At 59.0% G+C, this 41,288-nt stretch carries 30 protein-coding genes and 19 pseudogenes; 27 read left to right on the top strand and 22 right to left on the bottom strand.

Translation table 11 applies throughout. The features are described from left to right. A pseudogene (locus AC1D1L_RS31515) lies at window positions 1-233 on the bottom strand (hypothetical protein); the annotation flags it as partial. 90 nt (window positions 234-323) lie between these two features. On the opposite strand from AC1D1L_RS31515, the gene AC1D1L_RS31510 reads away from it, so the two are divergent. After that, window positions 324-566 carry a transposase domain-containing protein gene (locus AC1D1L_RS31510; protein WP_477345304.1) on the top strand — a complete coding sequence of 81 codons (243 nt, stop codon included), beginning with the start codon at window positions 324-326 and terminating at the stop codon, window positions 564-566. Window positions 567-998: 432 nt separating this feature from the next. Here AC1D1L_RS31510 and AC1D1L_RS31505 read toward each other — a convergent pair whose 3' ends face one another. Continuing rightward, window positions 999-1,211: a hypothetical protein gene (locus AC1D1L_RS31505; protein WP_477345302.1), complete on the bottom strand. Its 213-nt coding sequence runs from the start codon at window positions 1,209-1,211 to the stop codon at window positions 999-1,001. Window positions 1,212-1,726: 515 nt separating this feature from the next. Between AC1D1L_RS31505 and AC1D1L_RS31500 the strand changes: the two genes are divergently transcribed. The 5 genes and pseudogenes from AC1D1L_RS31500 (at window position 1,727) to AC1D1L_RS31480 (ending at window position 7,339) form a co-directional block, all read left to right on the top strand. Then, window positions 1,727-2,947 carry an ATP-grasp domain-containing protein gene (locus tag AC1D1L_RS31500; RefSeq protein ID WP_477345301.1) on the top strand — a complete coding sequence of 407 codons (1,221 nt, stop codon included), beginning with the start codon at window positions 1,727-1,729 and terminating at the stop codon, window positions 2,945-2,947. A 745-nt stretch (window positions 2,948-3,692) separates the two neighbouring features. Then, window positions 3,693-4,622 (top strand): 2-oxoglutarate and iron-dependent oxygenase domain-containing protein, encoded by a 930-nt coding sequence (locus tag AC1D1L_RS31495; protein WP_477345300.1) that lies wholly within the window; start codon window positions 3,693-3,695, stop codon window positions 4,620-4,622. Between the two features lie 387 nt (window positions 4,623-5,009). Beyond that, window positions 5,010-6,197, top strand: a pseudogene (locus tag AC1D1L_RS31490) (IS256 family transposase). A 302-nt stretch (window positions 6,198-6,499) separates the two neighbouring features. After that, a complete protein-coding gene (locus AC1D1L_RS31485) occupies window positions 6,500-6,940 on the top strand; it encodes a DUF2267 domain-containing protein (protein ID WP_477345299.1) in 441 nt (146 codons plus the stop codon). A gap of 273 nt (window positions 6,941-7,213) precedes the next feature. After that, window positions 7,214-7,339: a hypothetical protein gene (locus AC1D1L_RS31480; RefSeq protein WP_477345306.1), complete on the top strand. Its 126-nt coding sequence runs from the start codon at window positions 7,214-7,216 to the stop codon at window positions 7,337-7,339. 102 nt (window positions 7,340-7,441) lie between these two features. Here the strand turns inward: AC1D1L_RS31480 and AC1D1L_RS31475 are convergent. The 4 genes and pseudogenes from AC1D1L_RS31475 to AC1D1L_RS31460 form a co-directional block, all read right to left on the bottom strand. Further along, a pseudogene (locus AC1D1L_RS31475) lies at window positions 7,442-7,575 on the bottom strand (IS256 family transposase); the annotation flags it as partial. A 122-nt stretch (window positions 7,576-7,697) separates the two neighbouring features. After that, complete coding sequence (locus AC1D1L_RS31470; RefSeq protein ID WP_477345298.1) at window positions 7,698-9,254, bottom strand: ISL3 family transposase; 1,557 nt, start codon at window positions 9,252-9,254, stop codon at window positions 7,698-7,700. Window positions 9,255-9,491: 237 nt separating this feature from the next. Continuing rightward, window positions 9,492-9,746: an ATP-binding protein gene (locus tag AC1D1L_RS31465; protein WP_477345296.1), complete on the bottom strand. Its 255-nt coding sequence runs from the start codon at window positions 9,744-9,746 to the stop codon at window positions 9,492-9,494. A 24-nt stretch (window positions 9,747-9,770) separates the two neighbouring features. Then, a pseudogene (locus AC1D1L_RS31460) lies at window positions 9,771-10,037 on the bottom strand (hypothetical protein); the annotation flags it as partial. A gap of 115 nt (window positions 10,038-10,152) precedes the next feature. On the opposite strand from AC1D1L_RS31460, the gene AC1D1L_RS31455 reads away from it, so the two are divergent. The 6 genes and pseudogenes from AC1D1L_RS31455 to AC1D1L_RS31430 all read left to right on the top strand — a co-directional run bounded on the left by AC1D1L_RS31455 (window position 10,153) and on the right by AC1D1L_RS31430 (window position 16,054). Further along, window positions 10,153-10,440 carry a DUF5372 family protein gene (locus tag AC1D1L_RS31455; protein WP_477345295.1) on the top strand — a complete coding sequence of 96 codons (288 nt, stop codon included), beginning with the start codon at window positions 10,153-10,155 and terminating at the stop codon, window positions 10,438-10,440. Window positions 10,441-10,607: 167 nt separating this feature from the next. Beyond that, a complete protein-coding gene (locus AC1D1L_RS31450) occupies window positions 10,608-11,087 on the top strand; it encodes a helix-turn-helix domain-containing protein (protein WP_477345294.1) in 480 nt (159 codons plus the stop codon). A gap of 258 nt (window positions 11,088-11,345) precedes the next feature. Beyond that, window positions 11,346-12,440, top strand: a complete 1,095-nt coding sequence (locus AC1D1L_RS31445) for a recombinase family protein (RefSeq protein WP_477345293.1) — start codon at window positions 11,346-11,348, stop codon at window positions 12,438-12,440. An 88-nt stretch (window positions 12,441-12,528) separates the two neighbouring features. Beyond that, window positions 12,529-14,083: pseudogene (gene istA, locus AC1D1L_RS31440) on the top strand (IS21 family transposase). Between the two features lie 17 nt (window positions 14,084-14,100). Then, window positions 14,101-14,877, top strand: a complete 777-nt coding sequence (gene istB, locus AC1D1L_RS31435; RefSeq protein WP_477345292.1) for an IS21-like element helper ATPase IstB — start codon at window positions 14,101-14,103, stop codon at window positions 14,875-14,877. Window positions 14,878-15,001: 124 nt separating this feature from the next. Continuing rightward, window positions 15,002-16,054, top strand: coding sequence for a hypothetical protein (locus AC1D1L_RS31430; protein ID WP_477345291.1), 1,053 nt, complete (start codon window positions 15,002-15,004; stop codon window positions 16,052-16,054). On the opposite strand, the pseudogene AC1D1L_RS31425 reads toward AC1D1L_RS31430, so the two are convergent. Further along, window positions 16,055-16,363, bottom strand: a pseudogene (locus AC1D1L_RS31425) (IS21 family transposase); the annotation flags it as partial. Window positions 16,364-16,889: 526 nt separating this feature from the next. Between AC1D1L_RS31425 and AC1D1L_RS31420 the strand changes: the two are divergent. After that, window positions 16,890-17,131: pseudogene (locus tag AC1D1L_RS31420) on the top strand (IS21 family transposase); the annotation flags it as partial. A gap of 22 nt (window positions 17,132-17,153) precedes the next feature. Here the strand turns inward: AC1D1L_RS31420 and AC1D1L_RS31415 are convergent. Continuing rightward, window positions 17,154-18,188 (bottom strand): annotated as a pseudogene (locus AC1D1L_RS31415) (IS110 family RNA-guided transposase); the annotation flags it as partial. Between the two features lie 261 nt (window positions 18,189-18,449). Here AC1D1L_RS31415 and AC1D1L_RS31410 point away from each other — a divergent pair. Next, a pseudogene (locus AC1D1L_RS31410) lies at window positions 18,450-18,663 on the top strand (transposase); the annotation flags it as partial. Window positions 18,664-19,071: 408 nt separating this feature from the next. Here the strand turns inward: AC1D1L_RS31410 and AC1D1L_RS31405 are convergent. After that, the gene (locus tag AC1D1L_RS31405; RefSeq protein ID WP_477345289.1) at window positions 19,072-20,217 is read right to left on the bottom strand and encodes a M24 family metallopeptidase; all 1,146 of its coding nucleotides are present in this window, start codon (window positions 20,215-20,217) and stop codon (window positions 19,072-19,074) included. Then, a complete protein-coding gene (locus tag AC1D1L_RS31400) occupies window positions 20,169-21,509 on the bottom strand; it encodes an ISNCY family transposase (protein ID WP_477345288.1) in 1,341 nt (446 codons plus the stop codon). Before AC1D1L_RS31400 ends, AC1D1L_RS31405 begins: the two co-directional genes overlap by 49 nt. 653 nt (window positions 21,510-22,162) lie before the next feature. Between AC1D1L_RS31400 and AC1D1L_RS31395 the strand changes: the two are divergent. Continuing rightward, window positions 22,163-22,366 (top strand): annotated as a pseudogene (locus tag AC1D1L_RS31395) (integrase core domain-containing protein); the annotation flags it as partial. A 196-nt stretch (window positions 22,367-22,562) separates the two neighbouring features. On the opposite strand, the gene AC1D1L_RS31390 reads toward AC1D1L_RS31395, so the two are convergent. Further along, window positions 22,563-23,393: an autoinducer binding domain-containing protein gene (locus AC1D1L_RS31390; RefSeq protein WP_477345287.1), complete on the bottom strand. Its 831-nt coding sequence runs from the start codon at window positions 23,391-23,393 to the stop codon at window positions 22,563-22,565. A 695-nt stretch (window positions 23,394-24,088) separates the two neighbouring features. Here AC1D1L_RS31390 and AC1D1L_RS31385 point away from each other — a divergent pair. Next, window positions 24,089-24,940 carry a class I SAM-dependent methyltransferase gene (locus tag AC1D1L_RS31385; protein ID WP_477345286.1) on the top strand — a complete coding sequence of 284 codons (852 nt, stop codon included), beginning with the start codon at window positions 24,089-24,091 and terminating at the stop codon, window positions 24,938-24,940. Window positions 24,941-25,171: 231 nt separating this feature from the next. Further along, window positions 25,172-25,584 (top strand): annotated as a pseudogene (locus AC1D1L_RS31380) (transposase); the annotation flags it as partial. 1 nt (window position 25,585) lies between these two features. Here the strand turns inward: AC1D1L_RS31380 and AC1D1L_RS31375 are convergent. Next, window positions 25,586-25,821, bottom strand: a pseudogene (locus tag AC1D1L_RS31375) (integrase core domain-containing protein); the annotation flags it as partial. Between the two features lie 281 nt (window positions 25,822-26,102). Between AC1D1L_RS31375 and AC1D1L_RS31370 the strand changes: the two are divergent. Continuing rightward, window positions 26,103-27,252, top strand: a pseudogene (locus AC1D1L_RS31370) (IS110 family RNA-guided transposase). 113 nt (window positions 27,253-27,365) lie between these two features. Here the strand turns inward: AC1D1L_RS31370 and AC1D1L_RS31365 are convergent. Next, window positions 27,366-28,115 (bottom strand): annotated as a pseudogene (locus AC1D1L_RS31365) (DDE-type integrase/transposase/recombinase); the annotation flags it as partial. A 71-nt stretch (window positions 28,116-28,186) separates the two neighbouring features. On the opposite strand from AC1D1L_RS31365, the pseudogene AC1D1L_RS31360 reads away from it, so the two are divergent. Beyond that, a pseudogene (locus AC1D1L_RS31360) lies at window positions 28,187-28,330 on the top strand (transposase); the annotation flags it as partial. A 1-nt stretch (window position 28,331) separates the two neighbouring features. On the opposite strand, the pseudogene AC1D1L_RS31355 reads toward AC1D1L_RS31360, so the two are convergent. The 8 genes and pseudogenes from AC1D1L_RS31355 to ectB form a co-directional block, all read right to left on the bottom strand. Beyond that, a pseudogene (locus AC1D1L_RS31355) lies at window positions 28,332-28,509 on the bottom strand (transposase); the annotation flags it as partial. Between the two features lie 298 nt (window positions 28,510-28,807). Next, on the bottom strand, window positions 28,808-29,632 hold the full coding sequence (ehuA, locus tag AC1D1L_RS31350; RefSeq protein ID WP_477345285.1) for an ectoine/hydroxyectoine ABC transporter ATP-binding protein EhuA: 825 nt from the start codon (window positions 29,630-29,632) through the stop codon (window positions 28,808-28,810). Next, complete coding sequence (ehuD, locus tag AC1D1L_RS31345) at window positions 29,632-30,300, bottom strand: ectoine/hydroxyectoine ABC transporter permease subunit EhuD (RefSeq protein WP_477345284.1); 669 nt, start codon at window positions 30,298-30,300, stop codon at window positions 29,632-29,634. The genes ehuA and ehuD overlap by 1 nt, the downstream gene beginning before the upstream one ends. Before the next feature lie 12 nt (window positions 30,301-30,312). Beyond that, on the bottom strand, window positions 30,313-30,966 hold the full coding sequence (gene ehuC / locus AC1D1L_RS31340) for an ectoine/hydroxyectoine ABC transporter permease subunit EhuC (protein WP_477345283.1): 654 nt from the start codon (window positions 30,964-30,966) through the stop codon (window positions 30,313-30,315). Window positions 30,967-31,366: 400 nt separating this feature from the next. After that, complete coding sequence (locus tag AC1D1L_RS31335; protein WP_477345282.1) at window positions 31,367-32,209, bottom strand: transporter substrate-binding domain-containing protein; 843 nt, start codon at window positions 32,207-32,209, stop codon at window positions 31,367-31,369. Between the two features lie 11 nt (window positions 32,210-32,220). Continuing rightward, window positions 32,221-32,799 carry a GNAT family N-acetyltransferase gene (locus AC1D1L_RS31330; RefSeq protein WP_477345281.1) on the bottom strand — a complete coding sequence of 193 codons (579 nt, stop codon included), beginning with the start codon at window positions 32,797-32,799 and terminating at the stop codon, window positions 32,221-32,223. Between the two features lie 173 nt (window positions 32,800-32,972). After that, complete coding sequence (locus AC1D1L_RS31325; protein ID WP_477345280.1) at window positions 32,973-33,815, bottom strand: 2OG-Fe(II)-dependent halogenase WelO5 family protein; 843 nt, start codon at window positions 33,813-33,815, stop codon at window positions 32,973-32,975. Then, window positions 33,805-35,064 (bottom strand): diaminobutyrate--2-oxoglutarate transaminase, encoded by a 1,260-nt coding sequence (gene ectB / locus AC1D1L_RS31320; RefSeq protein ID WP_477345279.1) that lies wholly within the window; start codon window positions 35,062-35,064, stop codon window positions 33,805-33,807. Before ectB ends, AC1D1L_RS31325 begins: the two co-directional genes overlap by 11 nt. 965 nt (window positions 35,065-36,029) lie before the next feature. Between ectB and AC1D1L_RS31315 the strand changes: the two genes are divergently transcribed. The 6 genes and pseudogenes from AC1D1L_RS31315 to AC1D1L_RS31290 all read left to right on the top strand — a co-directional run bounded on the left by AC1D1L_RS31315 (window position 36,030) and on the right by AC1D1L_RS31290 (window position 39,062). Next, a complete protein-coding gene (locus AC1D1L_RS31315; protein WP_477345278.1) occupies window positions 36,030-36,350 on the top strand; it encodes a HesB/IscA family protein in 321 nt (106 codons plus the stop codon). A gap of 26 nt (window positions 36,351-36,376) precedes the next feature. Further along, window positions 36,377-36,838 carry an iron-sulfur cluster assembly scaffold protein gene (locus AC1D1L_RS31310; protein ID WP_477345277.1) on the top strand — a complete coding sequence of 154 codons (462 nt, stop codon included), beginning with the start codon at window positions 36,377-36,379 and terminating at the stop codon, window positions 36,836-36,838. 235 nt (window positions 36,839-37,073) lie between these two features. Next, entirely contained in the window at window positions 37,074-37,709 is a 636-nt protein-coding gene (gene queE / locus AC1D1L_RS31305) for a 7-carboxy-7-deazaguanine synthase (RefSeq protein ID WP_477345276.1), read from the top strand. After that, a complete protein-coding gene (queD, locus tag AC1D1L_RS31300; RefSeq protein WP_477345275.1) occupies window positions 37,706-38,059 on the top strand; it encodes a 6-carboxytetrahydropterin synthase QueD in 354 nt (117 codons plus the stop codon). Before queE ends, queD begins: the two co-directional genes overlap by 4 nt. Window positions 38,060-38,063: 4 nt before the next feature. After that, window positions 38,064-38,799, top strand: a pseudogene (gene queC / locus AC1D1L_RS31295) (7-cyano-7-deazaguanine synthase QueC). Continuing rightward, complete coding sequence (locus AC1D1L_RS31290) at window positions 38,796-39,062, top strand: hypothetical protein (RefSeq protein ID WP_477345273.1); 267 nt, start codon at window positions 38,796-38,798, stop codon at window positions 39,060-39,062. The pseudogene queC and the gene AC1D1L_RS31290 overlap by 4 nt, the downstream one beginning before the upstream one ends. 282 nt (window positions 39,063-39,344) lie before the next feature. On the opposite strand, the gene AC1D1L_RS31285 is transcribed toward AC1D1L_RS31290, so the two are convergent. Further along, a complete protein-coding gene (locus AC1D1L_RS31285; protein ID WP_477345305.1) occupies window positions 39,345-39,704 on the bottom strand; it encodes a hypothetical protein in 360 nt (119 codons plus the stop codon). On the opposite strand from AC1D1L_RS31285, the pseudogene AC1D1L_RS31280 reads away from it, so the two are divergent. Both AC1D1L_RS31280 and AC1D1L_RS31275 read left to right on the top strand, forming a co-directional pair. Next, window positions 39,703-40,707: pseudogene (locus tag AC1D1L_RS31280) on the top strand (LacI family DNA-binding transcriptional regulator); the annotation flags it as partial. The gene AC1D1L_RS31285 and the pseudogene AC1D1L_RS31280 sit on opposite strands and share 2 nt — an antisense overlap. 104 nt (window positions 40,708-40,811) lie before the next feature. Then, window positions 40,812-41,228: pseudogene (locus AC1D1L_RS31275) on the top strand (IS5/IS1182 family transposase); the annotation flags it as partial. Window positions 41,229-41,288: the final 60 nt, after the last annotated feature.

The raw sequence follows: 41,288 nt of genomic DNA, 5'->3' as shown, positions 1-41,288 counted from the left end.
GGATTTGCGCCCATCAAAGCAGGACCAAAGTATTCGTCGACCGCTGATTTGGTCTCGGCCAACGTTTCGGTCACCACGGGCCAGGGACCACACTCCCCAATACCTACAATACCATCATCGGTATATATCCGAACAAAAATGTTCGCAATTCGGTCTATCGCACCGATCCCGGTCCGGACCACCTTTTTAACTGGAATCTCGATGATTCTACTTTCAATTCGCACAATCAGCATTAATCTGCTTCCTCTAAGTTCGCATCCTGATGAATGTGACATTGCCGGACGCCGGTGACAAAGGTATGCATTACCGTAAGGATTCGCTCGTTGCGGGTCATGACGACGGCGGAGCCGGGTTGGGCCCGCATCGCTTCGCTTGCACTCAACAACCTCGATCCTTATGCCTATCTGAAGGCTACCCGGACGCGATCGCCGCTGACCATCCGCAAATCGGGCATCGACAAACTCCTGCCTTGGGCCGGTCTGCGGCCTGATCGCAGCGCCATGGCCGGTGACCACAGCGTACCGCTACACGCGCGCCAAAGCTTGCAACAAACTTTGCAACCTTAACGCTGACCCCGGCCGCGCTTCCAGGCGTGACCGGTCAGGCCACCGCTTACCTTTCCCGCATAATGGGCCAACAAGATTATTAGTTAACGAGCATAAATCCTCTATTTGGGCTTACATTTGACCGTTGCATTGAAAGTACCACAACCGGCGCCTCGCAAACGCAAAGGTTTTGCAAATTTGTCTACTCTCGTAATATCAGCACAGCGACGCCCGACTCCGTCGGCGATTTGTAGACTGCGACACAGTCCCCAGTCGAATCGAGCCCGGGCCAGTGCTCGCCTGGGAACGGGAACACAGCCTAATTTCTACGTGTCTTCTTCAAATATCCGTCAGACGCTCCGCGACCAAGGCCTGCACGATGGCGCCCCGGCTCCGCACCGTGACTTCGCCGCGAACCACAAGTCTGCGCATATCTCTCGACGCCAGCGTTCGCTATGCTGCCTCCTTGACGGCGCTCAGGAATTGCTGGGTGCGCTTGCACTGCGGGTTGCCGAACAACTGCTCCGGCGTGCCCTGCTCCTCGCTCCTGCCGCCGAAGAAGAAGCAGACACTGTCGGCGATGTCGCTGGCGAAGCCTATCTGGTGAGCGACCATCAGCATGGTCAACCTGTGGTCCGACACCAGCCGACGGATGACCTTCGTCACCTCGCCGATGACCTCCGGACTGCAGCTCCAATGTCACCTCGTAGAAGAGCATGACCCTTGGGCCGGTCGTGGTCGAGTAGCTCAGCCATTCGGCTTTCGCTCTCACAGATCCGGGCTGGCGGATTTTCCGCACCCGGCTCTCCCGAGAGTAGCCCCCGTCATATCCGTGCGCGTGCGCCCAAGTTCGGGGGATGCGCGAAGTTGCCAGGGGAGCATGCCGTCAGGGCCTCGAACTCCGACCAGCCCATCTCGTCGGCTTTTCTACCTGCACCTCTCAAACCCAGTCAATCCGACGCACTTCCCGGTAGAATCCGCTGCGCGCTATGTTTGTGCGGCCTGCCGTAGCTTCCTTGGGCGAAGCCCAACCGTTGCAGACCCTTCGCATAAATATACACAATCTTTGCAACTGCAAATCGTCAAAGATGCTACTTCACTTCTGATGTCAGGCACAGCTGAACAGGCGGGTGCCGATTTTGCTCCTATAGGTAGCAAGCAACACGAGGAGGAGACGGAGAATGGCAAGAAACGCGCTCATCCTGATCGAAGGTCACAGGGGTAATGGTCCGCTCTACGTCCAAGCGGCTCAGCGTCTTGGTCTTCATCCAATCACACTGTCGGCTGATCCGACTCAGTACGAGTATCTTGCAGCGGAAAAGGTCGAGACAATCCTTATAGATACAGACAATCTCGATGCGCTAATCCAAGAATGTTCCCGGCTGCGGGATACGTATGGCATTGCCGGCATTACCGGCTTTGCCGGCCATGACGAGTCGGTCTCTGCGACAGTTGGTAAGCTCTGTCGGTATTTTGATAGACCGGGACCCAATCCAGCGTCGATTGAACAATGCCGCGACAAATTCGTTCAACGTCAGCTCCTCGCCGAGGCCGGCGTGGAAATACCTGCTTATCGCGTGGCAGCGAATGCGGCGGACGTGGAAAGCTCCGCTGCGGAGATCGGCCTGCCTGTGATTGTTAAGCCAGCCGTGGGCAGTGGCAGCATGGGTGTGCGATTGTGCCGCAGCACCGACGAGTTGGTCGAACATACGGCCTATTTGTTGGACGGGAAGCACGTATGGCGCTCTCCGCCGAAGGTATTGGTGGAAGAATTTGCACAAGGCCCTGCATATTACGCTGCAGTAATGGGACATGAAGTCGTTGCGGTTGGCGCTGCTGACTACGATCCGCCTCCGCATTTCGTCTATCGGGAGTGCACTATTCCGGCGCGGCTGATTGATGAGGAGCATAAGCGTATCGTCGATGTTTCGCTGAGCTGTTTGCCAGCTCTCGGCCTCGACTGGGGGCCAAAAAGTATTGAAGTCCGGTGGACCAAACGCGGGCCAGTCGTCATTGAAGTCAATCCGCGTCTTAGTGGTGCGCCCACTCCTCAACTGATTAAGTTGGCTTACGGTGTCGATCTCATTACCGAGCACATAAAGCTCGTTATCGGCGACAAACCGAACCTGCGCAAAGGAGAATCGCAGGTTGCGGCTGTGCGATTTCTTGTCGCTGATAGCGATGGCACTCTTGATTGGATTGATAACGCGAGCCAGGCAGCTGCTGTAATAGGTGTCGCCGACGTCAGATTGTATGTGGAGCCTAAGGCGCCAATCGTCAGGAAAGGCGATTATCGAGACTGCATCGGACATGTCGTCGCCGCTTCACCCAGCCATGCTCAGACGGAAGCCAYCCTGCAGCGTGCCGTCGCCTCAATCGGTTGGTCGATAACACCACCGTGATGGCTTTCCTGGCGTCGGTCGACTGCACCGTCTGAATTACTGCGGACTACTTTATAACGTCACAATTCAAGTATTAATCTGCAATTTTCGATAGGAATAAAAAACTTTGAATTTAGGTTTGCTTAGGAAGCGCCTGCATCGCCCATGACAAGGCCACGGCCGCGGCGGCACTCGCCTTCAGGCTCGTCTCACTCCCGTCCGCGACGCAACGGCATATCCGCGGCACGGTGAAAACGCTGAAACGGACCAACCCGAAAGGTCATTCTGCCCACCGCCGAAACCGTCTGGCCCTGCTGCCGAAATGGCTCGACGACTACCACAAAATCCAACCGCATCCGGCTTCCGCTTCGTCTCACCACGCGAGTTCAGGGCGAAGGCCGCAGGTGCTTCATGCAACCCGCTGCCTGTCTCAAACGAGGGGACCCCTCAGCTAATCCTTCATTGGAAGATTCCTCCAATACTAATTCCTTGAGATTGGCCGACTCCGAACCTTACCTGCTGTAATATTAAGCCACACGCTACAAAACTTCAATGATCTCATCACATTATATTAACAGATTGTGTATTGTCGTATGAAACCAATAGATCTATATAGGAACTACATCTTTTGAGAGGCGTCTTCTGCAGGGGAATCCCTGCGCCGATACACTGTCAAGGCGACAGCAAATCCATAGGAAGAAGGATGCGGGCCTGAGGTTTTTCCAAGCAGCCCTATAAGGCAAAGGCACCAATGAAGGAGCGAATAATGACCACACTACCGGAAATCTCGCTGGCAAAACTGACGTCCGATGCAACGCGGAGTGATGAGCGACGGAGCCTGCAAACGGCCTGCCAAGAGTACGGGTTCTTTTACCTTGTTGAGCACGGCATCCCGAAGGAACAGATTGCACAAGCCATCGAGGCTTCCCGGCGGTTCTTCGCCTTGCCTCAGTCGATCAAGGAACGCTACAGTCACGCCTCTCAAGCCGTGTACCCCGCTGTCGCCCGTGGATACAGTCCGTTGCACGGCGAAATACTACATCCCGACGCCCACACTGATCCAAAGGAATTGTTTGGCCTCGGAATCGAGAACGAAGGGGACCGGCGTCCTTTTGCCGGAATCACGCGTTTTCCTGACGACACATTGGCTCCAGGTTTCGCGCGAAGCCTGCTCGTTTTGCAGGCTACCGTGCTCAACCAGGTTGTTCCGCAAATCGGGACCGCGCTCGCCGACCTGATCGAAATGGAACAGGGTTGGTTCGAACGCCATTTCAGCCCGCCGACGCTCATGCAACGCGTGATCCGATATCCAGCTCGTGGCGGCACGTGCGGCAAGCACACCGACGGTGGCTTCTTCACGCTTCTGCTGCAGGAGGAGCTCCCCACGCGATCGTTGCAGGTCTGGTTCCACGGGCGCTGGGTGCCAGCGCCGAGCCTGCCCAATAGCCTCGTAGTCAATTTGGGAGACATGTTTCAGGTCTTGAGTGACGACCGCTTTAAGAGTACGCCGCATCAGGTCGCGCACAGTGGTCTGAGTGACCGAATTTCGCTTCCCTTCTTTATTTATCCCGATATCGACGCTCGCCTGACCTCGCGGCAAGAGCGGCACGCCTTCAGTGTCGCGGAAATGATGCTGCGCAACATGGAGTCAGTCGAAAACGGCAATGGCGCCGGACGCGCGAGAGAGTTGCAGTGATCTTCTGAAGGCAGGCAATTCATGCCGACGACGCGGTGCACCTCAGCGCGTGTGGGAAAACTCTCCCACAGATAAATTCGTAGGCCGTCGCGCTAAAGCGCGGCGGCCTGCAACGCGCCTAGGTATCGCCTAAATTGTGGCGGCACGAGACTCCGCTGCAGCACGCCCTCACACGAGGACCCTTCGGCTATAGTTCGCGGAACCCCGCGAAGAAACGGGTCGGGCTTGGCCTTAGCGTTTTAATCCACGACCAAGAGGTCGTAAGGGGTAATGCCCTGAAGGTTCTGCAAAAAGCTCTGGACAGAGAACGGCGGTTGCTCCGAGGCGAGAGCGGCCATGGCACGCTGGTGACGTTGCAATCACCGATTCTCATGGAAGGGGAGTGTCATGACCAATCGAGAAGTTAGACTGAGCAGAGGCGAGTTGAAAGCGTTGCTGTTGTCGGATGAGGACGGGTTTGGCAAGGCATTGCAGAGTGTGGTGCAGGAGGCTCTGGAGGCCGAGATGACGGAGGCGCTCGGGGCCGAGAAAGACGAGCGGACGGCGGAGCGGGTTGGTTACCGCTCGGGCTATTACGAACGCAAGCTTGTGACGCGGGTTGGGGTCCTGGAACTTCGCGTTCCGCAGAATCGGGCCGGCCGGTTCTCGACGGACTTGTTTGAGCGTTATCAGCGCGCGGAGAAGGCATAGGTGTCGGCGCTGCTCGAGATGTACGTGCAAGGCGTGTCGACCCGCAAGGTCAAGGCGATCACCGAGGAGCTATGCGGCCATTCCTTCTCGGCCTCGACGGTGAGCGAGGTGACGGCGCGGCTGGATCAAGCGCTGAAGGCGTTCTTTGAGCAGCGGCTTGCCGAACCTTACCCGTACCTCATTCTGGATGCCGCGCTACGAGCGGGCGCGCGAAGCCGGCGTGATCGCCAGCCAGGCGGTGCTGGTGGCGATCGGCGTCGACTGGGAGGGCCGGCGCCAGTGTCGAACTGGCCAACCGTGAGAGCCATTCGAGCTGGCGCGCGTTCGTGGCAGGGCTCAAGCAGCGCGGGCGCGCCGAGTTCGTCGTCTCCGATGACCATCCGGGGCTCAGGGCAGCGATCCGCGAAGTCCTGCCCGAGCCAGTTTGGCAGCGATTTTTACGTGCTCTTCCTCAGAAACGCGCTCGATTATGTGCCGCGCAAGGTCGATGACGACTGCCTGATGGAGCTCAGATGGTTCTATGACCGGCGCGACCTAGCCGAGGTTAAGCGCGACCCGGCGCAGTGGATCGCCAAATGGCAGGCCAAATACCCGAAATTAGTGAACTGGGTAGAGGACAATATCGAGGAGACGCTAAGCTTCTATCGGCTGCGCTTGCCCATCACAAGCACATGAACTCGACGAACATGCTGGAGCGGCTCAATCAGGAGATCAAGCGGCGAACCCTGATCATCCGCATCTTCCCCAGTCAGCAGAGCTGTCTGCGGCTGGTTCGGGCATTGGCGGCGGAGATCCACGAGAACTGGCTCGAGGCGACCCGCTACCTCAAACATGGATCATCTGCGCGAGCACAACAAGGAGAGCTTAAAGGCATTGGCCGCCTGAACGCGGCCGCAATGTCCGCCGCTCCGCCAACACGGGGGCTGCGCGGCGGACACGCCAACGTCATCGCTGATTGCCACGCCATTTTGCAGAACTTGACGCACACAACTTCCTGGGGAGGTCGACACCTCACGGCATCCCACCTTCTCACGTCGCTTAGATCCGCCGCGGACGGAAGTTTGAGTTATCGTTATTGCACATTGGTCCACCTGAGCAACATATATACTGCCTTAGGCCAACGAGACGTATTTCGACGTGGGTAGTAGTCCGATCCTGATACCTTCAAAGACAGGAGAATCTCTCCAATGTACCTAAGCGATGATCTCAACAACGCATTGCAATCAACCAACAATTGGATAAGCGATCTGATGTGGAGGCTTCGCTGGCATGATCGCGAACGGGTCTACGAAGCCCTAACTGCGACACTGCACGCCCTGCGCGATGCCCTGGATGGCGACGAGGCCGTTTACGTAGGTGCTCAATTGCCAGCCTTGCTGCGCGGCGTTTACTACGAGGGCTGGCATCCCAGTCGCCGCGCCATAGCCAGGAACCGGAATTCCTTTCTCGATCGGATTCACTACGGCGTCCATCACGACCCGGCGGTGGATCCGGAAGAGGTTGCCCGCTCGGTCATCGCCCAATTGGCGGACCGTTTGTCTGCAGCAGAGATTGAAGAGGCCAAGGCCGCGACTCCAAGAGTGCTGCATGACCTTTGGCCAGCCTCCGACAGACGTTTGCCTCCATGAGCGTATACACGAAGCTACCGCTGGGGAGGAGAAGAAGCCTGGAGCGTTGATTCCGACGGGATTGGTGTGCGTGACGACGGCGTTCCAGCGTTCCGGCTGGCGAGTCGAGACTCCCCGCCCTCCCCACCTTGCTGCTGGACGCCGCGAGTCCTGATGCAAGCACTGGGGCACCCTTCCGTTTCTTTGTTCGGCTCAGGTGAGCCCGTTTCCTCGTCCCAAAGCCCCTCCTTGGTGAAAGTCATGTAGGCAAGCATGTCGGGCTCGGCGTCGTCCATGATTGTCGCCAGCGTCGGCACCTCCGGCCGGATCTGGTCGGCGACGGCGCGCCGTTGTACGGACGCGGCCTCGGGCGCGCTTGATGCCCTGCATACGGCGATCATGAGCCAGCGCGTGAACTAAGGTGCTCGACGCCGACATTCGCAGCTTCTTCGCAACAGGAATCGAAAACAGCCGAAATCAGGCAGCACCGCGCCAAGCTCCACTCGACGGATGACATCGACAAGCCGTCTCCTGGGCGAAGGCGGTGGCGATTAAGGCTGAGCCGACGCGGCGTCCGCTCTTTCCCGCACGGGCACGTTCCTCATGAAGTGCACCCGCCTCTGCCACGTCGCGTAAAGCACCTTGGTGACGGCCGCCCAAAATTAGGGTTCTCCTACTGCTTCCGGCCGGGGCGGAGCCCCCACATGGCGCTTCGACTCGGTCGACTGTCAAACGGCTTCCAAAACTGGCTCTGACGCACTTTTGGTGATTATTGAACTTAACCAACGCCGATGACGCGCGCCTGAAGCAGGTCGAGTTTTCCTCGGCCATACATTTGGCGTTTCACGAGCTTGAGCTTGGTGATCTGGCCCTCGGTCTGACCGTTGGACCATGGCGAGGTGATCGCGGCGCTGACGGCCGAGCGGTCTTTGAGAACGCCGTTGGCGAACGAGGCGACCAGACTTGATCTGGCCCGCTCCAGCCAAGGTTCGAGATCGGGGAGAGTCTTCTTGCGGATCATGGCCTGGAAGCCTGCAACAATTTCCCGGGCCTCCACCAACAGAGGCACGCCGCCTTCGATCGCCGCTACTGTGACAGTTTCGGACTTAGAGAGGCTGTCGCGACCGATGGTCATTAGCCGCGCAATGGTGCGGGCCGAGGGCGCACGGCGCAGGGCGTCGCCGTTCACTTGATCTGAATGCCGGCGACGCGTGGCCCACTCGGTGACGACACGCAAGCAACCACGGAATCCCTGGTTCTTGAGGCGCCGCCAGAGTGCTGTTGCGTTGCGCTCCCCAGCCGTCCACTGGGCGTCGAGCCAAGGAAGATAAAGCTCCAGCGAGGTTTCTCGGACCCGAAAGACGTCAGATCGCTGGCCTCGCAGAACCTTGCGGACTACGCCGCGGCTATGGCCGGTGCGGCGAACAATCTCCTTAATCGTAGTCCCGTCCTTGGCCAGGCCGAGGATCACGGCATTGGTGTCTTCTCGACGAAGGTATCCTTCATATTGAATCCGCTCGGCGGCGGTTAGCAGCTCTGGATCAATCGTGGCGGCGCCAAGCGCGGCGCGGATCGCCCGCATGGATTTGCGAACTGCGTCGAGGAAGGCGCGGCTGGCGTTCTCCATCAAGTGCCAGCGGTCGGCCACCTGGATCGCCCCAGGCAGCGCCTTGGCGGCCGCAAGAGCGTAGCCGCCGCCGCGGTCGCGGGCGACAACGCCGATCTGGGGTTGGTCTGTGAGCCAGGCCTGGGCCGTCGCCGGCTCACGGTCAGGCAGCAAGGCGATGGTCTTGCGCCGCTCAAGGTCGCAGATGATCGTCCCATAGCGCTGATTTCGTCGCCACGCCCAATCGTCGATCCCGATCACGCTCGGCGGGACAAAGCGCGGACTGCCGCGCCGCCGCACGACGCGCAGCAACGTGTCGTTGCTCACCGGCAGCATCAACCTCTTGGCGAAGCTGGCTGCGGGCCTGCCGCCCAGCGCAAGCCCAAGGTGATGGACGATTTGGTCGAGCCGGGCGGTTCGCCGCGCCCACGGCGCCAGAACATCCCCGTCGAAACGCTCCGCGAAGATCCGCCGGCCGCATAACACCGCGCCGCAGTGGAACCGCCGAGCCACAACGACGATCCGAACAGGCTTGCCCGCCATCGGCAGGTCCGCCAGGCGCCGCTGATACCGACTGTGGATCCGCTGCGACCTCGTTCCGCAGCCCGGACAGAGGCTCGCCGTACTTGCAGGACGGACCGTGATCAACATCACCTCATCGTCAACGGCGGTGTCGTCCACCACAAAGCCGCGAGGGACGAGGGTCGAAAGCCGCAATGTATAGCCCATGGCGTTGATTCCTTGTGTGAAACCAACGCCAGCCGGCACCCTATTTCCATCAAAAGTGAGTCAGAGCCAATTTTGCACGCCGATTCACAGTCGACCACGAGTGGCCGCTGCGGATGGTGGCGCATAGGATCGCTGATCCTCGTATCCTACGGCTCATTGGGCTGTGGCTGCGGGCTGGCGTCCTTGAGAGCGGCGAGAAGCAAGAGACCGACAGAGGTATCCCGCTAGGGGCGGGCATCAGCCCGCTCCTCGCCAATATCTTCCTGCATGTGCGAGCCTGGCGAAGACGACGCGGTCGATACCGCGCGGCGTGCGCAGGTCGACATCTTCCACACAAGCGCTCTGGCGCAGCGCGGCGAATTTGAGACGCGTCGTGAGCCGTTTGGTGTCGCGCTCGGCGGCTTCGCGATCGACAAGAAGCCCGATGCGCTCCTCGAACGACAGGGCATCGAGATCCGGTGATCGTCGCTGCACCTCGAAGGCCTTGGCCATTCCGGTCAAGCCGAGGGTGATCAGCTATTCATAGGTAGGATGGGTGAGCATTGGGAACTCCGTGGTTCGGTGGAAATAGCCCTGACCGCGGATGTTGCCGTGGCGGAGGGTTTGGTGGTCGGGCGTCTCGTCGAGGAAAGCGCGATCAAGGCCGTTCTTGAGGATCGAACGGATCGAGGCGACGGAGCATGCCTTGATGAGGATGCCGCGTTGGCAGGCTGCATCGACGCGAGTGTTGCCGCAGCTCTTGGTCAGCGCCAGGATGCCGAGACAGGTGCGAAAGCCCTGCTCAGTTGCGCCAGCGAGAAGAAGCGCTGATTGCGCAGCCGCGCCAGCACCCAGCGCTGGGCAATTTGCACCGCAACCTCTACCTTGGCCTTGGATAAAGCCGTCAACTGCAGCCCGTATGGGGACGACCGGCCTCACGGTCCGCATTACTCACCCATTCCACCCGCTTAAAGGCCAGACCTTCGACATGATCAGCCGCAGCCCGCATTGGGGCGACGACCGGGTGATTTACCGGGCGGCGGATGGGACCTTGCCCAGCATTGCCGCAGCAATGACGGACATGGAGCAGCCTGACGCATTCCGTCGCGTCGCGGCCGGGCGTGCGGCGTTCCGGACGGCCGACCTATTGGATTTGCTCACGCTGCTGGATCGGGTCTCTGCGCCGGTGGAGGCGGAGGATGCGTAAGGTTAAATACGCCGCTGGTGTAAGGCAAATTACGCCGCAACGCCTGCTCGGATACCGCAGCTATGCCCAGCATTGCAGGATTTATCTTGGATATCGTGGAGCGGTCTTGTTTGACGTCTCATCACGTAAGGCGTATTTATATTTACGAATCAGTTTGGACGATGGTCATGGCGAAGCCAAAGCCAAGACGACGCGACCCAAAGGCCGAGGCCTTGGCCCGCGACGGCGCGCTCAACCCCCACCCCGAGGCCGTGCGCGACACGCTGTTTGCCGCCAATCCCTTCTTCGATGCCCGGGACCTTGTGCAGGTCCGCTACGAGATGGTGCGCCGCCATCAGGCCGATCGCGTGCCGATCAGCGACGTCGCCAGCGCCTTCGGGGTCTCGCGGCCGACCTTCTACAAAGCTCAGAGCGCCTTGGCCGACCAGGGCCTCGCCGGGCTGGTGCCCCGGCAGCGGGGTCCAAAGGGCGGACACAAGATCTCTGCCGAGGTCCTCGCCTACATCGACCAACTCAGGACGACGCGGCCCGACCTCACCGTGCCGCAATTTGTAGACGCTATCGCCACACGCTTTGGCGTCAGGGTGCACCGGCGAAGCCTGGAGCGGGCCATGGCGCCCAAAAAAAAACGACTCGATCTGCCTTAACCGTCCGCGCGACCAGCCTCGTCGGCACATACGAACAACTGCGCGCCGCGGTGCTCAGCGCCCGGCTGATCACCGGATCAGGACTCGTAACCCTGCACCGTCAAGGCATGGTCGCCTGGATCAAGGCCGCAACGACAACACCCAACTTTACGCCGCCTTGCCCGGTACATCGCCCCCCGTCGGCAGGCGCGATCGCCACCAGCGAGCTCACCCTCATCCTTGCCAGCCTTGTTGTCACGCTAACCGCGGAGCCAGCACATGCCTGACCTCAAAGTCACCACCGATCACCTCCGGCGCGACGCCTACCTCTACATCCGTCAGTCTACGCTGCGACAGGTCGCCGAGAACGGTGAGAGCACGCAGCGACAGTATGGGCTGCGTGATCGCGCCATTGCCGCCGGTTGGCCGGCCGAACGCATCCACGTTATCGACTGCGACCTGGGCAAATCGGGATCCAGCGCCGTTGCCCGCGACGGCTTCCAGGAACTGGTCAGCGAAGTAGCGCTCGCCAAGGCCGGCGTCGTCATGGGGCTGGAGGTCTCGCGCCTGGCCCGCAACTCCGCCGACTGGCACCGGCTGCTTGAGCTGTGCGCCCTGACCAGCACCCTCATCCTCGATGAGGATGGCATCTACGACCCGGCCAGCTTCAACGACAGACTTCTTTTGGGTTTGAAAGGAACGATGTCGGAAGCGGAGTTGCACTTCCTCAAGGCTCGCATGCGCGGTGGCCAACTCAACAAGGCGAGCCGTGGCGAGCTGAAGATAGGGCCGCCCGTGGGCTTGGTCTACTTGCCCGATGGCACCCTAGCACTCGACCCGGACGCCGAGGTGCAAGCCGCGCTCCGCATGGTGTTCACGACCTTCGAGCGCCTGGGCAGCGCAACCAGAACCGTCAAGTTCTTCCTCGACGAAGGCATCCTGTTCCCGCGACGACTGCGCAAGGGACCGCACAAAGGCGAACTCATGTGGGCGCCGCCACGGCACGCCCGCATCCTCCAGGTCCTGCATAATCCGAGATATGCCGGCGCCTTCGTCTACGGTCGAACGCGTGGACGGCCCCGGCCGGGCGGCGGCGTCTCGCAGATCAAGGTTGGTATGGCTGACTGGCGGTTCGTCATGCCCGACCTGCATCCGGGTTATATCGACTGGGAGCGCTTCAAGGCCAACCAGGAGCGTCTCGCCACCAATGCACAAGCCTATGGAATGCAGCGCCGCGCCGGGCCGGTCCGCGAAGGATCCGCCTTGCTCCAGGGCAGAGTTCTCTGCGGCTGCGGGTTTCGCAAAGTCCGGGACAAGGATTTCAGTAAGTCGCGGACACGGATTTCAGTAAGTCCGGGACACGCAATTCAGTAAGTCGCGGACAAAGCCGGCGGCGGAATTGGGTCGATTTTCGTGAGCGCCGATCTGGCATTTTGCCCTCGTATTCGAAGCGAGGACATCAATGCCGAGACGGAAGCGAGCGAGACATACGAGCGTGAAGGACATCCGATCGATACTGCGGCTGACGTTCGAGCAGGGGCCTGCCTGTGCGGGCGGTTTCGGAGCGTTTGAAGATCAGCAAGACGTCGGTGTCGACGTATCTGCTGCGGGCGCGGGAAGTCGGACTTGCGGTCTGGCCGCTGCCGCCTGGACTGGACGATGACGAGGTTCTGGAGCGACGGCTCTTTCGCCGGATGGGACGGCCGCCGCGCGACATCGATGAGCCGGACTGGCCGAAGGTTGCCAGCGAGCTGAAGCGGAAAGGCGTGACGCTCAATCTTCTGTGGCAGGAATATCGTGAGACCCATGTGGACGGCTATGGCTACACCTGGTTCTGCGGCCGTTTTGGCGAATACGAAAGCCGCGTCAAACCCACCTATCGCAACCGACACGTTGCTGGCGTCGCGATGGAGTGCGACTATGCTGGACACACGATCCCCATTATCGACCCGTCGACAGGAGAGATCTACGCGGCCCAGATTTACGTTGCGGTGCTGAGCGCGTCGCAATTGACGTTCTCTTATGCGAGCTTCAGTCAGAAGCTGCCGGATTGGATCGAAGCGAACCAAAGGGCGTTCAGTTACTTCGGCGGCGTGACCAAGACGACGATCTGCGACAATCTCAAATCCGGGGTTGCTAAGGCGCTTTGGTTCGAGCCGACGTTAAATGCGACCTTTGCCGCCTTCGCCGAATATTACGATACGACCATCCTTCCAGCACGGCCGAAACGTCCTCGGGATAAGCCATCCGCCGAAGGTTCGGTTTTAATCGTCGAGAGGTGGGTGCTGGCCAGGCTTCGAAACGAACGCTTCTTCAGCCTTGCTGATCTCAATATCCGGATCAGCGCTTTGATCGAGGACCTCAATGGTCGCACCATGCGCCGTTACGGCAAATCCCGCCGTGCGCTGTTTGATGAGGTCGAACGCACCCAGCTCAAGCCACTGCCGGCAACATCGTTTGAGTATGCGGAATGGAAAGTCGCCAAGGTCCATCCCGACTATCATGTCGAAGTCGACAAGACCTTCTACTCCGTGCCGCACGGTCTGATCGGCAGGCGGGTCGATGTGAGACTGACCTACCGGGCAGTCGAGATCTTCTTTGACCATAAGCGGATCGCCAGCCACATCAGAAGCTCGCAGCGCTCGGGCCACATCACCGTCAATGAGCATATGCCGAAGTCCCACCAGCGCTATGCAAACACGACGCCTCACACATTGCGCAAGGAAGCGGCAAAAGTCGGAAGCAATACGGCGATATTTATCGAGCGTCTGCTGAGTGACCGCCCGCATCCGGAACAAGGCTATCGATCCGCGCAGGGCGTCCTTTCCTTGGCGCGACGCTACAAATCCGATCGCCTGGAAATGGCGTGCGAGCGTGCCTTGACCATCAATGCACTGAGCTATTCGTCCGTCGCCAACATTCTCAAATCGGGTCTCGACCAAGCTCCACCCGCAAGCGAGGCCGTCAAGCCGGCACCGCCGCACGGCAATATCCGCGGCAAAACCTACTATCAATGAGAAAGGAAGACACCCAGATGCTGACACATCCAACCCTAGATCAAATGCACACGCTCGGCCTTGCCGGAATGGCAACGGCCTATCGCGAGCTTGCCGAGCAGATCCATGGCAACGACCTCAGCTTTGACGAGCGGCTCGGCCTGATGCTCGACCGCGAGATCGCATTGAGAACAGACAAACGACTGACCAATCGGCTGGCAACTGCAAAGCTGCGTTTTGCCAATGCATCGATCGAAGACATCGATTTTAGCACGCACCGCGGTCTTGATCGCCGCAACGTTTTGTCCTTGGCGCAAGGCGCATGGCTGAAGGCAAACGAGAACTTGATTCTGACAGGCCAAACGGGCACCGGAAAGACTTGGATTGCCTGCGCTTTTGGAAGACAGGCGGCAAGGCTCGACTATTCCGTGCTTTACGTTCGAATGCCACGGCTCTTCGAAGATCTCGCACTTGCCAGGCTCGACGGACGCTTTCCGCGCCTCATCGACAAGCTTGCCCGTGTCCAACTGCTGATCCTCGACGACTGGGGAGCGCATACGCTGAGCGATCGGCAGCGCCTCGATCTGCTGGAAATCTTCGAGGAGCGGTACCGGCGAAAATCGACGCTGATCACGGCTCAAATTCCCGTAGCCGCCTGGCATGAAATGATCGGAGAGGCCACTTTAGCTGACGCAATTCTGGACCGCATCGTTCATAACGCACACCGCATAACGCTCGAAGGCGACAGCATGCGAAAGCGAAAAACACCCACACTCTTGACCGGCGGCGAAATAACCGAAATCAATCACTCCTAACAGCCACAAGGCAAACGGAACTCGATCCCTCCGTTGTCCGCGACTTTGCGAAACGCTTGTCCGCGACTTACTGAAACCGCTGTCCCAATTTAGCGAAATCCGCAGCGGCCTTTGCGGCGGGCGCATGGGCGTCCATTACAGCCAGGAGCACGGTCAGCCTGTCCCGACCTATATCTGCCAGGAGACCGCCACCCGCCGTGGCGGCAAGGTCTGCCAGTCCGTGCCCGGCAAAGTCGTCGACCCGGCGGTGAGTGCATTGCTTGTCGAGCTGATGACGCCGATGACCCTTGAGGTCACCCTGGCGGTGCAGCGCGAGCTTGAGGCACGCGCCGCCGAGATGGACACGTTGCGCCGACAACATATCGAGCGGACGCGTCATGACGCCGAGCTCGCCCGGCGCCGCTACATGAAGGTCGATCCCGACAATCGCCTCGTTGCCGACACTCTCGAGGCCGAGTGGAACGAGAAGCTGCGGCTTCACACCGACGTCGTCGAGGACTATGAACGACGCGCGCCCGAGGAAGCCGCTGCCCTCGATGCCGAGACGCAGCAACGCGTCCGCGATCTTGCCGAGCAGTTCCCGCGGATCTGGAGCGATGCCCGCATCGACGTCCGCGAGCGCAAGCGCATCCTGCGGCTGCTGGTCGCCGACGTCACTCTGGTCAAGGCCGAGACGATTACCGCAAACGTGCGACTATCCGGCGGGGCGACCCGCACCTTGACGCTGGAGCGGCCTTTGCCGATCGCCCAGATCCGCAAGTTCAAGCCTGAGCTCGTCGCCGAGGTCGACCGCTTGCTCGACCGACATTGCGATCGCGAGATCGCCGATATCTTCAATGAAGGTGGCCTGCGAACCTGGGAAGGCAAGCCGTTCAATCTCAAGAAGATCGCCTTCATCCGTGGAGCCTACAACCTGCCCAGCCGTCGCCAGCGCCTGCGGGATTGTGGTCTGCTCACCACCCAGGAAGTGGCCGAACACTTCGCTATCGCCGAGACCACGGTGCATCAATGGGGGCGCCAGGGGCTCATCACCAAAGTCTGCAGCGACAATCTCAACCGTGGTCTGTGGGACATTCCTCACGACCTCGAGATCATCAAAGGCCGCCCGGGCCGAAACGCCGTTCCCGCCCGCCCTGCCTCAATTACCGTGCCATCAACCGAACAGGACTCATTATGAAACAATTGCCTTATCCTTTGGGCGTCTCGGCCTGGCTGCGAGCACGGCGGTGCCGTAATGCTCGCCATCTCGGCATAGGTCCGGTTGAGACCAGGGTCGTAGCGATCGGGGTTGGGACGGCCGCTTTGAGATTATCGCAGACCACGGACTTCGGCACGCCATCCAGAAAGCGGAACAGGTGTGCACGCCGATCCAGTGCGTCTGGCGCATCGTCGGGCGCGCGCGGACCTTCCAGGCCTCGAAGGTGGTGCAAAACCAGGTATAGCCAAAGCCGTCGGGATTGGCGGCGCGATACTCCTCCCACAGCAGCAGCGGCGCAACTCCTTCACCACACGCCTACAACGTTAAAGGGAGTTGCGAAACGGCGAGAAAGCCGCGGCCGAGAATGCCGAGCGTGGCTACGAGCTGATGGTTCGGCATTGGCGGCCACGCGGGCCGAAGCGGCGCAGGGACGCGACAACGAGGAACGACTATAACGGTTGCGTGGCGGCACTCTCATACTCTCGCACCACTCTTTGCCACGTGTCGTCCCTGCCGGATATACATAAGGAATGTGCGGCACGACGGCCGCCTTGGTTCGCTCCAGATTGTCGCCATGCTCGACGCCCTCAAGGCGTGGCCTGGAAGCCTCGCAGCCGGCCGTGGCTGCGTATTTCAGGCGATCGTGAGCACGAATTTCACCGGATCGTGAGCACGGATTTCACGGGATCATGAGCAACGATATCAGACGATCGTGAGCACCTTTTCGGAGGTGCGGGACGCTTCGGCCGACAACTCAGCCAGTCTTCAGGATGCCTCGTTCAAAACGAGGTATCCTGATGCCCAGAGATTGTCGATGCGCCGGATCAGAGACGTATTACGATTGAGATATTCCCAGGGCCTGACGGAGCGCGTCGTCGCGCGCACGCTCGGGATCAGCAGTGGCGTGGTGCAGAATTGTCTGCGGCGTGCCCGTCGTGCCGGGCTGATCTGGCCGCTGCCTGAAAGGTTGGATGACGAAGCCCTTGAACTGCTGCTGTTTCCCGCGGCGAAGCCGGCCTCGCAAAGAGTGGGCGGCCTGTGCCGGACTGGTCTTACAAGCCGAACCGCGGCGACCGCCACCGCGCGCTCCCGGCACGCCAGCCTTGAGAGCGAGCTGCCTCTGCTTTGCCGCCACCAGCGCCGGGCGAGCCCAGAAGTAGTCCTGCTCCTTTGTCAAGCAGATGCCAGATCAACACCGCGAGCTTGCGGGCGACCGCCACGGCTGCGACCTGATGGCCACGCTTGTTGCGGATGCGCAGGAAGAAGGCTCTGAGCGGTCCGGGCGCTTCCCCGCCGCCCAGGCGGCCTCGACCAGCATGGCGCGGGCATGGGAACGCCCGTGTTTGCTGATCCGGCCATATTGCGCCAAGCCAAGACCGGATTGGCGCACACGCGGATTGAGGCCGAAGTAGCTCACCAGCTTCTGCGGTGCACGGAACCGCCGGATGTCGCCGACGGCGGCGATGATACCGCTCGCGACGATGGCATTGACGCCGGTGATCGTCTGGAGCCGCCGGACTTGCACGTCATCAACCGCTTCCCGGGCGATGTCGCGATCGAGGTCAGCCAGATCCTCAGCCAAGCTGTCGATCTCGCAGATATGGCGGGCGATAGCAGCCCGCTCGTCGTCGGGAAGCACCTGCCGCTCGAGCCAGGCGCGACCCCGACGGTTGAACAGATCGGCATGCGGGCACTTCGGCACGAGGTGCGCCAGCAGGATGCCATGCACCTCGTTCTTCACTCCGATGCCGCACGACTTGGTTGCGCCGGGCGACGAGGCGGCGAAGCCGCTCAGTCGGCTCATCGGGAATCCAGACCTCTGGCAGAAAGCCGCTGGCATGGCGCTGCGCCAGAACGCTGGCATTGATCTTGTCGGTCTTGATCCTGGCATGGGCGATCGCCTCGCATGAATCGGATTGGCGACAATTACCCGGCCGACGTAGGGCGACAGAACCCGCACCACCGCCATGGCGTTGCCCGTAGCCTCGACGACAACCTCATCCGTCCGGCCGAACCCTTCCAGTTCCGAGCGGGTCATGTCGACCCGTCCGTGATGGCGCAGCCGGCGGTCCTCCCAAACCACCACCTCCGCAAAGGTGCGGTGGATGTCCATTCCAACAAACGTCTCATCGGCTCCCTCTCCTCGAACAGAAGGGAGCCGGCCGCGATGCGACACCTACGGATCCACGCTCTCGGCGCAACCGGACAGGTCGCAGGGCGGCCAGCTACTAACGCGAGCTCGCAGCTCATCGAATTAATCGGCCTGCCCGCACTTGGCGTGCTCCCGGTGCCCCTGTCCCGGATGGTCGCACCAACGCCGAAAATCGATCATCTCCAGCGGAGAACGGACGGCATCGTCATGATCAGACCGGTTACAAGCATGCTGGAGCGGCTGAACCAGGAGATCAAGCGGCGCACCGAGGTCATCGTCATCTTCCTAATGATGACGCCATCGTCCGCCTGGTTGGCGCGATCTTGCTCGAACAGAACGACGAATGGTCCGTGCAGCGCGCCAGATACATGACCCTGGAACCACCAGCCAAATGAGCGATGATCCTCTCATCAGCCTGCCAGCCGTGGCACGCTGATCAGTCCGGCCCCATGCCGGAGAGCGCGGCGACCAGGTCGTCAGCTACACCACTGGGACACGATCAAAATTCCCGTTGGATACTTGCCGGGTTCTCCCTCACGAGGACGTGACGGTACCAGCGTTCGAAATCGGGATTATTATGGGCCGGACGACTGACCGACGCGTCGCCGGCATAGCGGCCACTCCTATTATTGCAGTCAGGCAAACGGTCCAATGCCGGCTTAGTCGATGGTGCTCCAGCGCGGAAGCGGTCGTGCCCCTAGGCGGCGATGAGCGGATGAGGTGCGCCTGTGACGATAGCCTCCCAGGCCTGCCTGGTGCTTTGACGAGCGTGTGGGTGAACCTGCCGTGGCGGGCCAAGACACGGCTCCGCCGACCGGTCGAAATCTCGATCGTTTCGTTTTTGTCAGATCTCAAAAATTTCTCTCGGCGTGTTCGTTAGAAAAACGGCCCCGGCCCCTTCGACAACAACGGAGTCAGAAAGAAAATGATCATTCTGCCCGTCGGTCACCCAGCTCAACAAATGAAATACCATGGATTCGCGGATTTCCATGAAGCTCGTCTCATGCAAGCTCTGTACGCCAGGGCCGCCAGTCCAGGTCGGTGGGAAAGACAGGCCGACCATATATCCACAATGAGGAGCTCTAGAGCTTACATTCGCAGGGTCAAGGCATGCCTTCCAAGCGCAATAGACATCCCGAGCAAGACATCCGGGCTTAAGAGCCGCCAAGGCGGTCAGATGCGCTCGGTGGCTCACTTCGCTTAATCGCTTGGCTGCCGCAGATGCGGATCCGATGTACCCGTACCTGGCCATTGGCGCATGATACCGATTTACACAGCCCGACAATTCCAAAAGAAGCGGTGCACCGTTTTTGAGGGGCTGGTCGGTCCAGGTAGTATGTGGCTCGGATATCCTATCACCGGATCGGAGAAATGGCGGAAAACCCGGACATTGTCCTCCCGCTGCGATCATCGCACCGTATATCTTTGCGGCGACGGTGTTTTCGACCACCCCCTCACCGGCTTCACGCATACCGGTGGAAATCATGAGATCTGATATCTCCGCAGCGCGCTTTATCTGCTCTATTTCAAAGGGTGATTTTACTTCCCGCAAGCTCTCGACTATACCCGATGCATCAATGATATCAGCTTCGGGAAGATACGATTGCAGTGGGGCATCAATCTCAGCCATAGCAGTGCTGTTTCGCTGAAGCCCAACGCGCGCGCCGTCCCCGGCTAGTGCGACGATTCTAGCCGTTATCAGTGCGGCAACATCATCAGTGTCAGTGTATCCAGCGAATTCAACACCCGTAGTCTGCCGAGAAACCGTAGGCAGCTCGATATAGCGTGCGAATAGAATTGCCCCCGCATCGCGCGATACCAGCAGAGCATGAAGGGCAAAATAGCCCTCATAGTCAAGACCCGTGATATAACAGATATTCTCCGGGCTAGTAAATACGGCTACATCAATGTTGCGGTCACGACAAACCTGCTTGACCGCTTTTAGCCGGCGCTCATGCTCAAAACTTGGTGACTTGGCGCGTTGATCCATTCTGAATTCCCCCGATTTGATTGCAACTGGCCACGTTCGTCCTTGGGCGACTGTCGGTAGCTTTTCAAGTTGTCCGGTTTTTGTAGCACATGACACGTCCGCTTCTGTTGGCGGCAGGCGCGGCGTCGAAGCGGTTCACGCCGCGCTCCTAATCTGGGTTTGTTGGCCGCGCAACGACCCGTCTGCATAGTAGCGGGCGATCGGCCGTGGCCCGTGGAAGACGGCGAGGGTGCGCCGTCCGGGTATTGGCGCACCTTGACCTCGGCCTTGACGAAGTGATGGCGGATCGGGCTTGGCGGCAGCTGCAACCTGAGCCGTCCGAAGACAATGGTGTTGTCGCGGCCGACAATGCGCTCCTCCTCGATGCACAGGATTTCGGCCAATTGGTGCGGATCGGCGGCGACGAAGGCGCTGTCGGTGACCTCAGGCGGCTTCGAGAAGCGGGCATTGTGGGCTGGCAGATAGGTTTCGGCGATGAAGCGGTTGGCCGCGTCGATGCCGGCGATGCCCGCCAGCCTCAGTTCCTTCGGCAGCCGTTCCTGCAGCGTGGAAAAGGCACGCTCCGAGCGGCCGCGCGCCTCGGGCGAATAGGCCGCTATATGCTCGATGCCGAGGCGTTGCAGCGCCCGCCCGACTTGGGTCAGGCGCGTCCGGTCGACCGCCTCGCCGGCCTTGGGCGTGTGGAAATAGTGGCTGCCGCGATCGGTGTAGAGGCTCGACGGCAGACCCTTGGCCGCAAAGGTCTCCATCAGACCCTTGAAGCTCGAGGCCGTCCCTTCTTCCTCGACAAGGAAGGCCGAATAGATCGTGCTCGTCGCATCGTCCATCGTCACGATCAGGTCGAGCGGCGGCTCGCCAGCCAGCCAGGCGTGGCGGCTGCCGTCCTGATGCAGCAGCATTCCCTCGCACGGACGCCGCGGCCGCTTGCGTCGGTGCGTCCCGCGCCGCTTCGCCCGCTCCACCAGCCCCGCCGCGTGAAGCTGCGCCTTCGTCCATGTGTAGCCCCACGGAAAATTGTGGTCGCGAACCAGGTGCTCGTGGAAATGCTTCACGTTCCAGCCAAAATACCGTTCCCGGTAAAGCAAAAGCATCTCCTCGGTCGTATCGTCCGCCACGCGTCGCGGTGATGCCTTGCCGAGCCGCCGGTCGATAAGACCGGCAACCCCCTCTTCCTCGTAGCGGGTCCGGTAGCGGCGGAACTGCCGCTCCGACATCCCTAGCAACTCGCCCGCCTCAAGCATCGACAACTCTCCCCGATCCCAGCGGCTCAATACGTCCCGAAACTTCTGCATCCTGCGGTCCTGTAGCCACGCTGCCCGTCTCATCCCCAGCCTCCGTTCGCTGGAGATCAAACCGGACAACTCGTCTGCTACCTAACCCGGACAACTCATCTGCTTACGACATTCGTCCTTGGGCGACTGGCCCTTCGTTCCTGAACGCGCTATATGGGATAAAGGACAATCTATTTTCCCCGAATTCCATCACGGTCCATGCATTACGTTGTCTCCCAATGACGACGAGAATGCATCGTTTGGTCTGTTAAATGCCGTGTCGATATAGGACATCTGGCGTCGATATCCGTTGACAGGCTAATCAGTTGGCATGAGCCGCAAAGCTCGGCGCGGGGGCTCGCTGCAAGGCGCGTACTTAGTCCCGACAAGTTTGATCCAGTGGGAAGTCCCGCACAGGTGCCACCGTCACTAAAGTCATAAGCCGGATGATGCAAACCATTACTATCATCGCTTCCACAAAGGATACGGGCAACCATCTTGGCAAGCTTCGAGCATATAAGCGAAGTCTTCTGCTCCCATGATCGGTCAAGCTTCCGAAACGTTCGCTACCTCCCGAGCAACCCTCCATGCGACTTCCGTGGTTCGGTGATTAAACCTGACAGGCTGGGTCGCTTTTGAACGCTGGCTCCAGCTTCGCATCGGACATCTGCGACGCCTTCACCCCGGTGGCCAGCGCACAGAACGGCATGCCCGAGGCTTTAGTCAAAACTCTGAAGCGAGATTACATGCGCGTCCCCCTTCCGGACGCTGAAACCGCGCTCCCGGAGATCGATGGATAGCTCGACGATTACAACGAAATCCATCCCCATTCCGCGCTGAAGATGGCCTCCCCTCGGCAGTTCATCAAAGCATTATCTCAACAGCTGAAATGTCCGGCCAATTGGGGAGCACTCCAGCACGACGGTGTCGCTACCCGCGTTTCGACATACATACCTTGAAGAGTGTCGGCCGGAGATTGCGTCTCTCGAGGTGCTCGTGCTCGTCCACAGCGTAGCTCAGCGTCGTCGGTAACCGTTTCGAATCAGGCCCATCGAGCCAAATTGATGCCACCCTTTACAATTCAATAATTCCGAGGTCCACAGCTTTTAGAGCTGCGACTGTTCTGCTGGCGACACCCAACTTTCGCATTACGTTTTTCACATGAAAATTGACAGTATTTGCGGAAATTCCTAAGATCTTTCCTATTTCCCACGACGATTTTCCTTGAGCCGCCCACAAAATGCACTCTTTTTCTCTCACAGAGAGGCTAGGAGTTTCCGCGATGGCACTCGAATTGGCGAACTCGGCGACCTTCATGTGGAAATGTAAGGCGGCAAGTTCTAAGTACGTGATTGTTCTTTTTTTGAATTCGCGTTCGTCGCCTTGAGCAAAGCTCAAAGTGGCAAAGCTGCCATCGGGGCCATGCAATGGAACGCTAATGCCTGACCTTAAGCCGAATATAGCAGCCTCGTCGAGAACGCGCCGTTCGTCTTCAGTCGTGCTTGCGTCGTTGTACACCTCGCTCCAGCGAAAGGCGCCTGCCCGCTTTCGACTCATCTTGATGATGGGATCTATCTTGTCATAACCCATTTCGAAATAGCGCTCCTGCCATTTATCAGGGTAATTCAGCATGACCACCGGGCGGCGTCGGACTGGCCCCCAAACTCTTCGGTTTGGTGCAAGAGAACCATAGGCGATCCACGGGAAGTCACAATTCAGGGCAAAAGCAGACAGCAGGTAGAACAACCGTTCAGATTGAGCAACGCGACTAGCCTGGTCGAGGAATCGGCCGAACTGGACCGCAAACGCTTGCTCGGCTAACATTGAGAAGATCATTGATGGGACCGACTCTCTGGTTGCCAGGCTTCGCAGTTGAGGGGCTGAAGTCGTCGTCGAGCGTCCCATGTTCTCTGCTCCGCTGCGTCTGCGCCGGACGTTTCACTGGTGCACAAAGCTGCCGGCTACAAAGCTGCGGCTCTGGGCGCCGTGTGTCGGAGGCCGGCATCGCCAAAGCTCTATCACATTGCCCGCACCGCCCAACATTATCTTTGGGTTAAGTGTGCGTTACCAAAGCTTTCTGATAGCTTCATATTCGAAATCGTCGTTTAGGTCGGGAAGCATTTTCATCATTTCTTTCAACGAAACACGTCGATATTGGCGCGCGGCTCCCATACTATCCCCGTGCCCCAGCGGATGATCTGGTTCGAGCGGCGACGAAGACGTCAACCTGCCATGGGGTACTCCGCCACGGCTTTTGCCGCTTGTGTTCCTGCCGTCCTGCGCAAAAGCCTATGTCCGCTCACGTGTCTGGAAGGGAAATCAAACCACGATGAAGCGTCGTTATGGACACACGGCTTGAGACCTACTCCTGAAGGCAGGTCCCTGCAGGTCGTCGACACTATGCGAGAGAGGATTTTCGCCATGATGGTCAGCGCCGCGAGTGCGTTTCCTTCGAAGACCCGGCCTTCTCCTCAGTCTGCTACTCCGCGGTCCAGCGCTTGCCAGAGCGATCCGGCGAATGAGCGCGCCCAATACGACGCCATGCGCTTCGCTTCGGCGGACGAGAGAGATATTTAACATACTGGTGGAAATATTCACAAATGTTTTCTTCCAATGCTATCCGAATAGTGCAAGAATCAATTAGGCGACCAAAATGGTCAAAACTTGGCAGCGAAATGGGAGAAAACAGTATGACATGCAAAACCAATGGTCCGGTATCGCTGTCAGCGCTTCAGATGTACTTTGATGAAGATTACATTCACTTTGGCGATATTGTTAATCCGCCTCATGTTAGTGACAGACAATCGGATCTAATTTGGGAGATTCTTTCTCTTAAACAAGAACTATCGGTTCTCGAACTTGGATGCGGGTATGGGCGGATTACTAACCGGTTGGCGGAAAAAGGAGCGCAGGTCACCGGACTTGATATCTCGCCGATCTTACTGAAAGAAGCCGAGGCAGATGCGGCTAAACGGGAGGTCAATGTTGAATATGTTCTGGGCGACATGCGTTCGCTGCCCTGGCGAGATCGGTTCGATGCGGCATTTCTATGGTACACGACGTTTGGATACTTCGACGACGCGGACAACGAGAGAGTTCTTCGCGAAGCCGCTTCCGCACTTAGAAAGGGGGGCCGCCTGCTAATCGACTACCCCAATCGTGTCGATTTCCTGCGTCATAAGTCGCCTATCTGTTACGTTGCTGAGAGTAGCGATGATGTAAGAATTGATATATTTAGCAACGATGTTCTAAGCGATCGGTCTAACCTTGAAAGGATTGTCGTCCGTGACGGATGTGTTAGACGAACGCACCTTTCTTTCAGACAATATGGGTTTTCTGAATACGTTCGTATGTTGCGAAGCGCGGGATTTGAGACCGTTGAAGCTTATGGGCAGGAAGGTGAAGCGTATACATATAATAGTGCTCGCCTCCTGGTTGTCGCATACAAATAGATGCCTTAGTTTAGTACTAAGTTTTATAGCCCAATAATGACATAGCGAGAATGGCGGATCAAGCTCCAGTACGAAGCCATGGTCGTGTCCCATCAGGTGGAGCTCGTCGGTTATGAAGCCGCTCGCGGGCGCGCCGTTAGTACCGCTGTAGCGAGTGAGCGGCGTGTCGGCGGTCGGTGCTTTCCGGTAGGGCTTGGTTGTTGACGCCAACTCTTTTCGGAAGGACCACCGATGCCAGACGACATAATGAAGCTGCGCACGCTTGTGGAGAAGAGTCTGCGGGAGATGATCGGATTTGCCGCCGGGCGGCTAATGGAAATGGGGGTGGGCGCGGCCACCGGCGCGAGTAGAACCCGCTGCGGCTCGCCCAACGCAATGGCTACAGCGATCGGGACGGGAGATGTGGGCCGGCACGATCGAACTGCCCATCCCGAAGCTCAGGAAGGGACGTTACTTCCCGAGTTTCGTCGGACCGCGCCGCATGGCCAAGAAGGCGCTGACCGCCATCATCCAGGAGGCCTATGTAAAAAGCATTTCGACACGCTCGATTGACAACATGATCAAGGCCATGGTGATGAGCGGCACCTCCAAACAGCCAGGTCTCGCTGCTGTGCGAGGAGATCGACGGCAAGGTGAAGGCTTTCCCTAAATGTTTGGTCCCGGCATTTGCTGGAGCGGATTAAGCTTGAAGCGTTCGGGCTGTGTGGCCCAAGCCTTGCAGATGAACTCATAGGGGGTGAGCCTTTGAGGGTCTTGAGCCGGCGTCCGAAGTTGTAGGCCGAGACGAAGTCGGCAAGGTGCTGGCGGAGTTGGTCGTGGCTCTCATAGTAGAAGCGCCTGACGGTCGCATCCTAGATGGTCCGGTTCATCCTCTCGACCTTGGCCGTTATCCGGTATGTGATCTGTGGTGCCTTTTCGTCCTGCTGTTCTTGTTTTGGAACGGCCTTATGGTGAGCCCATCCGGGACGTGGGGCACCGGGAGCACGAAAGCGCGGGCAGGCCGTCTTTAGACCGTGGGCTGAGAGCCCGAGCTCGTTGCATGGCCGCCCCTCGCGACTTTCCCGGATGCGCTGCGAGCGCGGATCAGTAAGTGTCGTGTTGCCCGTCAGCTCCCGTCTTTCACCGAGCCAGGAAGGAGGGAATACGCATGCGCATCATCGGACTGGATATCCATCGCGCCTTCGCCGAGGCGGTGGCATGGGAGGACGGCAAGCTCAGCGTGTCGACATGCGGCGCGATCTGCTGGACGGCTTCGCCGCAAAGCTGTCGCCGAGCGACATCGTCGTGATCGAGGCCACTGGCAACGCGTCCTCGGCCGCCGCAGTTGTCGCGCCGCACGTGAAGAAAGTGGTGGTCGCAAACCCGAAGCAGGTGCGCATCATTGCCTATGCCAAGATCAAGACGGACACGATCGATGCCAGCGTTCTGGCGCAGCTCTATGCGAGCGGCTTCCTGCCGGAGGTCTGGATTCCGGATGAGCCGACGCAGGCTCTGCGTCGACAGGTGACACGGCGCAATCAGATCGTCCGGCAAAGATCGCGCTTGAAGAATGTCATCCAGTCGATCCTTCATAGCCACCTGATCCCGTCCTGTCGTACCGCAGGACGAGCGCCTCGCGATCGATCGGCATCTGCGCGAGTTCGACCGATTGGGCGAAGACCTCCAGGTCATCGAACGCGATCTTGCCCGCTCGACCCTTGAAGTTGAAGGCGTGAAGCGTCTGATGACCATTCCCGGCGTCGACATGACCGTCGCGCTTGCAATGAAGGCGGCGATCGGCGACGTGTCGCGCTTCGAGGAGCCGCAGAAGCTTGTGAGCTATCTCGGGCTGAATCCCAGCGTCAGGCAATCAGGACCCGGCCTGCCTATCATGGACGCTTACCAAGCAGGGACGCGGACATGCCCGCGGTATGCTCGTCGAAGCTGCTTGGGCAGCGGCACGCGCACCTGGACCGCTGCGGGCTTTCTTTCTACGGGTACGTGCCAGGCGCGGGCAGCATGTCGCGGCCGTCGCGACCGCACGCAAGCTCGCTGTCGTGATCTGGCATCTGTTGACGAAGGGGGAGAGCTACGCCTGGGCTCGGCCTTCCCTGCATGCCAAGAAGCTGCGCGATGTGGAACTCAAGGCCGGGAGCAAGGCTGTGCGCGGCCAAAAGGGGGCCGCGCACGCCTACAACATCAAGAGTCACCGGGACGAGGAAAGGCGCTGGGTGGAACAGGCCGAAACCGCCTATGCCCGCTTTGTCTCCGGCTGGAACCCACGAGGTCCGAAGAGGGTGCGCACGGGCGCCGCAAATGAGAAGCGACTGTAGAGGCTGCGCGGCAGGGCTCTCACCTCGGACCCTGCTCTTCGCCACGCGGTCACCCATGCGCAACAGGAGAATATCGCAAATCCGATCAAAAAGCTCTTGTCGATCACATCAGTAGTCCACGGGTGCCTTGGCTTGGTCGTCCGGTGTTCGATGTCGTTCCTGGCGCAGGCGTATTCGAAGGCGTGAGCGCGGAAAATCTCGCCATTGGCGATTGCCTCCTTGATCAGCGGCACCGCCGAGCCGCCGGCGCCGGGGGTGGTGAACTGGATGCCATTGTCGGTGAGCACAGTGTGGATCTTGTAGGGAACAGCCGCGATCAGGCGCAGCAGGAGGTCTCTCGAGACAGCGGTGGTGGCCTTCTCATGCAGCTCGACAAAGGCGAACTTCGAGGTTCGGTCGATGGCGACGAACATATGCAACTTGATCTGTTCGGTGCGCACCTCAGCAACGTCGATGTGTAAGTAGCCGATCGGATAGCTCTTGAATTTCTTCTTCGCCGGCTTGTCGCCCTCTACGTCCGGCAAGCGACCGATGCCGTGGCGCTGCAGACAACAATGCAATGACGAACGCGTCAGGTGCGGGATCGTGGGTTGTAAGGCGTAGAGGCAGTCATCGAGTGGCAACAGAGTGTAGCGCCGGAAGGCGACGATGACGGCCTCCTCCTCAAGCGAGAGCACTGTCGATCTCGGCTCTCTCGGACCGGTCGGCAGATCGGCCACCGAGGTCCGCTCCCGCCATTTGGCGACGGTCTTCTGGTTGATCCCGTAGCGTTTGGCCAGCGCCCTCAGGCTCTCTTGACTATGCTGTATCGCTCTACGGATCGCCTCTGTCGTCGTGGCGCTCCCATGAAGAACCTGGCCCATAGCGCATCCCTTGATTCGGACGATAGGATGCCCCATCAAAGCCCGGGATCAAACATTTAGAGCGGCCGATCATGGTCTCGGTCGCCGTCATCATAGCCGTCGCGTCAGTGCGGATGGCCGGCGCGAGTTACTGGGCATGATATTGGCCGTTAAAGGCCAAGCCGATCTGGAAGGAGTTCCTGCGCAGGCTGACGCGCCGCGGCCTGCGCGGCGTTTCCTGGCTAAAGCGGTGGCGACGAAACCGGAGACGGTGCGGCGACCGCTATTTCCGACATGCGCCAGCACGTTCCTCATGAAGTGGACGGGGCACCGCTGCCAGTGGCGCTGGGCACATTGGTCGCGGGCGCTTTGAGGCCTACGTGTGCGCGTCCAAGACGACGAGCTTTACGCCGCGCGGGGGGGGCGGCAGCTTCTGCCGGCGCTTGTTCGTTGCCATCAATCGGACGTTCAAGTTCGCTTATGCGCAACTGCCGGGGACGGCGGACAAAATGACGGTTGCCCAGTTCGTGCGGATCTGATCGCAGCCGTGCCCTAGTGTTTAGTTGGGGTATTCGGCTTGAGCCCTGTCCTCGACTGCAATGGTTAGGGATACAGCCTCCCTTTCCTGATGCTTGTGAAGCGACACCCACGCTATCATCGGCTCGAAGGCTGCATCCCTGATTTCGCCTCTCGCCCGACGCTCAAATTCCTCCCTATACCGCCTCCTTCACGGCGCTTAGGAACTGCTGGGTGCGCTTGCGCTGCGGATTGCCGAACAGTTGTTCCGGCGTTCCCTGCTCCTCGATCCTGCCGCCGAAGAAGAAGCAGACCCTATCGGCGATGTCGCGGGCGAAGCCCATTTGATGTGTGACCATCAGCATGGTCAGGCTGTAATCCGACACAAGCCGGCGAATGACGTTTGTCAGTTCGACGATGACCTCAGGATCCAGCGCCGAGGTGACCTCGTCGAAGAGCATGACCTTGGGCCGCATCGCAAGCGCTCGAGCTATCGCCACGCGCTGCTGCTGCCCACCGGACAGGCGCGAAGGATGCTGGTTGCGCTTGTCGCCCATGCCGACCATCTCTAGCAGCTCCTCCGAGCGCTCACGCGCCTGCTTGCGCGGAATACCCAGCACATGTACGGGCCCTTCCATGCAGTTTTCCAGCGCCGTCATGTGCGGGAACAGGTTGAAATGCTGGAAGCACATGCCGATCTTCGAGCGCATTGATCTTAGATACTTCTGGCTGGCGGGCACCAACTTGCCGTCCTTCTCCATGTGGGTGAGCGGTTTGCCGTCGACATAGATGACGCCCCCGTTAATGTTTTCCAGTGCCATCAGTGTGCGCAGCACCGTGGTCTTGCCCGAACCTGACGGCCCGACGATCGTGACCATCTCGCCCTCTGCGACATCGAGATCCAGGTGTTCGAGAACAATGAAAGATCCGTAACGCTTTGCGACCTTCTGGAAGCGCACCATCGGCACACCTGCGCCGGTAAGCTCTAGCGGGTATCGGGAAAGGTCTTCTGTTTCGTCCATCAGTTCATTCCGGGTTTGCCGCGAACCCAACGTTCGAAGCTGCGAAGGAGGGCGGCCGACGGCAGTGAAATCAAAAGGAAGATGATTCCGACCATCGTGTAGGGTTCAAGGTAACGATAGTTTTCCGAGCCAAGTGAGTTTGCGGTTTGTATCAATTCCGCCACGCCGATGACCGACAGCACGGGTGTGTCCTTAAGGATACCTAGCAGGTAATTCCCCATGCCCGCCACGGAGGGCGGCAGCGCCTGGGGAATGATGATGCGAAAATAAGTACGCGCAGTCGACAGATTGAGGGACGTCGCGGCCTCCCACTGTCCCTTTGGCACGTTTTCTAGACCCCCGCGGTACAACTCCGAAAGGTAAGCTGCATAGTGCAGCCCGATGGCTATCATCCCCGCCATCCACGGCGAAAGGACAACGTCAAACTCAGGCCCGACGTAGAACACGAAGAATATCTGCAGCACCAGCGGCGTGGAGCGGATGAACTCGACCCCCTCGCGCACGATCATTGTCAATGTTCTGGACGGGGTGCGTTGCGCCAAAGCGAACGCGAGCCCCAGGAACATCGCGATGATGTAACCGATAGCGGCGGCCAAAAGCGTATTTCCGGTCGCCGCCAGCAGGCGGGGGAGAATCTCCCAAGCGAAATCCCAGTCCCAACCGAGCATCGCTACAACCTTCTACTTGCGTTCCATAAAGCGTTCAAGCCAGCGCATGAAGGGCGTGATGATGAAACGGGCCATGACATAATAGATAATTAGTGCCGTCCCGAAAGCCTTCGCCGACAGGAAAGTCGTGGCATTTATCTGCTTGGCTTGGAACGTTAAGTCGGCGACCGATATCAATGAAACCAGGGCGGTTGCCTTAAGAAGCTCAATCAGCAAATTGCCCCATTGCGGCAGCATGATGACGAGAGCTTGGGGAAGAATGATGCGTCGCAAACGACTCAGCGGCGACATGTTGATCGCCAAGGCTGCCTCCCACTGTCCTCTGGGCACTGAGAGGATCGCGCCACGAACTAACTCCGCCCCGTAGGCTCCAAGGTTCATACCGACGCCGATAAAACCCGCTATAAACTTGTCCAGCGAGAGCCCGAACAGTGGCAGGACGAAAAAAATCCAGTAAAGCTGCACGAGCAGCGAAGTGCCGCGGAAAAACTCGATATAAACGGTGGCGATCCACCGAGTGGGACCGGCCGGCGCGAGCCGCATCAGACCTGCGGTGAGAGCCAGTACGATCGCCAGCGCGATCGACACAGCGGACAGCATGGCCGTAATCAGCGTTCCGCTTAACAGCAGGTTCCCATGCGTGAAAAGGAATTTGAAATAGGACATCGGCTCGCTAAAGGATCAACGGACAATCGGACATCGGCAGCGGAGGCCGCACTGAGCCGCTGGGGACATTCCTTCTCTAATTGCACTATCCGGCGGCCCGAAGTGCCAACCCGCTTCAGTTATCGCCATGCCGGTATGGCGCTGTAGAAGCGTGAACTCGACCGGGTCTACGGCCAGGCTGGCCCCGCTGGCGCTACCCGCCCGTCTTGCGGCCTTGGTGTATGGGCAGCCGTCCATTTGATGTTATGGCAGCTCTTGGTTCCGGAACCTACTGTTCCCGACGTGCTCCTGCGATCTCAATGCCTCGGGGAATGCCGCTGAGCGGTAGTGTACAACGATGAACAACGTCGCCCTAGTCGGGAGCAAGAGTGGCCTGGAAGGGCGCACCACGATTCCGTCACTAGCGATTGGAGCAAATCCACCTGGTTGTCGTGGCACCTGGAAGGTTGGCAGCTACGATTCCATATTGTTTAACAGAGTTCATCATCTCGTCAGAGCCGACGTACTGGTTCAGAGCCTCGTTGAATTTAACCAGAAAGTCGGCATCTTCGGAGCGGAAACCAAGGCCGACCCAATTATAGGTCCACTCCGGCAGAGCGGCAGGATCGGTGGCTTGGATTTCGCCATCTGACTGATCTGCCATGAGTTTCGCTTCCAAGTACGTCATGCTTCCAGCATCGCCACGTCCTGCTTTAATTGCCGCGATCACCTCCGAAGGCCCGGGAACAACCATAATTTTGCCCTCCGTAATTCCTTCTTCTTTGGCGGCTGCAATCGTGCTGGATCCAGCATATGTCACAAACACCGCTCCTTTATCGGCGATATCCTTGTAGGTATTGATGTGTTTCGGATTGCCGACGTTGACTATGAAGCCATCGCCGAGCTTCGCGATAGGCTCGGAAAAAGTGACATTCTTGCACCGAGCACCCAAGATATGCATTCCTCCCGTGATAATGTCATAGTGGCTTGCCTGAAGGCCAGGGATCAGACCTCCCCAGTCGATGACGTTTGTCTCCACGTTTGTGGAGCCCATCTTCTTCAGGACACCGAGAGCAATCTCGTTTGCAAATCCTTTTGGATCACCCTGATGGTCGGCATATGCAAAGGGCAGGACATTGGCGAACCCTATCCTGATTGCTTTCCCTGCCTTGACCCGATCGGTTAATGGACCGGCATCGGCAGTCGACGAACCCACCAAGAGCCCGAGAACTGCCACCAATGTGCTGAGTTTCAACTTACCCATTATTTTACCCTTTATGGTGACGCTTTTCTATTGTTGGCGACCGGAGCGATCTGTTGGCACCGCAACGGACGGGGCTCTAACTCGCGCGAGCCCTTTCGGAGCCCCTCTACACCCAGCTCATCCCATTCTGGCCTCAGTAGCGACAGCACCAGCTCATCGCGATGCTCGCCGCGGAAGAAGGCGCTGCTGCGCGCCACGCCTTCGGCAACAAAGCCGACGCCCTCGTAGCTGCGCCTCGCCCGGAGATTATCGGGGAAACAACAAATCCAGAGCCTATGGGCGTCGGTTTGCATGAAGGTCGCATCTACTACGGCGCGCAGCATTGCAGTGCCGAATCCCCTGCCCGGCTCGGCAACAGCGACCCGCTCTATAAGGGTCGCGTGCTCAGGCGAAGCCCAGTCGCGTAGGATGGCGAAGCCGAGCGGCTTTCCCTCATCCTCGGCTACAAAGTAGGCATAACGCGAATCGGCGAGAGCCGCCATATGCCGGGCTTCCTCCCAGCGGCCGACTAGCGCTTCGTATCCTTCCAGCCGCTCCGTGCGCATGATGAACGGGATGTCGGCGGCGCCCCGCCTCAAGGTCACGTTCATTGGACAATCCTGTCGATGGATGCTTCGCAATAATAGTGCACAAGACCGCTCGAGAGCTTTGCTAAAATTCTTATCGGTTGTGGATCGACCGTAGGTCGGATCGCTCAGTGCTCGTCTATGATGTTGACGCTTAACTGGCGGCGGAAGCTGGTCAGTTGCTTCAACAGCGAACATTAGGTCCACCAGAGAACAAGATCCGGTCGCGCAAAACCGAAAAAGCTGTTCAGCAGCACGCGACGCTTTCCATTGCCCGATTGACTGGTGACCCCATGAACGAAACCGCCGTCAAGTAGGGCGATATCCCCGGCCTTAAGCTGGATTTCGCGGCTAGGCAGGACCTCGAGATAAGCTGCCGAGTAGGGATAGCCCGTGGTCTCAACACTCTGCGACTTTCGATCCGCGACTGTCGGCTTGTGACTCCAGAGCCTCAGATTTCCACCTTCCTCAGGCATGCTGGGATAAAAGTTAAGCGCTGCGACGGTGTTGTGCGCCACCGCAGAAAGCTCGTAATCGTTCCCAGCATGTAGCACTTGAGCGACATCGTCGTGGGGGTCCAAGGAAAATGTGCCGCTGCCAGACCAACTAAGAGCGCGACAAACGTTAGCCTGACCGTGTTCTGACCGGGCCAGCCGCAATTCAATGCCCTGTTTGTGAAGGTCGCGCTTCAACGCGTCAAATAATGCTCGTACTGGGTCAACTAAATTGCCGAAAAGAGCGTCAACGTACCGTCGCGCATTTTCCGCCTCCGCGAAATAGGTGGCTGCATCCTTCCTGTAGTGGGATGCGCCGACATATTGTCCGGGGACGCCATCTTTGCGCTCGTTGAGACCGGGACTGCCAAAAAACTTCGCCGTGATCTCGTCGGCTATTTCGGTGCTGAAAGCTTGCTTGATGTGCAGAGCCGTGATTTCGCCTTTCAGGACCGAGATGATCTCCGCAGTGCTGATCGAGCCAGTTCGTTCCTTGATGGTGAGAGGCGAGATGGCCGGCGTTTGACGTACTTGGTTAGTCGCCATTGATTTTCTCCTGTAGTGCCTGATCGAGGATGGCAATGCCGTGATCGAGTTCGTCATCTGAGATAGTTATCGGCGGAAGGACTTTGATGACGTCGTGATTTGGCCCGGAGGATTCGATCAGCAGGCCGTTTTCAAACGCGACATCGTGCACACGGTCAGCAACGGCCTGTGAACGGCACTTGAGGCCGGCCATCAGACCACGGCCGCGCTTTTGTTCGATGCACTGGGGGAATTTCGCAACCAGGCGATCAAGGTGTTCTTGCAGTTTGACGGCCGTCCCCTCGACGGCTTTAGTAAACTGCCTATCGGGCCACATTTTGCACATGGCCGCGGAGGTCACAAAGGCGAGATTATTGCCTCTGAAGGTTCCGCTATGTTCTCCCGGACTCCATATGTCCATGTCGGGTCGAATCAGAACTATGGACAACGGATTACCTGAACCGCTCAGGGATTTCGAAAGACACACGATGTCGGGCTCGATTTTCGCGAACTCGAACGAGAAGAAATCGCCCGTTCGTCCCGAACCTGCCTGAATGTCATCGACGATGAAAACGACGTCGTGCTTACGGCAAATGCGCTGAATTTCTGAGAGCCATGGTGCGGATGCGGTGTTCATGCCGCCTTCTGCCTGGATGGGCTCCAAGATGATTGCCGCTGGCTTTTCTATGCCGCTGCCTGGGTCGCCCAACACGTGATCAATGTAACTCGCGGAATCGAAAGTTTGGTTCGGATAGTTCTCATAGGGGACACGGATCACATCGTGGCGAGCAACGCCGCCAAGCTGTTTGGTAGACGCTGAGCCCGACACCGCCAAGGAGCCGAGCGACATGCCATGGTAGGAATTTGTGAAGGCCATGACACTCGAGCGGCCGGTATATTTTCGCGCCAGCGCCAACGCCGCTTCGTTAGCGTTTGTCCCGGTCGGCCCAGGAAACTGTATCTTGTAAGAAAGGCCCCGGGGCTTCAGGATCGAATGGACGAACACTTCGATGAAGTCACGCTTTGCAGTTGTATACATATCAAGCGACAAGACGATATTTTGATCGGCCAGATATTGAATTGCCGGCGCAATGATATCCGGGTTGTTATGGCCGTAGTTGAGCGCGCCGGACCCTACAAGAAAATCAATATAAGGCTTTCCGGACTCGTCCCAGATTGTCGCCCCAAGTGACTTTTTAAAGACTGTTGGAAATGATCGTCCATAGCGACGAACGTTTGACTCATAAGCTTCGAAAATGTCGATATCCATTAAAGGGCCTCTCTGTATGCGTCTTGCGATCAACGCTGCAGGTTCTATGTTCACGCATTCCAAACCATTGATTTCGACGATTAGCTTCGGCCAATCTCTGCCTTAAAGCGAACGTATCATGGTCAGCGACTTGCGTTCGCAAAGAGTCTGTAAACTTGTTTGACGAATCTGTTGCAACGCTTTGGATAGCGCTAGCGTGACAGCGCTTGCGGCAACGCTCTCGGCGGCATTGTTGGCGGGGGCCACCGACATAACCGCACCGGTTTTTCCAGCATGACTGCACCACGATGCTTGGGTATTTCTCTATGTCGGCTGTGACGGGATCCTTGCCGACGAGTGGCTGTGACAAATAGGGATTTCTCTCCTTCGATGTGACGGCGAGACCGGTGCTCGCTCGAGTTTCGTTTTGGAACGCGGACGAGCCAGACCGCGATTTGCGATAGAACTGGAACTGACCCCGGTCTCTAATCGTGGCCGTGGCCGCCGTGGCGGTGATTGGGCTGTTCCCCGGGGCGGCGCGTTGGCCCACCTGGCTTGACGACATTTACAATGCCTCAGTCGGCCCTTGCGAGGTGACGGCCGCACTGCAGCGAGTGGTGTTCGCCACCCACGAGCTGACGCAGACGGCGCTGCTTCGAGAAGGCGCGATCGAAGCGGTATCGACACCCCGGTGTTCGCCACCGCACTGTGTGGTGACGACGGCGCGGCTTTAGGAGCGCAGCACGACTAAGAGTTCCCACCCGGACCACATTTCATATGATCGAAAACGCTGGCTCAGGAGACGACACTGGCGATTTGTCCGATGCCGCTTTCTGTGCGCAAGGTTTCACTCTGTCCGAGATCCGACAATTTGTTGGACGTGAGAGAGGGCGCAAATCCGCTAACCCGGTGTCCTAATCCAATTTTCCTCGCTGGCACGTTCTGTGCACCGTGGCTTGCGAATGCATCAGCAAGAAAATAGTCCCATGATCACACTCACTGAAAACGCCGTCGCCGCCGTCAAGGCCGCGCTTTCCCGGGCCGACGAACCGGCGGAAGGCTTTCGCATCAAGGTCGAGGCGGGCGGCTGCGCGGGCCTCAAATACCTGATGGGTCTGGAAAGCGTCTCGCGGGAGGGCGATGCCATCATGGAGACGGACGGGTTCAAGGTGTTCGTCGACGCAAACTCTCAGCCCCATCTCGCCGGTATGACCGTTGACTTCGTCACGGACCTGGAGTCCTCGGGCTTTGTCTTCGACAATCCCAATGCGCGGGAAAAATGCGCCTGCGGCAAGTCCTTCGGCTAGCCGCCATAACGACAAGGATCGGCGCCATGCGGGATGACACCGACAACGTTTACCTCTTCAGCGACAAGGTCTATTTCATCAACCCGAACAATGTCGGCGCTTTGGACACCCCCGATGCGGCCGGCGAGGTCGGCGCTGTCGCCTGCGGCGGTGGGCTTAAATTGACGATGGGTTTCGACCGTAAGACGCAAACGATCACCGCCGCAACGTTCCAGACCTTCGGCCGCGGCTCGGCCATAACCGCTTGCTCGGCGTTTAACGAATTCATCGTCGGCAAGACCATCGATGAAGCCCTTCACATCACCGATCAGGACATAGCGGGTTTTTTCGGCGCCCTGCCGCCGCACATGACATCCTCATCGCTCGACCGCCTCATCCTGGAGCGCGGCTTGCGGCAGATGAGCGAGTTCTTCCGTGCTGTGAGGCAGGCTTTCGAGGAGACACCAGGATTCTCACGCCTCGTCCTCGTCAAGGCATCATCACCATGAGCGACGTGATCGAACCAGTTCTCATGATGATAGGCTTCGAGGGCCAGAGACCCTTCCCCCCAGCCTTCCCCCACTGAACCCTAATTCCGTATGGAGTTCGGCCGAAAGGGTTTTCGACATCGGGCCCCGACGGTGGACCGAGCTGCAAAACCTGCAGTGGGGCATTTCCCACCTTTTGCCGCGTCTCGTTAGCCAGCAGAGGCGCTCCCTTGCTCGGCGGAAGGTCGCGTAAGCAATGCCATATGCGGTCAAGGAAATTTTCTACACCCTTCAAGGTGAAGGACGAAATGCCGGGCGGGCCGCCGTATTTTGTCGTTTCGCCGGCTGTAACCTTTGGTCGGGACGTGAAGGCGACCGGGCAAAAGCATTCTGCGGATTCTGCGACACCGATTTCGTTGGGGTAGATGGCCCCGGTGGCGGACATTTTGCCACCGCACGGGAGCTTGCGTTGGCGGTCGAGCAAGTCTGGCGCGGGTCGGGAACTGGGCAGCGTCTTGTCGTGCTCACCGGAGGGGAACCCCTCCTCCAGATCGATGAAGAACTCCTGGAAGCGCTGCATTCCTTCGCGTTTGAAATTGCCGTGGAGACCAACGGTACCATTCCCACACCCGCCGGCATCGACTGGCTGTGCGTCAGTCCGAAATGCAATGCACGCCTCGTGGTCATGGCAGGGGACGAGTTAAAGCTCGTATACCCTCAGATTGGCGCGGAGCCCGAACATTTCGAAGTTCTCGCGTTTGAGCACCTTTTGCTTCAGCCAATGGATGGGCCCGTGCGCGAGGCGAATACGACCGCCGCAGTGACCTATTGTCTTGCCAATCCACGTTGGCGCTTGAGCCTTCAAACCCACAAACTTCTCGGGATCCCATGAAAATTACGCAAGCTTTCACCTTCGAGGCAGCGCACTGTCTTCCGCGGGTGCCAGAAACCCACCGATGTCACCGCATGCATGGCCACTCTTACCGTGTGGAACTGCGTCTGGAAGGGCCCGTCGATCCAGACACGGGCTTTGTTGTCGATTTCTTCGATGTTGAGCCTGTGTTCGGACCGCTTCTGCAACGCCTCGACCATCACTATCTGAATGAGATTGAGGGTCTCGACAATCCGACAGCGGAAAGCATTGCAGTCTGGATCTGGAACCAGACCAAGCCGCTTCTTGGCCAAATGTGCTCGGTAACAGTCTATGAGACACCGCTGTGCTGGGCTGAATACGAGGGTTGACCCGATGCAACGAGATCCGGGAACCGCACTCGTCCTTTTCTCCGGCGGCCAGGATTCGACAACCTGCCTGGCCTGGGCGCTGGAGAACTTCGAGCGCGTCGAGACCATCGGCTTCGACTATGGGCAGCGGCACCGGATCGAGCTCGATGTGCGGCCCTACCTGCTCGGGCGCATTAGAAAAGACTTTCCGGCCTGGCGTGGGCGACTAGGCGAGGACCACATGATTGACAGCCGTGCTCGGGCAAATCAGTGATACCGCGCTCACGCGCGACGTCGAGATCGCACTGAACGCGAACGGTCTAACAAATACTTTCGTGCCTGGCCGCAATCTTCTGTTCCTCGGCTTTGCGGGCGCGATAGCTTACCGGGTGGGCGCGAAACACCTCGTGATCGGCGTGTCCGAGACGGATCGTTTCAGCTACCCGGATTGTCGAGATGACGCGGTTAAAGCGATGCAACTTGCCCTGAACCTTGGAATGGAGACGCGTTTCATCATTCACACACCCCTCATGCGGCTCGACAAGGCGCAGACCTGGGCGCTGGCGGATTGGCTGGGCAGCGAGGCGCTAGTGAAGCTCATCTGCGAAGGAAGCCACACCTGCTTTAGCGGAGACCGCGAGCATAGACATAGCTGGGGTTTCGGTTGCGGGACTTGCGTCGAGTGTAATCTTCGCGCAGCAGGATGGGAGCAATTCCGATCCTGCAAAGAGGCACCCGTGACCGCCCATGAAATGACGTGAGCGCCAAGATCCACGCCGACGGTGGCAATCTGTCCGTAGATCGTTTTCTTTTCTTTGTGGTGTTCAGCACGACCAGAGTACGCGCCTTCGATGCCGTTTCGAAGGGCTGTTGCATACCATCGACCTTTGCCGTTCGCGTGCTGCTGTTTTGGCAGCATCATGGCGAGCAGGTTGCGGTTGTTATCGTTGATCGCGGTCGGATTGACCGTGGAGCGTACTGCCAAGAAAAAGGAGAGCTTGTGGTTTCGACGAGAGGCAGTTGATGCCCGAGCCTGCCCTTATGTGGAGGATCGTCCATGCAGTCCGTCACCAGCATGGCCGCACCATTGGCATATTGAAGCGACGAATGACGACCTCATCGGCAATCGATGCCGGCGCCTGCGTAAGCCGACGCGGGCGCTGGCGCCTGCGGCGAAGCGATGTTGCGGATATCCCTCCCTTGGCCTGCCGGCCCAATCAAAGGATTCCTGATAAGCGCGTTCGATCTGGCAATGCTCGTGCGTCCAGTGAATGCGCGCGCCGCCTTGATGGTGATCCTCACAGCTTCAGTGTCGATGTTTGACGAAATGGATCTGCTCGACCGCCGGCAGACAATCGCGCAGATAATTCAGCAACGTCGATCTCATGTGCTGTCGAATCCAAAGGGCGGTTGCCGTCATGAGCGATGCGCGCCGCATCGAGCGCCGGGGCAAAGCCGTCCCTATGCGCCGGGATGGCGAAAGTGTTGTTGAGGTCCCGAAAGCGCTGTCCGTCGAGGTCAGCCAGATTGGCGCCTTCGCGCTGCTGCGCGCCGCGCGGCTTCGGATCGCACAGCCGCTGCGCGGGTGGCTCGAGGAAAACGGGCGGCTGCGGGCGAACAGTCTGGCCGATTCGGCGTCAGGCGGCGCGGAGATTTCTTGCAACATGTCAGGCCTCTCCTCGAGGGATCCGGAGACCTACGCCTCGTTTGCCGCTGACATGGCATTTGCACTTGGAAGACGTCATTCACGAATTGCATATGGGAGGGGGCTAATGAACAGGCCAACCATCGCGGATCTGGCGAAAGCCGCGGGCGTAAGTGTTTCCACGGTCAATAGGCTCTTGCACGGATCTGGCACGCTGCGACCGCAGACGGCGGACCTCATCTTGACCGCAGCGCAGCAGATCGGCTTCCACAGTTCGGGGCCGCTGCACGAACGCAGGCGGGACAATCTCCCGGATCGGCACTTGAGCTTTCTCATGCAGCATCACCGGCCGCTCTGTCAGATCTGGGTCGAGGCGCTTTTCGGTGCCTGCGCGCGACGCACAGATGCGGTTATAAAGCCAGACGTGCTCTTCGAGGACGACCCTTCCCCAGAAGCGGTCGCTGCCAATCTGCTCAAGATAGGCGAAAGCGCCGATGCAATCGCTGTGATCTCGGCCGATCACCCGCTCGTCGGCCAGGCGATTGACGAGTTGCGCGTCAAGGGCGTTCCGGTGATCGCCTACGTGACCGACCTGTCCGCCGCCAGCCGGGCCGGCTTTGTGGGAACCGACAACTGGAAAGCCGGCCGCGCCGCCGCATGGTTTATCAGCCAGACGTCCGGTCGGCCCGGTAAGGTCTTTCCTCTCATCGGCAGCAACCGTTATCAGTTCCAAGACATCTCGGATGCGAGCTTTCGCTCCTACATGCGCGAGCACGCGCCCGAGTTCCACGTCAGCGAAACCCTCCTGACCCATGAGGCACCGAAGAACGCCTATGCAGTCGTTCGCAGGCTGATAGCGGAGGAACCGGAGCTCAGGGGCATCTTCGTCAATGGCGGCGGCATTTCCGGCGCCCTGCGTGCCATGCGCGAGCTCGCTACGGAGCACCAGTGCAAAATCCGGATCGTCTGCCGCGACATCGGGCCAGAGACACGCAAGGGATTGAGCGACGGCTTGATTACTGCTTCCCTGTGCCATCCCGTCGACAGGATGCCTGAAGAACTCATCGATGTGATGCTGCGCATGGGCGAGGAGCGGCTGATGGCCTTGCTCCAGGAGAGCCTTGCGGCCAGGCGCTGCCCGGCAATCCCTATGACGGCCACACGCTGGCCACCGTCATTCCCGCCATCGAAACCGCGATCGGCGCCAGTCTCGGTAAGATCGTCGCCGATGCCGGCTATCGCGGCCACAATGCGCCGAAGGACATGTTCAAGGTCCATGTCGCCGGCTACAGGCGCGGCCTCACCAAGACCATCAAGCGGGCACTGCGACGCCGGGCGGCCGTCGAACCGGTCATCGGCCATCTCAAGCAGGACCATCGCATGGGCCGCAACTTTCTGGCCTTCACCGAAGGCGACGCCAACAACGCCATGCTCGCCGGCTACAACTTCAGCCTCTTGCTCAACTGGCTGAGGCTTTTGTTTGCCTTCTTCCTGGCGCTGCTTGCAACCGCTCCAGCGTCACCGGTCCAGCCACGATCAGCCTGACCTCCGCAGCTCAACCGGAATAGCCTCCGAAACGGGGCTCGCCTTTAACTCGCCTTTAAC

It is taken from the genome of Mesorhizobium sp. P2_D6 (assembly GCF_056404315.1).
This window is presented reverse-complemented; position numbering and strand designations above follow the sequence as displayed.

What these genes read in the sequence shown, in the direction of transcription:
- AC1D1L_RS31400 (WP_477345288.1), bottom strand. Translation starts at nt 21,509, where the DNA reads ATGCAGAAGTTTCGGGACGTATTGAGCCGCTGGGATCGGGGAGAGTTG.
- AC1D1L_RS31450 (WP_477345294.1), top strand. Translation starts at nt 10,608, where the DNA reads ATGGCGAAGCCAAAGCCAAGACGACGCGACCCAAAGGCCGAGGCCTTG.
- AC1D1L_RS31310 (WP_477345277.1), top strand. Translation starts at nt 36,377, where the DNA reads ATGCGGGATGACACCGACAACGTTTACCTCTTCAGCGACAAGGTCTAT.
- queD (WP_477345275.1), top strand. Translation starts at nt 37,706, where the DNA reads ATGAAAATTACGCAAGCTTTCACCTTCGAGGCAGCGCACTGTCTTCCG.
- AC1D1L_RS31315 (WP_477345278.1), top strand. Translation starts at nt 36,030, where the DNA reads ATGATCACACTCACTGAAAACGCCGTCGCCGCCGTCAAGGCCGCGCTT.
- istB (WP_477345292.1), top strand. Translation starts at nt 14,101, where the DNA reads ATGCTGACACATCCAACCCTAGATCAAATGCACACGCTCGGCCTTGCC.
- AC1D1L_RS31470 (WP_477345298.1), bottom strand. Translation starts at nt 9,254, where the DNA reads ATGGGCTATACATTGCGGCTTTCGACCCTCGTCCCTCGCGGCTTTGTG.
- AC1D1L_RS31465 (WP_477345296.1), bottom strand. Translation starts at nt 9,746, where the DNA reads ATGGCCAAGGCCTTCGAGGTGCAGCGACGATCACCGGATCTCGATGCC.
- AC1D1L_RS31455 (WP_477345295.1), top strand. Translation starts at nt 10,153, where the DNA reads ATGGGGACGACCGGCCTCACGGTCCGCATTACTCACCCATTCCACCCG.
- AC1D1L_RS31325 (WP_477345280.1), bottom strand. Translation starts at nt 33,815, where the DNA reads ATGGCGACTAACCAAGTACGTCAAACGCCGGCCATCTCGCCTCTCACC.
- ectB (WP_477345279.1), bottom strand. Translation starts at nt 35,064, where the DNA reads ATGGATATCGACATTTTCGAAGCTTATGAGTCAAACGTTCGTCGCTAT.
- ehuD (WP_477345284.1), bottom strand. Translation starts at nt 30,300, where the DNA reads ATGCTCGGTTGGGACTGGGATTTCGCTTGGGAGATTCTCCCCCGCCTG.
- AC1D1L_RS31285 (WP_477345305.1), bottom strand. Translation starts at nt 39,704, where the DNA reads ATGTTGCAAGAAATCTCCGCGCCGCCTGACGCCGAATCGGCCAGACTG.
- ehuC (WP_477345283.1), bottom strand. Translation starts at nt 30,966, where the DNA reads ATGTCCTATTTCAAATTCCTTTTCACGCATGGGAACCTGCTGTTAAGC.
- AC1D1L_RS31495 (WP_477345300.1), top strand. Translation starts at nt 3,693, where the DNA reads ATGACCACACTACCGGAAATCTCGCTGGCAAAACTGACGTCCGATGCA.
- AC1D1L_RS31485 (WP_477345299.1), top strand. Translation starts at nt 6,500, where the DNA reads ATGTACCTAAGCGATGATCTCAACAACGCATTGCAATCAACCAACAAT.
- ehuA (WP_477345285.1), bottom strand. Translation starts at nt 29,632, where the DNA reads ATGGACGAAACAGAAGACCTTTCCCGATACCCGCTAGAGCTTACCGGC.
- AC1D1L_RS31335 (WP_477345282.1), bottom strand. Translation starts at nt 32,209, where the DNA reads ATGGGTAAGTTGAAACTCAGCACATTGGTGGCAGTTCTCGGGCTCTTG.
- AC1D1L_RS31430 (WP_477345291.1), top strand. Translation starts at nt 15,002, where the DNA reads ATGGGCGTCCATTACAGCCAGGAGCACGGTCAGCCTGTCCCGACCTAT.
- AC1D1L_RS31405 (WP_477345289.1), bottom strand. Translation starts at nt 20,217, where the DNA reads ATGGATCAACGCGCCAAGTCACCAAGTTTTGAGCATGAGCGCCGGCTA.
- AC1D1L_RS31445 (WP_477345293.1), top strand. Translation starts at nt 11,346, where the DNA reads ATGCCTGACCTCAAAGTCACCACCGATCACCTCCGGCGCGACGCCTAC.
- AC1D1L_RS31330 (WP_477345281.1), bottom strand. Translation starts at nt 32,799, where the DNA reads ATGAACGTGACCTTGAGGCGGGGCGCCGCCGACATCCCGTTCATCATG.
- AC1D1L_RS31480 (WP_477345306.1), top strand. Translation starts at nt 7,214, where the DNA reads ATGATTGTCGCCAGCGTCGGCACCTCCGGCCGGATCTGGTCGGCGACG.
- AC1D1L_RS31385 (WP_477345286.1), top strand. Translation starts at nt 24,089, where the DNA reads ATGTTTTCTTCCAATGCTATCCGAATAGTGCAAGAATCAATTAGGCGA.
- AC1D1L_RS31390 (WP_477345287.1), bottom strand. Translation starts at nt 23,393, where the DNA reads ATGGGACGCTCGACGACGACTTCAGCCCCTCAACTGCGAAGCCTGGCA.
- queE (WP_477345276.1), top strand. Translation starts at nt 37,074, where the DNA reads ATGCCATATGCGGTCAAGGAAATTTTCTACACCCTTCAAGGTGAAGGA.